This window comes from Phormidesmis sp. 146-33 (assembly GCF_052939515.1).
In genome coordinates this window covers 111,113-152,585 of record NZ_JBJPHU010000002.1, presented here as the reverse complement: position 1 = coordinate 152,585, position 41,473 = coordinate 111,113, and the positions used below count along the sequence as shown (strand labels likewise).

32 protein-coding genes and 1 pseudogene (1 of these 33 only partly in view) are annotated in these 41,473 nt (G+C 46.4%); 18 read left to right on the top strand and 15 right to left on the bottom strand.

Translation table 11 applies throughout. From position 1 onward, the window contains the following. The 4 genes and pseudogenes from ACJ2PR_RS01930 to ACJ2PR_RS01915 all read left to right on the top strand — a co-directional run. Positions 1 to 486, top strand: a 486-nt coding sequence (locus ACJ2PR_RS01930; protein ID WP_446875713.1) for a hypothetical protein, incomplete at its 5' end; no start/stop codon positions are given. A gap of 132 nt (positions 487 to 618) precedes the next feature. After that, a complete protein-coding gene (locus ACJ2PR_RS01925) occupies positions 619 to 930 on the top strand; it encodes a protease inhibitor I42 family protein (protein ID WP_446875712.1) in 312 nt (103 codons plus the stop codon). Positions 931 to 1,166: 236 nt separating this feature from the next. Beyond that, positions 1,167 to 2,201: pseudogene (locus ACJ2PR_RS01920) on the top strand (CHAT domain-containing protein); the annotation flags it as partial. A 2-nt stretch (positions 2,202 to 2,203) separates the two neighbouring features. Then, positions 2,204 to 4,678, top strand: coding sequence for an NB-ARC domain-containing protein (locus tag ACJ2PR_RS01915; protein WP_446875711.1), 2,475 nt, complete (start codon positions 2,204 to 2,206; stop codon positions 4,676 to 4,678). A gap of 424 nt (positions 4,679 to 5,102) precedes the next feature. On the opposite strand, the gene ACJ2PR_RS01910 is transcribed toward ACJ2PR_RS01915, so the two are convergent. Beyond that, complete coding sequence (locus ACJ2PR_RS01910; RefSeq protein ID WP_446875710.1) at positions 5,103 to 5,537, bottom strand: type II toxin-antitoxin system VapC family toxin; 435 nt, start codon at positions 5,535 to 5,537, stop codon at positions 5,103 to 5,105. Continuing rightward, positions 5,534 to 5,770, bottom strand: coding sequence for a type II toxin-antitoxin system Phd/YefM family antitoxin (locus ACJ2PR_RS01905; protein ID WP_446875709.1), 237 nt, complete (start codon positions 5,768 to 5,770; stop codon positions 5,534 to 5,536). The genes ACJ2PR_RS01910 and ACJ2PR_RS01905 overlap by 4 nt, the downstream gene beginning before the upstream one ends. 344 nt (positions 5,771 to 6,114) lie before the next feature. Here ACJ2PR_RS01905 and ACJ2PR_RS01900 point away from each other — a divergent pair, with 344 nt between their 5' ends. From ACJ2PR_RS01900 to ACJ2PR_RS01880, 5 genes are all read left to right on the top strand, one after another. Continuing rightward, on the top strand, positions 6,115 to 10,611 hold the full coding sequence (locus tag ACJ2PR_RS01900) for a calcium-binding protein (protein ID WP_446875708.1): 4,497 nt from the start codon (positions 6,115 to 6,117) through the stop codon (positions 10,609 to 10,611). Between the two features lie 10 nt (positions 10,612 to 10,621). Next, entirely contained in the window at positions 10,622 to 10,801 is a 180-nt protein-coding gene (locus ACJ2PR_RS01895; protein WP_446875707.1) for a hypothetical protein, read from the top strand. A 13-nt stretch (positions 10,802 to 10,814) separates the two neighbouring features. Then, the gene (locus ACJ2PR_RS01890; protein WP_446875706.1) at positions 10,815 to 13,091 is read left to right on the top strand and encodes an NACHT domain-containing protein; all 2,277 of its coding nucleotides are present in this window, start codon (positions 10,815 to 10,817) and stop codon (positions 13,089 to 13,091) included. A 122-nt stretch (positions 13,092 to 13,213) separates the two neighbouring features. Beyond that, on the top strand, positions 13,214 to 14,110 hold the full coding sequence (locus ACJ2PR_RS01885; RefSeq protein ID WP_446875705.1) for a CHAT domain-containing protein: 897 nt from the start codon (positions 13,214 to 13,216) through the stop codon (positions 14,108 to 14,110). 22 nt (positions 14,111 to 14,132) lie between these two features. Beyond that, positions 14,133 to 16,571, top strand: a complete 2,439-nt coding sequence (locus ACJ2PR_RS01880; protein WP_446875704.1) for an nSTAND1 domain-containing NTPase — start codon at positions 14,133 to 14,135, stop codon at positions 16,569 to 16,571. A 59-nt stretch (positions 16,572 to 16,630) separates the two neighbouring features. Here ACJ2PR_RS01880 and ACJ2PR_RS01875 read toward each other — a convergent pair whose 3' ends face one another. Both ACJ2PR_RS01875 and ACJ2PR_RS01870 read right to left on the bottom strand, forming a co-directional pair. Next, positions 16,631 to 16,903 carry a transposase family protein gene (locus tag ACJ2PR_RS01875; RefSeq protein WP_446875703.1) on the bottom strand — a complete coding sequence of 91 codons (273 nt, stop codon included), beginning with the start codon at positions 16,901 to 16,903 and terminating at the stop codon, positions 16,631 to 16,633. Positions 16,904 to 17,003: 100 nt separating this feature from the next. After that, positions 17,004 to 17,675 carry a transposase family protein gene (locus ACJ2PR_RS01870; protein ID WP_446875702.1) on the bottom strand — a complete coding sequence of 224 codons (672 nt, stop codon included), beginning with the start codon at positions 17,673 to 17,675 and terminating at the stop codon, positions 17,004 to 17,006. A gap of 67 nt (positions 17,676 to 17,742) precedes the next feature. Between ACJ2PR_RS01870 and ACJ2PR_RS01865 the strand changes: the two genes are divergently transcribed. Then, complete coding sequence (locus ACJ2PR_RS01865; protein ID WP_446875701.1) at positions 17,743 to 19,182, top strand: WD40 repeat domain-containing protein; 1,440 nt, start codon at positions 17,743 to 17,745, stop codon at positions 19,180 to 19,182. Between the two features lie 100 nt (positions 19,183 to 19,282). Here ACJ2PR_RS01865 and ACJ2PR_RS01860 read toward each other — a convergent pair whose 3' ends face one another. Beyond that, positions 19,283 to 19,675, bottom strand: a complete 393-nt coding sequence (locus ACJ2PR_RS01860) for a helix-turn-helix domain-containing protein (RefSeq protein WP_446875700.1) — start codon at positions 19,673 to 19,675, stop codon at positions 19,283 to 19,285. 504 nt (positions 19,676 to 20,179) lie between these two features. Between ACJ2PR_RS01860 and dndB the strand changes: the two genes are divergently transcribed. Genes dndB through ACJ2PR_RS01830 form a run of 6 tightly spaced genes read left to right on the top strand, consistent with a single transcriptional unit; the run spans position 20,180 to position 27,372 of the window. After that, entirely contained in the window at positions 20,180 to 21,256 is a 1,077-nt protein-coding gene (dndB, locus tag ACJ2PR_RS01855) for a DNA sulfur modification protein DndB (protein WP_446875699.1), read from the top strand. A gap of 51 nt (positions 21,257 to 21,307) precedes the next feature. Beyond that, positions 21,308 to 21,604, top strand: coding sequence for a hypothetical protein (locus tag ACJ2PR_RS01850; RefSeq protein WP_446875698.1), 297 nt, complete (start codon positions 21,308 to 21,310; stop codon positions 21,602 to 21,604). A 48-nt stretch (positions 21,605 to 21,652) separates the two neighbouring features. Next, complete coding sequence (dndC, locus tag ACJ2PR_RS01845; RefSeq protein WP_446875697.1) at positions 21,653 to 23,215, top strand: DNA phosphorothioation system sulfurtransferase DndC; 1,563 nt, start codon at positions 21,653 to 21,655, stop codon at positions 23,213 to 23,215. After that, a complete protein-coding gene (gene dndD, locus ACJ2PR_RS01840; RefSeq protein WP_446875696.1) occupies positions 23,212 to 25,173 on the top strand; it encodes a DNA sulfur modification protein DndD in 1,962 nt (653 codons plus the stop codon). The genes dndC and dndD overlap by 4 nt, the downstream gene beginning before the upstream one ends. A gap of 5 nt (positions 25,174 to 25,178) precedes the next feature. After that, entirely contained in the window at positions 25,179 to 25,562 is a 384-nt protein-coding gene (gene dndE, locus ACJ2PR_RS01835) for a DNA sulfur modification protein DndE (RefSeq protein ID WP_446875695.1), read from the top strand. A 13-nt stretch (positions 25,563 to 25,575) separates the two neighbouring features. Next, positions 25,576 to 27,372: a GmrSD restriction endonuclease domain-containing protein gene (locus ACJ2PR_RS01830; protein ID WP_446875694.1), complete on the top strand. Its 1,797-nt coding sequence runs from the start codon at positions 25,576 to 25,578 to the stop codon at positions 27,370 to 27,372. A 35-nt stretch (positions 27,373 to 27,407) separates the two neighbouring features. Here the strand turns inward: ACJ2PR_RS01830 and ACJ2PR_RS01825 are convergent, their stop codons facing one another. The 3 genes from ACJ2PR_RS01825 to ACJ2PR_RS01815 all read right to left on the bottom strand — a co-directional run bounded on the left by ACJ2PR_RS01825 (position 27,408) and on the right by ACJ2PR_RS01815 (position 29,832). Continuing rightward, a complete protein-coding gene (locus ACJ2PR_RS01825) occupies positions 27,408 to 27,659 on the bottom strand; it encodes a winged helix-turn-helix domain-containing protein (RefSeq protein ID WP_446875693.1) in 252 nt (83 codons plus the stop codon). Positions 27,660 to 27,676: 17 nt separating this feature from the next. Further along, complete coding sequence (locus ACJ2PR_RS01820) at positions 27,677 to 28,900, bottom strand: phosphoadenosine phosphosulfate reductase domain-containing protein (protein ID WP_446875692.1); 1,224 nt, start codon at positions 28,898 to 28,900, stop codon at positions 27,677 to 27,679. 185 nt (positions 28,901 to 29,085) lie between these two features. Next, positions 29,086 to 29,832: a hypothetical protein gene (locus ACJ2PR_RS01815; protein ID WP_446875691.1), complete on the bottom strand. Its 747-nt coding sequence runs from the start codon at positions 29,830 to 29,832 to the stop codon at positions 29,086 to 29,088. A gap of 59 nt (positions 29,833 to 29,891) precedes the next feature. On the opposite strand from ACJ2PR_RS01815, the gene ACJ2PR_RS01810 reads away from it, so the two are divergent. Beyond that, the gene (locus tag ACJ2PR_RS01810; RefSeq protein ID WP_446875690.1) at positions 29,892 to 31,988 is read left to right on the top strand and encodes a DNA phosphorothioation-associated putative methyltransferase; all 2,097 of its coding nucleotides are present in this window, start codon (positions 29,892 to 29,894) and stop codon (positions 31,986 to 31,988) included. A gap of 97 nt (positions 31,989 to 32,085) precedes the next feature. Continuing rightward, entirely contained in the window at positions 32,086 to 36,588 is a 4,503-nt protein-coding gene (locus ACJ2PR_RS01805) for a CHAT domain-containing protein (protein ID WP_446875689.1), read from the top strand. On the opposite strand, the gene ACJ2PR_RS01800 is transcribed toward ACJ2PR_RS01805, so the two are convergent. The 7 genes from ACJ2PR_RS01800 to ACJ2PR_RS01770 all read right to left on the bottom strand — a co-directional run. Further along, positions 36,585 to 36,953, bottom strand: coding sequence for a hypothetical protein (locus tag ACJ2PR_RS01800; protein WP_446875688.1), 369 nt, complete (start codon positions 36,951 to 36,953; stop codon positions 36,585 to 36,587). The two genes, ACJ2PR_RS01805 and ACJ2PR_RS01800, sit on opposite strands and share 4 nt — an antisense overlap. Before the next feature lie 147 nt (positions 36,954 to 37,100). Next, on the bottom strand, positions 37,101 to 37,679 hold the full coding sequence (locus tag ACJ2PR_RS01795) for a hypothetical protein (RefSeq protein WP_446875687.1): 579 nt from the start codon (positions 37,677 to 37,679) through the stop codon (positions 37,101 to 37,103). A 79-nt stretch (positions 37,680 to 37,758) separates the two neighbouring features. Next, a complete protein-coding gene (locus ACJ2PR_RS01790) occupies positions 37,759 to 39,180 on the bottom strand; it encodes a Uma2 family endonuclease (RefSeq protein WP_446875686.1) in 1,422 nt (473 codons plus the stop codon). 189 nt (positions 39,181 to 39,369) lie between these two features. Further along, on the bottom strand, positions 39,370 to 39,768 hold the full coding sequence (locus tag ACJ2PR_RS01785) for a hypothetical protein (RefSeq protein ID WP_446875685.1): 399 nt from the start codon (positions 39,766 to 39,768) through the stop codon (positions 39,370 to 39,372). Positions 39,769 to 39,832: 64 nt separating this feature from the next. Then, positions 39,833 to 40,903: a hypothetical protein gene (locus ACJ2PR_RS01780; RefSeq protein WP_446875684.1), complete on the bottom strand. Its 1,071-nt coding sequence runs from the start codon at positions 40,901 to 40,903 to the stop codon at positions 39,833 to 39,835. Positions 40,904 to 40,909: 6 nt separating this feature from the next. Next, positions 40,910 to 41,221 (bottom strand): HNH endonuclease, encoded by a 312-nt coding sequence (locus ACJ2PR_RS01775; RefSeq protein ID WP_446875683.1) that lies wholly within the window; start codon positions 41,219 to 41,221, stop codon positions 40,910 to 40,912. A 111-nt stretch (positions 41,222 to 41,332) separates the two neighbouring features. Beyond that, on the bottom strand, positions 41,333 to 41,473 hold the end of the coding sequence (locus ACJ2PR_RS01770; protein WP_446875682.1) for a hypothetical protein. 492 nt of this gene lie beyond the right edge of the window; only the last 141 of its 633 coding nucleotides appear in the window; its start codon lies beyond the right edge, outside the window — the gene reads right to left on this strand; it ends in the stop codon at positions 41,333 to 41,335.

The window sequence follows — 41,473 nt, the reverse complement described above, 5'->3', positions numbered from 1 at the left end:
CATCAACAGCGGTATGACATTGGTGGGGGACAGATTCGCTATGACGGTATTTGGACACCTGGTAACGATGGTAGACCAATCGTTTGGGGCTGGACGTTTGAGGATTTCCAGAAGAAGAATGGAGAGTGCTACAGCCAGGGATATCGGTTGGCACATCAACAGCGGTATGACATTGGTGGGGGACAGATTCGCTATGACGGTATTTGGATACCTGGTAACGATGGTAGACCAATCGTTTGGGGCTATACGTTCCAGGACTTTCAGAAAAAAAATGGGGAGTTTTATAGCAATGGCTATCGGCTCATGCATCAACAGCGGTATGACATTGGTGGGGGTCAGATTCGCTATGACGGTATCTGGACACCCGGTAACGATGGTAGACCAATTGTTTGGGGCTGGACGTTTGAGGATTTCCAGAACAAAAACGGAGAGTGCTACAGCCAGGGTTATCGATTGATGTCTCAACAGCGGTACAAGATCAATTAGCGGCTCGATCACGTGTGCACGCGATCGTCCCTTTTGTCTGCCATTTCTAGGGCGATCGCTCTCCAACCGCTGCTTCTTGTCTTGACAACCTGACTATCCTCAGAACTGTTTACCCTAAATTTTGCAATCAATATGAACATTCCCACTAGCCTCAACCTTGAAGTCGGCGAAACGTATAGCCTGACGCTCCCTGGACTTGCCACAGCGGGTTATCAATGGACGTATGAAATCACTCAAAGCGGTGATTCAATGGTTGCTGTAATCGCCGTACCATCGGAAGCGGGTAATCATGAGTCTGCTCAACCTGCGATCGGTTCTAGCCGAAACGAAATATTTGCGATTCAGGCGCTTAAACCTGGACGAACGACACTTCGGTTTAGGCAAGGGCGATCGTGGGAACAGTCACCACTCAAGGAATACTCGATCGAGGTTGCAGTTCAATAGTGTGCGATCGGGCTTCTCTAAAAAATTCATTTGGGCAATGAATCCTACATAAGCAGGCGTTGTGAATCAACCTTAAAGAAGAAGTGAAGAAAACACGAAATTTCACCATTTGGTCTTGAAGCTTCCCCTAGAATTCTCTTGAGCAAGGATTAAAGACACTAAAGATTATCTGTATCAGTGTCCAAGAGTTGATCATCGCCTGCGAGTGCTAGATCTGACGGAGCCAAGAATTAAGCCAATTCAAGGAGAGTATCGTTGTGAACAAGGTTAAGCTCCTCATCCTCACTGCCAATCCCCGTAATACTGATCCCCTCCGGTTGAATGAAGAAATCCGCGAAATTGAAGATGCATTAGAACGGGCTACCCATAGAGATCGATTTGAAATTATTAGTAGAGGTGCAGTAAGAGTCGATGATCTGTCTCTCGCAGTTCTAAAACACAATCCAGACGTTGTTCATTTTTCTGGACATGGAGCAGGCGAAGACGGTCTAATCCTGGAAGATAACAACGGACAGATAAAGGCAGTGCCTACCGATGCCCTAGTGGAATTGTTCAGGTTGAGCAAAGCTACGGTCAAATGCGTCTTCCTTAATGCCTGCTATTCCAAAGTTCAAGCAGATGCCATTTACCAACAGATCGACTGCGTGGTTGGAATGGAGAAGGCGATCGGCGACAAAACCGCCATTCATTTTGCACCTATATTCTATGCTGCCCTCGGTCATGGGCGATCGTTTCAAGATGCCTTTGACTCTGCCAAAAATGTCCTGAAATCCGACAAAAACCCTGAAGTCAACACTCCCATCCAGCACATTCGTCAAGGAACTGCAAACCTTTTTCCCATACCTCAGCCCATGACTGAATCAAACCCAATTGCCCCACATCTTCTGTCTGCTCCACGCTCCTCAAATTCAATCGGCAATATCTCAAACAAAGGCAACAGTAATGCTTTCAACATAGTTCAAGGGGATGGCAATACCGTATCTCAAAATATCAATCATTCTGCCGCCTCATCCGATCTGCAAGCTGCGATCGCTGCCCTCGCACAGCTTAAGGAAGCGATCGCTACCAACTCTGCACTCAGTTCAATGCAGAAAAAGATCGCAAATGTTCCCATCAGTGAGATCGAAGCTGAATTACAGAAACCAAAACCGAATAGGAGCCTTGTTGATGAGGCGATCGCTGCCCTCAAGCAAGCACTAGAGAGCGCTATCACTTTGGCAGAACCCGTAACGAAAGTCGCTGCACTCCTTGCAAAAACCTGGATGGTGTAACCATGACGCAACATAATTCCCAGCCTCAACCCGATCATCAGTACCTTGTTGGCGATATTCAGATTTCAGGCGATGGCAACGAATTCAACTTCGTTCAGGGCAACAATAATCATTTTTTCAAATACGAGATCACGCCTCAAGGAGGGGTGGTTAACATCTTGCCACCAGAGCAAGCTCCTCGAATCACTGCTCTACAAACGCCGATTAGGTTGCTTCCGCGTCTTTCTTCCGACCTGTTTGGACGAAAAACAGAGATTGGGCAGAGTGTTATGGCACTTGAAGCATCACAAACCATTGAACTCTACGGTTCAGCAGGAATCGGTAAATCAGTCCTTTTGCGGCAACTTGCTCACCACAAAATTGCTGCGTCCTTGAAATATTTTCCAGATGGCGTGATTTACTTCCATTTGCTGCGTGAGGAGCCTGTTGAGGATTTGCAGCAAAAACTGTTTGAGGCTTTTTACGCCAGCGATCGCCCCTTCAAACCGTCTGCTATTCGAGTTCGGCATGAATTACAAAATAAGCGTGCCCTGATCCTACTCGACAATGCAAAACTGTCTCGGAAGGACATTGAGAAGCTAGGGGAAACTGCACCGAATTGCGTTTTTGCTTTTACATCGTCAGAGCGCAGCTTATGGGGCGAAGGGCATCCGATTCAGGTCGGTGGGCTTTCATTGGATGCTTCTTTGGATTTAATAGAACGGGAATTGAAGCGATCGCTCACGGCTCAAGAGCAAGCGGCAGTCACAGCAATTTGTACTGATCTTAACGGACACCCGCTTGAGATTCTTCAACACATTGCAGGTGTGCGTGAAAGCAAGGAATGGTTGGCCGATGTTGCTGGGCGAGTTCAGAAGAATACCTCTCAAAAAGCTCGAACTGAACAGTTACTCAAGCCTCTCAGTCAGCAAAAGCGATCGATCTTAGCTGCACTGGCGGCTTTAGGAGGAATTGCGATTTCAGCCAAGCAAGCATTAGCGATCGCAGACGAAGGCACAGAATCAGATCTCGGAACCTTGAGAGAAATGCACCTTGTGCAGCAGGAAGGCTCTCGCTACAGCTTGAGTGCCAATTTGCTGGATTCTGTCAAACAGATAGAGAATCTAACTCCTTACATGGAGAGGGCTGTATTCTTTGTCACGAAATGGGCACAGAACACGACCCCCGAAAAGCTGCAACAAGAATCTGAAGCAATCTCCCATCTGTTGCAGTGGTCAGTTAAGCAAGGTCGATGGAATGATGTTCTTTTGCTAGGCAAGCCGTTTGAAAGTGCGTTAGCGCTCTCAGGGCAGTGGGAGCTTCAAGCACAGGTACTTCAATGGTACGAACAAGCAGCAGAAAATCTGGGCGATAACTCTGCTGTCGCTTGGGTACTGCATCAATCGGGCGTTCGTTCTCTTGGTCTTGGTGAAACGTTTAGAGCGCGGAACTTGCTGAATCAAGCGTTTAAGCTGCGGCAGAAATTGGGAGATTTACGTGGAGCAGAACTAACCCAGCGGTGTCTGAACTTCAAATTCCCTACTGTTCCTCCAATTACAGATTTTCTTGAGCCGCCCGCACCTCAACCTTCGCCCCCACATTCACCTTGGACAGATTTCCTTAAAAAGATATTAATTCCTACTTTCGTTACAGGTGGTTTAGTTGGAGCAGGTATGCTCATAGCACCCAGAATTCAGATCCCACCCGGTGACTCTACACCTCCTAAAATATCAGCTCCAACTTCAGATCCCGGTTCCATAGCTAGTGAAACACCAATTCCTGAACCTAGCCCTACGCCCATTCAAGATCCTTCAATATCAAGCTGCGTTGCTGCTGATGTCAAAGTTGAATTGAACATACGCCCGTCACCCGACTTAAATGCTGAGGCTATTGGGAAGCTATCTTCAAGGCAACAAGCATCAACTACCAAAATGAGGCAAGGTGATTTCATAGAAATTAGTGATCCGATCAAAGGTTGGATTAATGCAGGGTTTACACAGCCTTGCGATTCTAAAAACTTTGCCAGAGCACCCAAACCAATTCCCTCCAAGGAGGTGGCTGATTCGCAACCAGAGGTCAATCAACCTTCTTCTGACTCACCTTCGCAACCTCAAAAGCAACTAACTCAGGTATACAAAGGCCCTTGGTCGTCTGATGTAATTAATGGCTTGCAGTTAATTGTTGATGAGGTTGAAAAAACTGATGGAGTGGCAAAACTTTATGTACGTGCTAAAAATCACACTACAAGGGATTTGAACTTGAGCTTTTTCTTCAACGGTTTTTATGCCTTTGATAATTTAGGCAACCCCTACAGCGTTGGTGCTAACCGTTGGAGCGACGTGATTCCTGCTTCAGGTACAACACGTGCATATATAACGTTACAACCTGAAATAAATCCCGATGCATCAAGCGTTACTGTTACTTTTGGTAATACGGGACAAGGACCGGGAGATTCCGGTGGCGGCAAGCTTTCTGTGTCAGGTATACAAGTTAAGTAAGTGCAATCATAGTATCCTCTGAACATATTTTTTGTAGGAGTCCTACAGGCACTTCACCAAACAAGCCATCTCTGACTTGCAAACTACATCTTTAGATCAGACAGGCTGATAAAACTCAAATCTACCTTATCTAACGTGCCCAGTCGAGTGATGAACAGATCATTGATTTACAATTACGGTGTGCCAGGGAGGTTCTTCAATCACTCAGTGAGAATTTGCAGCGGAGATCGCCCCTTCTCTTGAAGGCGATCGCTCTTTGCATGGGTGTGAAGAATCAAAGGCGCGATCGCTTAAGCACATAGGCGATCGGCAGATCAAATGGAAGGATGATTCTGTGGTGAAGATGGTGGGCGATCGTGGCTTTAATCATCTCCACCCTTCAGCGTTAGTCCTGCCAGCGCGAATGATGGGAGCGATCGTCCTCTCATTCTGCAATTAGTCTCAAGACCTGTACCTCAACGCCAAGCACATTCGCACAGACAGCCAACCCTTCATCTGCCGTAACCAGTGGAATGGTATGGGCAGATGCAATTGCCGAATGCAAAGCATCCAAAGTCCGCAAAGGTGTATCAAACCGCCTAATCCAATTCCGTGCCATGTCGTAGTGAATTGGCTCCAGGTCTAGCTGGCTATAAAAACCACTATTGAGATCAGTTTGAAAACGACTGGCAATAGCTTGAGCTTCATCACGCTCAATTTCTCCTACCCTAACCCGACGAGACAAGGCGGAGCAAAGTTCTACCTCAACCAATTGGCTAATTCCCAATTCAACTTCCTGCCTGAGCAATGCTTCAACCCGATCACTGAGTGCCTCTGCCCAATACAACGGAGCCACAACGCTGGTATCTAGATAAATCAACCGCGTTCCTCTTGTCGAGCCTGCATCACTGTTGCACTCAAAGCTTCCCCTTGAACTTGCAGAGACTCCCGAAATTGCCTCGTGCGGTTTAACCATTGTTCTCGTCCCAATGGTGGCACCAGTCGGGCAACCTCCCGATCCTGCTCCACCAGAATCACCTCTTCCCCTCTGGAAACTCTTTCCAGAAGAGCCTTTAGCTGACCCGCTGCATGATCTACACTAATCTTTAACATCCTGCGTAACCCATAAGGGATACGTCTAGCGTACACGAATTCCGATCAGTCCAGGTAAGCGTGATGGATGGTTATGAATCAGTCGATTTGTTTTGGTTAAAGAGCGATCGCTAGTTGCTGAAGGGCGAGCGCACTTACCCAATTGTCTCAGTATCAGACAGTTGAATTTGGCGATCGCTGGCTTCTGAAGGGAGGAGTGATCGCTTTTTGCAATGTGAAGAATCAAAGATGCGATCACAACTCAGAATAAGTCAGAATAACCCAGTCTTGAACTCAGATAGCCAACAGATTTGATGGAGTTGTTCGCAGAAAACAGCGAATTTATCCATTCACCGAGACGAGTCATGCCAGACCAACTCAACCCTCAACAACTCATTAGTGAACTTGAGAGCTTAAAGACCACTCTCAGCAAATTTGAAACTGCGCTTGATGACAAATTTGCACCCCTCAAAGCCGGACTCGATACTGCCGAAGCCAACTTAGGTAAACTGGCAACCGATGCCGACGCAGCCTTAATCCGCAAAACCATTGATGCTGCCTTAGACCAGGCACTCGGCGCAAATGATTACGTCAGCGCCAACGACATTCTCAACTTCAACCTGGCACTTACCACTGACTTCGGTGATGCGCCCGGCATTCCCTCGATCGCGTCTACCCTCAACCTCAGCCTCAATCTAGACAATCCCATCAGCACGCCTAGCATCGCCTTCAAAGATGTGCGTCTAGATTTAGGCTCCTTTATACAAGACTTTGCTAAACCAGTCATTGGCGAAGTGGGACAGGTGCTCAAACCCTTTGAGCCGATCCGAGAGATTTTGACAAAAGAGGTGCCAGGACTCAGTGATTTGGGTGTTCGCATTAGCTTGTTGAATCTGGCAAAAACATTTGGGGGAGCGTCTAACTTTGCTCTATTCGATGCCCTGGATCAATTCTCCACCATCGTTAATGCCGTCGATCAAGCCGGAACTACGGTCAACAATTTGGCTGGAGATAGTCGCTTCATCCATTTAGGTGACTTCAGCACTAATGCCAGTGGACAAATCACAACGTCTACACCTTACGAGATCGCGCCACTTCAACAGGCAGCTAGCAGAGGCTTGAGCTTCTTTTCGGATGCAAAAAACATTGCTGGTGGTGGTTTCACCTTTCCTCTCTTAGAAACGCCTACAACAGCCTTTGATCTACTCTTAGGCAAAGATATAGGCTTGCTAAATTTCACCTTGCCTGAATTTAGTGCAGGCTTTAGCTACAGCGAAAAATTTCCCATTGTGCCGCCATTTCCAGTGTTTTTCAACTGGAGCGGTAGTGCAGCCTTCACCAGTCCTGGTTTAACCTTTGGCTATGACACGGCGGGTCTCAAAAATAATGCGCCTCTGTCTGGCTTTTATATTGATGGTAGCCAACCACTGTTTGAAGTGAATGCAACCCTCAAAGCGGGAGCCAGCGCTGGTATTCCAGTCCTTTTTGAGGTCGGTGGCGATGTCTTTCTAACTGGAAAAGCCGATTTCTACCTTCCAGACAGACAAAGCAAAGTCAGACTTTCAAACTTAGATAGTTTGTTTGCTAACGGCTTTTTTGCAAGCGAGGGCAAGATTCAAGTTGGAGCCAATGCGTGGCTCGAACATATCACCTTCAACCCCATTAAAGGGTTCTTGGGTCTGATCACAGGCGACTTTGACAAGCTGGTCGATCGCTATGAAAAAAATCTGGTCACGTTTGATTTATTTGACTTTGGGAATGGGACTCAAGGCTCTGCTCAACTTCCACCGAATCTAGCAAGCTACGACGCTGCCAGCCGCACCCTGGTTCTTAATATTGGTACACGCGCTGATCAACGCAATGTTAGTCAAACAGTAATTGATGAGCAATTTAACATCATGCCCGATGTTCTTGTCTCAGCGTTTGGCTATCAGGACACGTACTCTGGGATTAGCAAGGTTGTTGCTTTTGCTGATGTGGGGAACGATGTGATCTCAGTGGACATTCCAGCGATCGCCGAACTGCATGGCGGTGCAGGGGATGACAATCTGTACGGCAGTTCATTGGCAGATCAACTCTTTGGGGATGAGGGCAGCGATCGACTCAGCGGTCGCGGTAGTGACGATTTGCTTTACGGCGGCGAGGGGAACGATCGACTTTATGGCGATGAGGGCAATGATACTCTGTTTGGTGAGGCTGGCGATGACCTGTTAGAGGGTGGCATTGGTAACGATCAGCTTAATGGTGGGGAGGGCAATGATGAGTTATATGGGCGTGTCGGACTGGATGTGTTCAACGGTGGAGTGGGCGACGATCGGCTCTTCGGTGGTGAAGACAATGACCAACTGTATGGGATGGATGGTGACGATCTCTTAGCTGGCGGTACAGGGGATGATAGTCTCGACGGTGGTAATGGGAATGATCGCCTGTTTGGTGAAGAAGGCAGCGATACCCTCATTGGTGGTGCAGGAGATGATAGTCTGGATGGCTTTGATGGCGATGACCAATTGTTTGGCGGGGTTGGCAATGACAAAATCAACGGTGGCGCTGGCATTGATACTGTCAGCTATGCCGATTCATCCAATGGAACTGTCGTTAACCTGGATGAGAGCAGACAATACAGCAATGCCGCCAGTCCCTTCGATTTAGAACCGGGCTTTGCGATCGCGGCGGGCACGGCGACCGATGGCTTTGGTACAACAGATACGCTGCAAAACCTGGAAAATATCATTGGCTCCAACTTTGATGATGTTCTCATTGGCAGCGGCGATAGGAATCGGATCACCGCTTTAGCAGGTAATGACTTACTGATTGGCAATGCCGGGAGTGACACGTTAGATGGTGGTGATGGCATTGACACCGTTAGCTACCGTTATGATCCAAAAGCTGTTTTCGTCAGTCTAGAACAAGGGACTGCCACAGATGGGTTTGGTGACATCGATCGCCTCCTCAACATTGAGAATGTGGTTGGTTCCGACGGGAACGATCGCCTCATTGGCAACGACCAGATCAACAGCCTCTCTGGTGGTAACGGAGATGATGTCATTGAAGCCAGAGGCGGCAACGATACGCTCTATGGCAACGACGGCAACGACACACTGATGGGAGAGGCAGGCGACGATACGCTGATTGGTGGTGCAAGCGCAGACCTGCTTCAGGGTGGCGAGGGTAATGATACTGCGTCTTACATCACGGCGACAGCAGGTGTGATAGCCAGCTTAACCACAGGTGCGGGAGCAACGGGAGATGCAAGGGGCGATGTCTTTCAGTCGATCGAGAACCTGGAAGGATCTGCTTACAGCGATCGCCTCATCGGTGATCAGTTCGCAAATATCCTCAGCGGTTTAGGCGGCGACGATTTTCTGGATGGACGTGATGGCGATGACGCTCTTTATGGTGGAGATGGACGCGATCGGCTGCTGGGATCTGGGGGCAATGACCAGATCTTTGGTGGCGCTGGGGATGATGACTTAGACGGCGGTGATGGAAATGACTTTCTCAGCGGTGGTGAGGGCGATGATTTTCTGGAAGGGCAAGCAGGCAACGATCGACTAGAAGGGGGTTTGGGTAACGATACCTTTCTGGGTGGTGAAGGCAATGACACCCTTCTAGGTGAAGTGGGCGATGACAATCTGGATGGTGGTAACGGCAACGATTTACTCAATGGTGGGCTTGGCGATGATTTTCTCTACGACGGCGAGGGGAATGATCAACTGCTGGGTGCTGGCGGCAATGACTATCTAGAAGGGGGTGCCGGACACGATCGATTGGATGGCGGTGACGGCAGTGATTTTCTGTACGGACAGGCGGGCAATGATCAACTGTTGGGCGGTGCAGGGCAAGATCAACTGTTGGGTGGACTTGGTAATGATGTGTTGACTGGCGGCACAGATAACGATGTCCTTTCAGGTGGCGGTGGGAACGATCGCTTCATCATTAACCTGGGCGATGGCAGGGATACGATCATTGATTTTGGTGGGATTGCTAGAGGGGCGGCTCCAACCGCAGAAACTATTGGTGAGGTGGATATCATTGAGTTTAAGGGAGCTAACTTAGTGGCCCAAAAGATGCTTCTGACTCAGAATGGCAGCGACCTTGAGATTAGTTTTGAAGGCGTTGCTAATACACAGGTTATTTTGAAAGACTTTGCGCTGGAAAATCTTGACAATCTCCCCACGAGTAAAGGCGCAACCATAACTCTGGGCAACATCCTGTTTGAGGGTCAATCGGAAATGCAGGATAGCTTTGATGTCTTTAATGCGGAGTGGCAGTATGACCAGGTGCTAAACCGTAACACTGTCAGCTTCTTAAACGATTTGAATAATCGGACTAAGGGGTTTGACGACTCGGATGATGTGATTAATGGGCAAGGAGGCGACGATACACTCTGGGGGCTGAGTGGGAATGACCTTCTGCGGGGTGGTGCCGGAAATGACACGCTGCTGGGCGGCTTGGGCAAAGACTACCTTGCGGGGGGTGAGGGCAACGATACCCTCTTTGGTCAGGAGTGGGATGACTTTCTGGTGGGTAACCAGGGGGATGACCTGCTGTTTGGTGGCAGCGGTCACAATACGCTCGTGGGTGGTCTTGGCAAGGATACGTTTGCATTGACAGGCGAAGGGACAGATCTGGTTTTAGACTTCACAGTGGGTCAAGACCGTCTTGGTTTAGCATCTGGGTTGACGTTTGACCAACTCACCCTAACTCAGGGCACAGGAGTAAATGCCAGCAGTACGTGGGTCAAGCTCAATAGCACAGGTGATCTTTTGATGACTCTCAACAATGTGCAGGCAAGTGCGCTGATGCGCGATGTGTTTGCGTCTGTCTCTAACTATCAGCCTTCGCCGTTGACTAGAGGTTGATCAAGATCGGGTGAGTTACACACCATTGCCAGAATGCGACGATCGCTTCTCTGCCCTAACCACTGGAGGCGATCGTCCTTCCATACAATATTGGGAGCCTGTTTGCCATCCTGATGATGACCCAGACATCGTAATTCTTGTCTCAGGAAAAATTGACCGTCATAATGAGGTCACACGGCGCTTAACTTAATTTTGGGAGTCCTATGCTTACCTCTGAAGAATTAGACGCAATTCTTGAACGCATTCTGACAAACAAGGCAACGGAAAAGGATGTGGCTGCGCTACGTCGATCGCTGAAGCAGAGCGGTAAGGTGGTGCAAATTGAGTTGCAGCAGGAGAAATTCAGTTTCGATATTGAGCAAATTAGTGGGGGAGAGATTCAGTTTGGCGATCGCATTTACCAGGGTGCCGATGCGGAAACCATCAAAGCAGTGCTGCAATCTGCCCTGGGTGAACAGCAAAGACTTCTGGAGCAGCAAAGGGCAAAACGTCCCCGCGTTGAGCGAGATTTTTTGGGGATGATGAAAGCAGAAGTTTCTAGTAGCCTAAAGCAGTCGTTGCATCATGCTGTGTTGATGAACTTAGGCAAAGAGGAACAACCAGAGCAAGTAGAACGCCTCTGGGATGCCAAAGTCAAAGTGGCAGATCAGCCAAATGTTTTGCTGTCGAAGGATGCAAAGACTATTGAAGTTTTTGATCGAGAAGATATTGCAGGCAGACTACTGATCTTAGGCAGCCCTGGATCTGGTAAAACTACAACGCTTTTGGAACTAGCGAAGGAATTAATCGAGCGAGCAGAAACAGAACAAGATTTTCCGATGCCTGTTTTGTTCAACTTGTCTTCCTGGAAAGACGATCGCCAGCCTCTACAGGAATGGATAGTACAAGAACTCAAACTGCGTGTGCGCTCAGATATTACTCGTAAATGGTTAGACCAGCACAAACTATTGCCGTTGCTAGACGGGTTAGATGAAATGGCAACCGATCGTCAGGAAACTTGTGTCGAAGCTATTAACCAACAGCTACTCACTGGCGAAAGGTCTCTTCCCTATCTGGTTGTGTGCAGCCGCAATGAAGAGTACGACAACTATGAAACCAAACTACTACTTAATGGTGCAATTTCTATTCAAGCACTGACGATCGATAAGATTCGGAGCTATCTCAACTCTATTGACCAGACTGAGTTATGTCATACGCTCGATCATGACGCAGAGTTGCTAGCTCTCGTTCGCATTCCCTTATTTCTCAGTATCGCAGTAATAGCTTTTCAGGAACTCTCTCATGAACAGTGGCAAACGCTTACAACTACTGAAGCAAGAATTAGATATTTATTGAATAGCTATATACAGAAAATGATAAGGAGAAAACCGGTGAAATTTGCTTTAAAGAATAAAAAAGATCACCCATGCTCTCTTACTCAGAAGACTTACACATGGCTTGTTTGGTTAGCTATTTATATGCAGGGAGAAGCAAAATCTGAGTTCTTAATTGAGAGAGTTCCACCGCCTAGATTAGCAAGAGGCTCTCTTGTTAATGTTAGTATCACTGTTTTTTTAACTTTAGTAATTTTATTCATTTTCACACTTCTAAAACAAGGAATAGAACTCAAATATATAATTAAAATAATAAGTATAAAGCTACTTCTGGGGGGATACCCTATTTATGTGGCTATCTGTTTGATTGTCCGTAATCTTATGAATAAAGATATAAAAATTGTCGAAGGCTTAATCTGGTCATGGAGAAAAGCTAAAAACGGGTTTCGCAAAGAACTGACATATCCACAATTCCTCACTATAAACGTTGCTGGTGGTAGTGTAACTACTTATATTTGTGGAACATCTTCTATACATATACTATGTCTAATCATTCTTATGCTTTCCCAAACAAGGAGCGACAATAAAATTGACCACAGGTTAGCTCTAGTAACTTTAGGAGCTTTGATAGTTGCTCTACTTCTTTCGGGTCGCATATCTTTAAAAGTGATGTTTATTGTACTGATGTTTAGATTGACTTTTGGATTAATTAACATGCTTATGCATGGATTGACTCCTTCAGAGATTGAGGTTAAAACTTTTCCAAACCAAGGTATTTGGATGTCAGCTAAAAATGCAATGTTTTTCTTTTTAACCATTGCGTTTATTGGCGGTTTGCTGGGTGGAGTTCTTGGATTAATAGATTTAGGAATTGTTATACCTTACCTTGGATTACACTTCGAGGGAGTTTTGAAAGGATTTACTTCTGGTTTGCTCATCGGACTATTTACTGGGTTACTTTTCGGACTTCAATACGGTGGCATAACTTGTATTAAGTACGGAGTCACACGCATAATTCTCTACTCTAAAGGACTCATTCCTTGGAACTATGCTCGCTTCCTCAATCACTGCACTGAGCGATCAATTCTTCAACGGGTAGGTGGACGCTATCGGTTTATTCATAGATTGCTACAAGAGCATTTTGCAGCAATGCATCTTGATAAATAAGTGAATAGAAGTAGTCATAATTCATCTTAACAGTCACTCAAAATACTATTTCTTTCAACTTGGTCAGAACGATCGCACTCAAATTCAATCAAACGACTTAACAAAAACAACAGAGAGCAAGCATGACAAACTCGAATGAAATGAACGCGATTCTCGATCGCATCCTGCACAACAAACCAGCCGATGGCGATGTGGAAGATCTACGCCAATGGCTCCAAACTGCTGAAGGTCAACAATTTACTCAACAGCTTAGTCAGCCTGCACCGCAATCAACTGCCTCAGGTAAGTTCAATATCAACATTGGCAAGATTACTGGGAGCGAGATTCAGATTGGCGATCGCCATGTCAATAGTACCGATGCTGAGATGTTGCGTAACTTGATTAGTTCTCTACTTAAAGAGTTGTCAGTCTCGACTAGTTCTGCAACACTAGCGATCGCCGTCCGCAAGATTTTGGTATTAGCTGCCAGTCCAAAGGATCAGTCCAAGCTGAATCTGGAAAGAGAAGTCAAAGAAATTGATCTGGCATTGCGGTTAGGCAGCGATCGCGAACAATTTACTCTCGATCAACGTTGGGGAGCCACCCCAGGAGAGCTACAAGATGTTCTGCTGACCCTTAAACCGGACATCGTTCACTTTTGTGGTCACGGCGCAGTAGAACAGGGATTGGTTTTACAGAACGAAAACCAGCAAGCTCAACTAGTTTCAACGACAGCCCTAGTGAAGTTGCTTGAATTGGTCACCAAACATTCCAAACCGATTTCCTGCATAGTGCTGAATGCTTGTTACTCAAAAGCGCAAGCCGATGCGATGAGTCCCTTTATCGATTACATCGTTGGCATGAACAAAGAAATTGGCGACAAGGCAGCAATCAACTTCACCAAGGGCTTTTACCGATCGTTATCCAACGGACTTCCCTACAACGCTGCCTTTGACTTTGGTTGCAATGCCATTGATTTAGAACAAATTCCAGAACACTTGACTCCTATTCTGCAAGGCAAAGCCATACAAAAAAAGTAATTCCTTAATTTGAGGTGTTTCTATGTTTACCCCCGAAGAGATTGATGCCATTCTGGAACGCATTCGTAACGGCACAGCCAGTGCTGAGGATTGGGATGCCTTGCGTCAAGCCCTGAGTCAACCTGTCGATATGCTGCAAATTCCATTGCGGCAGGAACAAATCAACTTCATTATTGGAGAACTGAAGGGCAGAGATATTCAAATTGGCGATCGGTTCACCACTGAGCAAATTCTTGGGCAGAAAAACATTTATGTTTCTGTTGATGAGATTAAAACTCGTAAATTCAATCAGACTTCACCCTACAAAGGATTGAAGAAGTTTGAGCCAGAAGATAAGGAGTTTTTCTTTGGGCGTGACCAGTTCATCACAGAGTTGGCAAATGAACTAGAGCGGACTAACCTGCTTTTGCTACTCGGCGCATCGGGCAGTGGGAAGTCGTCGGTAGTGCGGGCAGGGCTGTTGGCTTGGTTGCAGAAGGAATGGGGTTCTCGGTTGGTTAATTTAACGTTTACCCCCGATCAAGATCCGTTTGAATCTTTGTATGGCAGCTTATTGCGCTACTACAAACAAGCAGAAGCTCAAGTTGCCCGTGAAGGTCGAGAGGATACGCTGACCCAGGTTGTAACTGGGCTAAGACGATCGGACTCTTTCTGGTTCATTTTCATCGATCAGTTTGAGGAGTTGTTCACGACTAGCCAGGGTGAGAAGCGCGATCGCTTTATTGCTGGCTTAGTTCAACTCAACACAGCCTTGAAGCTTCTGGGTTCTACAAAAGATTGCCCGGTCAAAATTGTGGCGACGATGCGGGCAGATTTTCTCGATCGATTCAGTCCCTATCCAACCTTGGTCAAGGCGACCGATAAGCATCGTCCATTGATGGCAGAAATGCGAGTGGATGAGTTGAGGCAAGCCATTGAGCAACCAGCAGCACATCACGGAGTGGTGTTTGAAACAGGACTCGTGGAAGAGATCACCAAGGATGTACAGGGACAGGCAGGATATTTGCCGTTGTTGCAATACACGCTGAATCTGGTGTGGGATACGGAGAAAGAGAATGGCAGTATTCACGATCGTACCTTAAACATCAGCACTTATCGAGGCTTGGGTGGGGTGCGGGGTGCTTTGCAAAAGCGGGTGAATCAGATTTATGAGGCGTTGCCAGAAGCGGAACGATTAGCGGCTCAACGCATTTTCTTGAAGCTGGTAGAAATTGGTGGAGATGAGGAATCGGGGACGGAATGGAAGCCTGTAAGGAGACGGGCACTGCGATCGGAGTTTGACAGTGAGCTAGAGCAGCGAGTGCTGGTGCAGTTGATTGACGAGAATTTGTTGGTGAGCGATCGTCCATCTCAAGCCCAGGAATCAACTGTAGAGATTGCTCATGAAGCTTTACTGACATCGTGGGAGATGTTGAATACTTGGATTAAAGAGAATCGTCAAGCTATTGGGATTCGTAATCGACTGAATGATGATGTGGCACGGTGGCAAGCGAAAAAGGCAGAGGATGAATTGTGGACTGGCTCGAAGTTGGAACAGGTTCTAGAACTCAAAAAGAACCCAACGTTCAATCAAGTGATGGGTGGATTTAGTTCCACTGCAAATCAGTTTATTGATGCAAGTTTGGGATTGCGCGATCGTGTCAGAAAACGGCAGATTAGACAAGCTCGTACCATTGCTGCTGTATCAATTGCTGCTGTTGCTTTAGTAAGTGTCGCTGGAGTCGTTGCAATGCTTCAAAGGCAGGAAACGGTTAAGCAAAAGGAGCAAGCAGAACGACAAGCTCAGATTGCTCTTGCACAGCAGTTGATATCCAAGGCTGAAGTAGCAAGAAGACAAGGCAGCACTCAGCTACAGGTCAGTATGTTGCTTGCTGTTGAAGGTGTTCGGCGATTAAATGCGCTAGAGGTATCATCTGCTGAAGGTAATGCTATTCTACGTTACGGGCTTGATTTACTCAAATCACCTATATCGCGAAGTGATATTGAGCGATTGTCCGCTTCCCATGATTTACCCAATAGTGAAACAATTGAGCAACAAGTTAAATCCAACAATTGTGCCGTTATCCAAGCAGGAATTCTTGAGTGTCGTAGTTCGGGCAGTAAGAATGTAGCTCAAATTCTTGGGATGCAGGGAGCTAGTGGAGGCTCAAATACGATAGATTTTCCGGTGCAAATTATAGATGCAACTACAAAGCAGCTATTAGCTGTCTTACCTCACAGGGGTCATGTACGATACACTGCTTTCTTTGGGGAAGGCAAATATGCATTATCAAACGGATATGCAGAAGCGGACGGGATAAGGTACTGGAACTTAGGTTTTGATAAAGGATCTGCGCGTCTAATAACCAATCTTACTGAATTTGAAAGTCCATCTAATATCTTTAATTCTAATTTAAGAGATAAAATAAGAGGACTTAATCTGAACCCCAAAACCGACGAACTAAGCTTCCATGGGAAATAGAGTTGTTGGGTAATAAGAACAGGTTTCCTGACGACAGATTGCTTCCCACTTCTATCAATTTATGCAGCCTCCAAATAGAAGTTCCACAACCCTGCTGCGACCAACATTAAGTGGTCATCAAAATCAGTCACACGATTGCGATAAATTGCAGAGACCGAATGATATCGCTTCATGCCCGCGTGGGCATGTTCACATTTGACTCGTTGACGACTAAATTCACGGTTTTCCTGTTTCTGCTGTTCGCTCAATTCCTTGCCTCTGGGCTTTTTATGCGGCAGACGGATGTTGTCAAATTCGTTCTGTAATCCCTGAAATCCTAAATCTCCTTCCACCGCCACCTCCTCTGGGATCTTGCTAAAACCTAGTTGAGCCGCAACCGCAGGCGGTTCTGCTCACTTACGAAGAGTGCAAATTCGGTTGTCGGTTCCAACGTTAGTTAGATCGTAGCGTCACGAAAATTTTAGCATATAGTACAAGTGAACTAAATGGCGCTGTCGGTCTAACTAAATCTGCTTCATCTAATTGCCGTTTGTCATGGATTTTGCCAGGTCTGGCTTTGGTCAGGAAGCGCACCCGCTTTTTTCGCGTGGTTCCGGTAATGTGCTTGCGGGTATGCCGTTTCTTTTGACCGGAGTAATGTTCCTTTTGCTTGTCAGGGTCTTGGGGACGTTGCACTGGACGCTCTGTGCCATCAAAAATCACCTCCTTGACATCGGGCAAGCGTTCCATAAACTCCTCCATACTCCGCAACTGGCGCTCTGGCAAAACCTGTTTGTCTCCCAATGTCGTCTCTAAAATCGGCAGGAGTCGATGCACCCAGTCATGGGCACAGGAGCGGTCAAAGTCAAACAACACACTCAGCAAATCAAACGTGGGATAGCAGTTGCAGTACAGCAAAACATAGAACAGTTTCTCTGCTATTGTTCGCAAGGTTGCCTTACGTCCCCCTCCAACCGCACGTTTGCGCGCTCCTGCTGGCTTCACCAGACTTTGCTGATAAACGGCTGTAAAACTGGGCAGCAGAGCCTCGAATGCCTTGAGGGTTAGTCCCGTCATGGCTCGCATCAGGCGGTCTTGCTTGAGAATACGCTTCAGATTTAGCATTACGAGAACACCTTGCAACTGCTAGATATTATCCTTTATTTCCCAACAGGTCTAATATGTTGCTCGGTTGCAAAACAACGCCTTAGAACTAAGAGATATAGCCACTAATGACTTAATTCTGAGTCTAGATCCTGGCTCTGTTTCTTTTAGTTTTGATGATCGTTATCTTGCAACTCGCAGTGATCGAGATAACATACTGCGAATTTTAGAAATAAGTACTAAGAAAGTGATTTTTCAACAAAGTATCGAATCGCTTTCTAATAATTTGAAAATTATAGGTGACAGTGCAGTAACGAATATGTCCTTGGAAAATGTGAGGAAAGATCTCTTCTTGAGTACTTTTTCTGTTAGTAAAGATGGCAATATTCACTTTTATAGAAGTAATGGTTGGAGCGCTTTTTTATGGATAGTGAACAAGAATCAAATTGAAGTTATAGGAGGTCTTAAAGGAAAAGTCCAAGAGACATCATTGAGTCAATTGGGTTCATATTTAGCTACAAGTGATCGATACAACGGAATTCAAATTATCGAAACCAACAGCGGCAATCGGGTTATGGAGTTACAAAATGATGGTGGAGGTAGTTCAGGCTATGGTGGTGACAGTGGATTAGCTTTCAGCCCAGATGAGAAATATATTGCAATAATCAGTTTAGAGAATGTTGTCAGAATTTTTGAAGTATCTACTGGTCAAGAGATACAGCGTCTAGAAGTAGGCAGCAGAGCTACCCTCGAATATCCAGGTAGACGAATCAGAGTCAGTAGACTTGCCTTCAGCCCAGATGGACAAAACCTTGCTACTGAGTTCATCTTAGAGGAGGACTCTTCAGAAAAGAAACAACCTGCTGGAATTTTATTGTGGGATTTGCAAACCAAAAGTATAGTTTCCGAAATGTGTTCTCGATTAACGCGCAACTTTTTATTCAGTGAGTGGAAACAAGTATTTGGTGAGGCACCCTATCAAAAAACATGTCCAAACCTGTCTTTGCCTCAAGATCTGCCAAAAAGTTCTTCTGATTCGAGTAAACCAGATGAAGCGGCTGAGACAAATTCTATCCCCGATAGTTCTCAGGTTCCAACGCCTTTACATGCTTCACCAAACTTTTTACCTTTCAATGCGTTTTCAACACCTTCCCCTCAGTCACAAGAGCCAACGCCAAGCACTTCATCAAAAATTGTAGAGAAACCTCAATCATTCAAATCGCCAATTCTAGATGAACCTGAAAGAGTTGCTTTTGATAAGGAAGGTACGGAAACATCTGTTCAGGGTCGTATTACAGCAAATCAGATTAAGCAGTATCTACTCTGGTGTAAAAATGGACAGCGTATGACTATCCAAATAAAAGAAGGTGATCTGAAGGTAACAGTGATTGCTCCAGATGGTCAAATCATTGGCACGGCAAATACAACTAAACAGTGGGAAGAGCAACTCCCCAGCAATGGAGACTATACAGTTAAGATCAGCAGTCCTACTGGGTCTAATTATACGGTTCGTATTAAAATCCTATAGCTGAAGCCTTTGCCCAAGAAGTTGGTGGAGAAGTCGGGGAACCCTAAACCTGAAAGCAGCTGTAGAACTTTCACTCATCAAAGCGTTGCTCATTTTGATGTCAGCAATAAATCCAAATCAACCCGAAAAACTTGGCTAGCTTTCTCGCCTCATCAAGCTCGATCGTTCTCTTATCGGTCAGGATTTCGGCGATCTTTTCCTGCGTTCCTAAAACCGGAATCAAGTCAGCCTCTTCTAAATCTCTAGCCTCCATCAAATGCCCCAGCATTGATCCAGTAGTCCCTGCTGGAATAGGGTAGTGTTCAGCTTCAAACTTCTCAATCAGGGTAATCAAAAGCTCCAGAAATGTTTCTTCCTCCGATCGCGTCGAGCGATGCTCCAATTCTTGAGCTAGAGCGATCGCGTGGTCATTCTCTGCTTCCGTCATAATCGGTTTAGGCTGATAGCGAACTAACAACTCAGCATAAGACTGTGCATCAAAAGTACGAGTCATTTTTCCACTCATACTTGTCATACTCTGCGTGGGTTAAAACATATTTGATGTAAATTCTTTGAGACGATACTTTTCGCAAAACTCTTGCAATTCTTTTCGACTGATGACGTGCATCTCAAATCTCTTGTCAATCACACCTTCAGCATTATCTCGCCTCCTTACTCATTATGATTAAGCGAAATGAAGACGGGCGAATTAGCAATGCTCGTCGCCCGTTTTAGCGATCGCCAAACAGCCAAAGCCTTTGCCCAAAAAGTCGGTGGAGAAATCGGGGAACCTTGAACTTTTACTTTGACTCGTATACGTACTGCCGAAGCCCTCAACCGCTCCCTATCTCTCTACTTTCGTTAGCAGCAACCGTATCAAGATTATATACAAGCTGCAAGATTGACCCATAGCAGTTCGACCTACTTAAAAAATACGCAAAAATATTTGTATGGAATCTTTTACATACAGTACGTCAATTTGATGATAAATTATCTGGGAAAGTCTCAGACGTGTCCTATGGCTCTTCCATTTGAGTACGTTTTTCCAGCCATTAGAGGGATTCAGGCAGGGCGTGAATATTACGTTTCGATGTGCCCAGTTCGCTTAATCCCGAAAATCTTTTCGTTTGACGATGAAGAGATTCCCCCTGAGATGCGGGCGCAGCGAATTCTAAACCGGAGTCGAGTGCCTGAGATCGCTCGTTACATCCTGGGTAATCCAACAGGCTATGTCTTCTCGGCAATTACTGTCTCCATCAATGCAGACATCGCCTTTGAAGCCATTGGTTCAGAAGATATTGGTAAGTTGACTGTTCCGATGGATGCTCGGTTTGTCATAAATGACGGACAGCATCGTCGCGCTGCATTTGAGCAAGCCTTAAAAGAGAATCCTGATCTTGGAGACGAGACGATCGCCGTCGTCTTCTTTCTGGATATTGGATTGAAGCGATCGCAGCAGATGTTCACCGATCTGAATCGTTACGCAGTTCATCCTGATCCCTCGTTAAATATTCTCTATGACAGCCGCGATCGCAAATCCATTTTGTCCAAATCTGTGGTTAAAGAAGTCAAGATTTTCGATAGACTCACGGATATGGAACGAAGCAACCTGCCAGTTCGCTCCAGCAAGCTTTTCACACTCAGCAGTATTTATAGTGCGACTCAAGCGCTTCTGGCTAATCATAAAGATGAGGAAATTGAGAAGCAGGTGGAGATTAGCGTACGCTTCTGGAGGGCAGTCAGCAGCAACATCTTAGACTGGCAGCAAGTGTTTGATAAGAAGGTTAGCCCCGGAGAAATCCGCCGAGAATACATCCATAGTCACGCAGTCACACTAGCAGGGATTGGGGGGGCAGGTGCAACCTTGCTGTCTGCTTACCCAGATAAATGGGAAGCCCCGTTAAAAGTTTTGCGAAAAATTGACTGGGCCCGTTCTAATCCCGATTGGGAAGGTCGTGTCATGTACGGGGGGCGGCTGTCTAAATCGAGAGCCTGTGTCAGCTTCATGACAGCCTATCTGAAGAACGCGATGAAACTGCCTTTGACTACGGAGGAAGAACGATTAGAGAAAATCTATGCTCTGACAGGAAGATAGCCATGCCACTGTTTGAGTTGTAAATTGTTTCGGAGGTTGAGCAAGAAACCTATGAAAAGTTTAAGAGGATTTGAGGTTACTAGCCCTTGTGAAGAAAAAGTGCAATCGTTTCTAGAGTCGATTGATGCAATAGACATCTCGATTGAATGGGGTTGGAATACTGTCATTATTGGTCATGAGGATGATCCTGATGAGTTCCAGGGCTTTGGCTACACTACGCTCTCTTCAGAAGAACTTAGTCAGTTTGCTAACCTTCTAAATGTGGAATTAATTTATGTTGATGAGCCTTTGGAAGCTGAAACGGTTCAATCTCTTGGGCTTTTGAAATACATAGAAGAGGCTGAGTAATTCATGTCTGTCCAAGACGTTAGCTAATTTGTATTAAGAGTGAGCGTGATGACTGAAGCAACAAAATTAGAATCTTTTCAACGATCGGTTCCTGAGCTTGTCGAAGAGTTGAAAGCTCTGACGATCGAGATCCAGGAATTGTATTGTCAAGACCAATTGCCCTGGATTGTGGGCTACTCAGGCGGCAAGGATTCAACGGCAGTGCTTCAGCTAGTGTGGAATGCGATCGCCGCCCTTCCCCCCGCAAAACGTACCAAGATCGTTTATGTCATCACCACAGACACAATGGTCGAAAATCCTGTAGTGTCTGCCTGGGTTGACAAGTCGCTCACCGTGATGGGGGCAGTTGCCAAAGAAAAGAATATGCCTATTGAGCCGATTCTGCTCAAGCCCGCTGTCAAAGACACTTTTTGGGTCAATCTGATTGGGAAAGGCTATCCTGCACCACGGCAAGGATTCCGCTGGTGTACCGAGCGCCTGAAGATTAAACCATCAGATAACTACATTCGTGAGAAAATCCGGGAAAGCGGCGAAGTCATTTTAGTTCTGGGAACGCGCAAGGCTGAAAGTTCATCACGGGCTGCTTTGATGGAAAAACACCGGAATTGGCGCGTCTTTTCTCACCTCAACTACAATCCTAGCCGTCCCAACTCCCTCATCTACACCCCGATCGAAGATTGGCGCACCGATGAAGTCTGGCTGTACTTGATGCAATGGCAAAACCCTTGGGGCAATAACAACAAAGATTTGTTTGCAATGTATCGAGGCGCAACAGCAGATAATGATTGTCCTTTGGTTGTTGACACCTCTACGCCAAGCTGCGGCAGTTCCCGGTTTGGCTGTTGGGTCTGCACGTTGGTCAGCGCAGACAAATCAATGGAAGCAATGATCCAAAACGATGAAGAAAAAGAGTGGATGCAGCCGCTCCTGGATTTACGGAACGAGTTGGATGTAGAAAATGACCTCGATCGCCGAGATTTCCGACGGCGGCAAGGGCAGATCCAACTGTATGAGCGTGATGTAGATGGGCTGGACGCTAAAGAGATTGTCAATATTCCAGGTCCTTACACCAAACAGTGGCGGGGAGAATGGCTGCGACGAGTGCTTCAAGCTCAGACCGAAGTGCGAGAAAATGCGCCTACGGAAATGCAGAAGATTGAACTGATTGCCATTGATGAACTCAGCGAAATTCGTCGCATTTGGCTGGAAGAGTTCCACGAATTTGATGATGTTCTGCCAAGCATCTATTTCGAGGTGACAGGACAAGCGTTTATTGATCCCCGACCTAACGCTGGAAGCGCCCAGCTTGGCTTAGACGAATGGAGCATTCTAGAAGAAATCTGCGATGACCCCATGCATTTTGAACTGATGACTCGGCTCCTCAGCACCGAGCGAAAGTTTCAAACCATGTCAAGGCGAGTCGGGATTATTGATGCCCTCGAAAAACATTTTGACACCAGTTCCCGTGCGAAAGAGGAGGCGATCGACAACGCCCATCTCAACTGGAACATCAAAAAAGCTGCTAAAGTTGGAGACGTAGAAGCCGTTAAGCAGCTAACCGATAAGCCAGCGTCCTCCTGGGCAGACCTCAAATTTAAGGGGCGCTCATGATCTTTCAGGAATTGGTATTAGAGAATTTTGGTCCCTACAAAGGGCGGCGGGTGTTTAATTTGCGCCCTGGCAAAGAACAGCAAACGATCGTCCTGTTCGGCGGCATGAACGGTGGCGGCAAAACGACGCTGATGGATGCGATTCGTCTAGCGCTCTATGGACATCGTGCTCCCTGCTCGACTCGTGGCAATCTCAGCTACCCTGAATTTCTCAAGCAGTGCATCAACAGACAAGCGCAAGAGGCTGTCGTGGAACTAGTTTTTCAGCAGACTCTCAATAACGAAGCACAACCCACAGAATTTAGAATTTATCGTACCTGGACGGAGCAGATTAGCAATCGAGACACCTTACGAATTCTCACGAACGGTGAAGTTTCGCCCGATCTCGCGCAGAAATGGGATGAACGCATTGAGGATCTCTTGCCCCTAGGAATCTCTCGCCTATTTTTGTTTGATGGCGAACAAGTCGGTGAACTAGCTGACCAAGACACGCTACCACAGTCAGTTACTAGTGCCATTCGATCGCTGCTAGGGCTAGAACTGCCCGATCGCCTTTCTGCCGATCTCGATGTGTTGACCTCCCGCAAGCGTAAATCCCTAGCAACCGCTCAGGAACAGGCACAGTTAGAAGAAATTGAGCAACGCCTAGAAGCTCAAGAGAGAGAGCGACTTACCCTTGTTAACAAAAAGGCTGCTATCCAAACAAAGTTGGAGAGGGCAGAGGAAAAACTGAGACAGGCGGAAGAACGATTTCTGTCTGAGGGCGGCAAAATTGCAGCAGAGCAGACTCAGCAGGAAACCCAATTACAGCAAGCCAGGAACGCAGTCGATTCCCATCGTGCAGAGCTGCGAGGGATTGCAGCCGGAGTATTGCCGCTAGCACTGATTCAACCTTTGCTTGAGCAAGCCCAAAACCAGGCACAGCAGGAAGTCCGACAGCAACAGTTTGAGGTTGCCAAAGAATTTCTGCAAGAACGTAGCCAGAATCTACTTAAGTTTGTCAAATCGCTGGATTTAGAGGCGAAGCAAGTCAAGCAAATCCAAACGTTTTTGACGAAACAGGATAAGGGCATCGTACAGGGCGCTGACGAGACTTGGTTCAATGTGGATGTGGACACCCTGCACCAACTCACAAACACGCTGGAATATGCCTTGCCACATCAGCTTAAGGTCACAAGAAACCAGCTAGAGCAGCTTCAAACTTGTCAAGCAGAAATTGAGACGATCGAGCGGTATCTTGCCACCGCCGCATCTCCAGAGATTTACGCGAAGTTAACGCAACAAGTCCGACAGGCACAGACTGAAGTGGTTCAACTTAAAGCCGATCGCGAACATAGCCAGAGGCTTCTGGAACAGGCGGAACAGACGATCGCTCGTACCACTCAAGAACTGATGGACTATGGCAAGCTGGCGATCGATCAAAAGAGCGATGAGCATACCTTAAGGGCGATCGCTAAAGCTCAGGACACCCTTAAAGTGTTCAAGCAAAGGCTGAAACTCCGCAAACTCAATCAGCTTGAGACTCTGGTGACAGAGTGTTTCCTCTACTTACTGCACAAATCGAATTTGGTGCATCGGGTTCAAATCGATACTGAAACCTTCAGCCTCTCTCTATTTGACTACGAAGGGCAGCCTGTGCCCAAACATCGGCTATCTGCTGGTGAGAAGCAGTTATTGGCAATTTCCCTGTTGTGGGGATTAGCCCGTGCTTCCGGTCGGCAATTACCTGTGGCGATCGATACTCCACTGGGGCGGCTTGATTCCTCTCACCGTAGTAATCTAGTGGATCGCTACTTTCCACAAGCTAGTCACCAAGTGCTGTTGCTCTCAACAGATACAGAGATCGGCAAGACCGAGGTGAAGCGGTTGCGGGAGAATGGGGCGATCGCTCGTGAATACTTGCTTAAGTACGATCGCACCAAACACCAAACCCAAGTAAAATCTGGTTACTTCTGGTAGAGCCTATGGAACCCCCTGTCGAGCGAGTCCGTATTTCTCAAGCCGCAAAGGATCAACTGATCAAGCTCAAGCGCGTTACTAAGATTGATCAGTGGAATATTTTGTGCCGTTGGGCTTTGTGCCGCTCTTTAGCAGAACCTACTCCACCATCGCCTATCGCGATCCCTGCTGATAGCAATGTGGAGATGACTTGGCAGGTATTTGGAGGGGCGATCGCAGATTTACTCATTATCGCTTTTAGACAACGCTGTCATGACGACGGCTTATCCCCTGACCAGGAAACGTTTGCTACTCAGTTTCGACTCCATTTGCACCGGGGAATTGGCTATTTAGCTGCGGACCCTGATCTGAAGAAAGTAGAGGATTTGGTTAGACTTGAAGGGATGTGAGTAGAAGTAGAGTATGAGTACCACCCCCAAAGGCATGAGCATCCTTGAGATGTACCGTTGGTACAGAAGTAATAAGCTGATCGTTAATCGTAGGTATCAGCGTAAGCTTGTCTGGACTAAGGCGGAAAAGGCTGGACTCATACAAAGTCTGCTTTTAAATTATCCAATCCCACTGATATTACTAGGTGGGTTCAAAACTAACGAAGAAGAAGAAACATACGAAATTATTGATGGAATGCAAAGGCTTAATGCCATATTTGGTTTCATTGAAAATGAGTTTTCAGTCGATGATAAATTCTTTGATGTCACAAAACATCCTTTGGCTCATGAGTTAAGTCAAAAGGGAGTTTTTGAGCCAGCAGATCCAGCCAAATCAGTCTTTTTTAAGGCAAACACTTGTGTTAACTTCCTAGAGTACTCGCTTGCTGTCACAATTTATCGAACTAATTCGGTTAAAGACATTGAGGATATTTTTAATCGAATTAATGCAAACGGAAAACATTTATCACCTCAAGAGGTCAGACAAGCAGGTGTAACAACAAGATTTTCGGGATTGGTTAGATCTCTTGCTGCTGAGATTCGTGGAGATGTATCCAGGGAAGAGTTACCTCTTACTGAAATGCCTGAGATCAGCATTGATGCTAAATCAATCACGCTTGGCTATGGCATTCTTGCAGACGATACCTTTTGGTGCAGCCAAGGAATTCTGCGCGTTTCTGGTCTCCGTGATAGTGAGGACGAGCAGCTGTTAGCCGATATTATTCTTTCCATAGCATTGGGCAAGCCTTTTGCCGCAAGCAAGGAAAATTTTGATGCCTACTACGGAAAAGGTGAGGATAATAAGCTAGACGAAATAGAACTAGCTGTTGCTCGGTATGGGGAAGATAAGCTTCGGGCAGACATCAAGACAGTTCTATCTTACATAAAAAGTTCTATTACGATTGCATCTAATTCTAATGAAAGGAATTATCTGAGAAACGTCTTAAGCCGGAAATCAGGAGCCGGAAATCCTGTTAAAGAACCCTTTTACACCTTATTTATGGCTTTTTATAACCTGATTATTAAAGAGGGAAAGGAGCCTTTTGAATGTGACAAAATTTTCAAAGCTGTTACAGCATTAATCGAAAAAATCAAGATGAGTTCGACGGTGAAAACTGAAAACAGAATTCATAACATAAGTCTTACTAAAGGGCTTATTCAGGATTATTTTAAGCAATCAAGCACCTCGCTGCGTAGCAGCGGTTCCTATGCTGTAGATTTTGAAAATTACTTGAGACGTTCAAAAACGGAAGCTGCGAATTACGATTTCAAGCAGGGGTTTTACACTTTAGCTGATAAAAACCGTAGTTTTGATGAACAGAGCTTTGAAAAGATTCTGCAAAATATAGCAGCGATGGCAAATTTAGGCAGAGGAAAAAAGGGATATATATTTGTTGGGGTAACTGACAAGGAAGCAGATACTAAACGAATTGAGCAACTAGACAAAATTAGTGCCCCTAGATTCTACTCATTTGGTGTTGTGGGGCTAGAAAGAGAGGCGAAACTCCACAAGATCAGTCTTGATCAATACATATTATTTATCAGTCGGAAAATTCGTGATTCTGCCCTACAAGAATGGTTGAAAACGGCAGTAAATACAAGCCTAACGCCAATAACCTATATGGAACATACGGTTCTGATGATTGAAGTCAAAGCTGGCGATCAACCAGCATGGTACGGTGACAAGCTCTACATTCGTGATGGGCATGAGAAAAAGCCTCAGGAAGTGTCCGGCGAACAAATTAGTGCTGTTTATAGTCTCTTTAAATAAAGGGCAATCATTTTTAGCTCTACGGCAGCCCAAGTTTACTTGGTTCCCTCTAATTGATATTTTCCGTCTGGAAGCTTTGTGAAGTACTTCTGGGCAACTGAATTTTTCCGATTTACGCCCTCACAACGACGCTCGATCGCTCCACGCACCATTGCTCTTGGATCTTTAGTATTGAAAGCGTATAACCCCTTATCTAGAATCGCCTGAGTGATTTCGGCTGCTGTCATAGGCTGCTTAGCTTCCTTCAGCACCTCGATCGCCGCTTCTGAAATAGTCCGCTTTTCCATAACCTGATTTCCACACCTTAAATCTCATCAAATAATAGTGGCTGAATGCTCCCGTCGGGAAGAATTTCAGGAAGCCACTCGTCGCCTCGATGTTCTGTGCCGTCCCAGCGTTCAGGATAGGTGTTGGCAGCAATCAATTCTTCGATTCGCGCCAGTTCTTCATCATTAATCAGGTTGAGTTCTGGCTTGCCGAGCGACCCTTGCGGTATCTGCGAAGCAGCGCGCGCCGCATCATTCACTTCTGCCTGGATACCCAAAACTTGCTCCAGCATCCAGCGTCGTGCGTCCAAGTGCAGCGGACCTAGCCGATTTCTGCCAATATACTTGGTTGCTGACTTGCGTTCCTCACCATGCTTTCGCAGCCGATATTGCGGTTTTCGGATTTCCCAATATAAAGGTCTGAGCTTGTGAAGAGGGGCAAGATATGCCCACTCCGGTTGAGCGATCAGGCGATCGAGGGCAGCATCCTTCTGCACGAGAGGACAGCCGATACAGCCTGTTCTGGCATTGAGCGGCTCCTCTCCATCACTAACATCCTGCCCGTAAACCCTGGCGATCTCAAAGGTGGGGAACCCAAGTTCTAAATCGGCGTGAAGTAGCCAGTTCCACACATGGCAGACCCGCCAATGAACGATCGGAGCCAGCGTGTCTGCCACAGCCCCCGAAGACGAATGCTGGAACCAGCCCTGCCCACACTCTCCGCCGTCCTTCGTACAGCTGACTGCAATCCGCTGATCCCTGGCGGCACTCTCCCCAATCCGCACCCCGGTGATCATCAGGAACTTTTCGCCCCGCTCTTGGCGCAAGGCTTCCAATTCCCGCTCCATACTCATGACCTTGAGCTTAGGCGTACACCATCGGAAGGTATTAGACGGTGGCGGCACTCCCCGACCCAAGATGTAGACAAAATAGCGGTGATCCAATTCTGGCAACACGACGCGAGTTTCAAACCCGCGCTTGCGAAGCTCCTCCAAAATGCCCAGTGCAGACGAGTGCAGCGGCGGTAGCTCTTGGCGAGTGTCGGCGTAAAGGACGGTTAAGCTCTCAGGTTTAGGGATTTGTCCTGTTTCGATCAGATGGGCAATCAGGGTGACGGTGGCTGAAGAGTCCTTACCCCCAGAGAAGGCGATCGCCCAGTGTTTGTAGAAGGAGCCATAGTGACGTAACGATTCCACCGATAGGTCAATGCTCTTCGGCAGCGTCAATCGATCTTCTTCAAACAGACTTAGCGTTCTTGCCACAGATATCCACCACTAATAGCGTTGTTTGCTTACTTTAACAGCTAATTTTCCCTGCGCCATCTCTTTTAGATTTGAATCGTCTACCACTATATATAGTAGAGTGCCATTCAAAATTAAAATTTTAGATGTGAATTATGGCTTTAGTGTGGTACTAGTATAGCCGTACTGCGATCGCCCAGGTGGTTCTAACTGGCGATGTTGGCATCAAATAGGCTTAGGACATAGGCTAGATGTCGATGCCAGTTTAAGCCGCCCGAATGCAGCGTCAGAATCAGAAGCGTCAGTGGGAGCTTGCTGGCAATATGGTCAACGCCTGGATTGCACCGCTCCATGTACTCCACCCATGCATCAAAAGCCCACTGCTGGATCTGGGTATCGTTCTCTTGTAGGTAAGTCACCCAATCAGGGTGAAGGACGATCGCCTGCTGGTCATCCGTAAAGGTGTAGAGTGGCTTGCGGGTTTCAAACTCCTCCTGGGACAGCACCAGAATCCTTTGATTGACCTGGGCATCCTTAGCTCCCCGCAGTTCCTCTTCAAAGAAGGGGCGAATCAGGCGGAAGGGAACGTAGCGCAGGAGTTCAACGGTTGAGTCGGCAACTCGCCCCTGGATCATGCCCTTGAGATCGGTCAGGCTGACATCTCTGACGCGAAATAGGGATTTCGGCAGAGCATCGTCCAACTCTTTCAGCTTCTCTACAATCTGGTCTTGCGCCCCAAACTTAAGTTGATGAGTGTGGTGTGCCCTCCAAGCTCTTGCCAGCATCTCCACCACCACATCTTTGAGCGGAATCGGCGAAGCCGCGTCAAACTGCCGCTGCCGTAGCTCATCCATCAGCCCCAAGAAGAACAGATATTTGTAGGAGTTTGTCGTGTGATCGAACAATCGACTCAACGCCTCAATATCGAGGGTTGGGGAAGGAGGCAGCGTCATAGTGGTATTTTCTTGCTTGAGCTTTTATCCTGAATTCTATGCGACCCAGGGGGAAACGCATGGACACGACACGGCTGGGATCAAAGGGCGAGGTCTGCACCACGTCGCAGGCTCATATTTTTGTGACTAATTTTGATCAGTTAATTGCCTGTTGCGATCGCAGTCAAACTGGCAAACGCCTCCCTGGTGCCCTTTACGTTCATGTCTCTGCCCTTCCTGCCCTGGAGCGATCGCTACAAGACTATGAGAATCTGGCTCGTCAACATCTGAAGAAGCTAGAGGGAGCTACTCTCGTCAAGTTCAGCACTGACCAGCCCAAGGTTTCCTATCTGTCCTACCCTGATTTTGATACCGATGCTCATCCTGCTCTGCAATGGAGCATTCAGGTTGATCTGGTAACTTCGCAAGTCGGTGTGCGGAACTACAACAGTACGGATAATCCGCCCGTTCTGCACCGAAAGGAAACCTTCGTCACCTCAGACTACCCTCTGTACCAACCCTTTGCAGAACTGACACGGCAGGAAGAGGCTCTGGGGTTGCTGAATCAATCGCGGGAGATCGGAACTCGTGATGGTTGGGCAAAACGGTTGACCGATTGCGGGATCGAAATTCAGGGTCACGTTCTGGCTTGCCCGACTTTACGAACTGCGGTTATCAGTCAGCCCAAAATCGATCGCCACAAAGCTGCCCTCGTCCGTAACGAGCTTTCCAAACCCGTGAGGGTTGCACTGGAGACAGGACTCTTTACCCCTGAAACCACCTTCTTTGATTACGGCTGTGGGCATGGGGGAGATGTAGAGCGGATTGACGATCGCGGCTACATCAGTTCTGGTTGGGACCCCTACTATCGTCCCGATGCTTCTTGTACGACGGCTGATATCGTCAACCTGGGTTACATCATCAATGTCATCGAAGATCCAGCAGAGCGACGAGAGGCATTGCTCAAAGCCTGGAAGTTGACCGGGAAGGTGTTAATTGTCGCGGCGCAAGTGCTGATTGAAGATCGGATGCGCGGCATGATGGCGTACAGCGATGGGGTGATTACCCGCCGCAACACGTTCCAGAAGAATTACAGCCAGGAGGAACTCAAGAGCTACATCGACCAGGTACTTGGCGTTGATGCCATTCCGGTGGCGTTGGGCATTTACCTGGTCTTTCGGGATGAGGCACAGGCTCAAACCTTCCGAGCGTCCCGATTTCGATCGCGTGCCACGACTCCCAGAGTCACAGCCAGTGTCAAGCGGTTTGAACAATACAAGGAAATGCTGGCTCCCCTGATGGCATTTTTCACCGACCGAGGACGGTTGCCCCTTGAGGAGGAACTTCAGGAGTTTGCCGCTCTGGAATCGGAATTTGGAACGCTACGACGAGCCTTCCAGGTGGTTCTCCAGGCAACAGAGGTTCAGGAATGGGATGCCATCAGCGAGAAACGCCGCCAGGATTTGCTCGTCTATCTTGCGCTCAGTCATTTTGGCGATCGCCCCAAGCTACGACATCTCGCTCCCATCGTTCAGCACGACATCAAGGCATTATTCGGCAACTACCAGCAAGCCTGTACCGCAGCGGATTTGATGCTGTTGAGCCTGGGGAATTTGGAGGTGATGGCGGAGCGGTGTAAGTCGAGTGCGATCGGTAAGAAGCTATCGAACTCTCTCTGGGTTCATGTTTCTGCCCTTGATACCCTTGATCCCCTACTTCGGCTCTACGAAGGCTGTGCCTCTCGCACGATTGGTCGCCCAGAAGAAGCAACGGTGATCAAGTTCCACACCAGCAAACCCAAAATCACCTATCTGTTCTACCCAGACTTCGATCGCAACCCGCACCCCTGTCTCCGCACCAGTATGCAGATTGACCTGCAAGATCTGCACGTTAGCTACCGAGACTATGACCCAGAGGATAACCCACCTGTATTACACCAGAAGGAGTTGCTGGTGCAGTCGGACTATCCGCTCTATGAGAAGTTTGCCAAGCTGAGTCGGCAGGAGGCGGATTGGGGGTTACTGGATGACTTAGGGAAGGTGCGCGATCAACGAGTTTGGCAGAAGTGCTTGGAGGAACATTGTGCTGAGTTAAAGGGGCATCGAGTGGTGTGGCAGAAGGACGCTGACCCATATCGAGTAAAGTTGGTGCGATCCTCGATTCGAGCCAAACGATGAAGTTTGCATTAAGACATCTGGATTTAAGCTGATTTATCTTCTAAGTCAAGAAATATCAAGCAAACATTCAGTGGTATGCAACCATTTAGCTATGCCCGTGAACGACGGTATCAGCGACGATCAAGCCAAGAATTTCCTAATTCAGGTTCTTGATGCAATTCATTCCTCCTCTGACTTGAGTTACATTTTGGCTTTGCTGGAAGCTAATACAGACAAGATTGAAATCAGATTGATTCAAGTGCTGCGAGACTTAGTAGAAGTCACGTTGAAAGCGGCTCAGGCAACTTCTGGAGATATAAGGTGGATTGCTGCCTCAATTGCCCAATTTAGTTTTATACTTCTTAACTTGCCATTTGGTGATCAAGAAACTAATGCAAGAATTGCTGCTGAAGCATGTGAAATAGCACTTACTGTCTATAGCTTTGAAAATGATTATGAATTCTGGTATCACCGTGGGAAAACGCTAGCAAAATTGGGGAAGCTTAAATCAGCTTTAAAAAGTTATGAACAATCACGAAGGTGTGATTTGCGATTTGCTAAGGCATGGTTTGATGAAGGGCTACTATTGCAAGAGTTGGGCAATATTGACGCAGCACTAGGAAAACATAGTGAAGCGATCGCAAAACACGAAGCAGCAATTTCTAGTTTGCGTAAAGCCTCAAAGCTTGCCCCTGAATCTCCCCTAGCATTCAATCATCTTGGTAATTCACTCACGTTCTTGGGACGCGATGAAGAAGCTCTTAGTCGATACAACGAGGCTCTTAAAATCCAACCAGATTTTGTAGATATCTTATTCAATCGGGCTAGATTGCAGGAAAAGCTTGGACATTACGAAGAAGCGATCGATGATTATAGCCACATTATAGAATTAAGAGATAGTGATGAAGAGGCGTGGTTTCATCGAGGCAATCTTCTGCTTATATTAAACCGAGGTCAGGAAGCAACTAATAATTTTGAGCATTTCATACAGCTAAATCCTGACTCTCCTTTAGGATGGCTGGGGCGGGGGCTCGGATTACTATCAAAGTTGGGGAAAACGCGCGATGAAATTTCTCAACAATACGTCTGGACGCTTTTAGGGATTCCTGTTTTATCCCCGAACGAACTCAATGAAGTGGAAGACGTATTCGCTATCTTCTACCGTGCTTGGGAGCTAGAGCCAACAAACCCAAGCGCTTCAAATTTCTATAAAGGCTTCTATGTTGTAGTTAATGAGGGTCTACCGCCTGAGATAGTTCAAGAAATTGCCATGCGGATGGATCAAAGAGAGCATAGAGGAATTGAACATGAAAGAATGGCTGAATGGCTCGCTCGACTTGTCAAAGAGCGCATTGAATTACGACAAGTGCATGAAGGGGTTCACAATGCCCAGACTTATCTTATCGATGTGCTTAATGAAGCAACTGAACAAATTAGGAATCCTCCTCGTTTACAGGTTCAGTATGAAGTTCTAGAAGCAATACAGCAAGAACAAGCCGAGTTCATTTCTAATGCTATAGAGATTTTATCGAGCAAAGGAAATCAGCAGAGTATTGAGCAATTAATTGAAAACAACTTAAATTTGCTAACGGGTAATAATTTTACTTTGTTTAGCGGGAGTCTTCTACTATACATTTATCAAGTATGGCTAAACCCATCTATGCCGTTGAAAGGTAAGCTTTTTGGAACTTACTACATCAATAATTTGTGTAAATTATTGTTCACGACTGACAGTATTGGTCAAGTTAACAATCTACCTAACCAAAGAGGAGATTTTGCAGTCTCAGTTCTTCATTTTCTTATGTTCTTGCTAGGCGTTCATCTAAATATCTGGAACGACGATGAGAATGAACATTCTCTTTTTGCGCCAGAAGACTTACAATTAAAGCTGACAAGGCTAGAGGATTATATAGTTAGTTTTAATGGTCTCGATTATGAAAACTTGAATCATAAAATCATCACTTTGATTGCAAGAGTCCTTCAGAATTTAGGTTTTGTTTTTTTAACTCTTTTGAGTCAAGGGAAAAGACATTTTATTGAAACCAATGGGGATCAAGATTGTGCTATTCAATGCCTAAAAACGGCTCTAAAGATATGGAATGCTTTCTTTAAAAATGAAGAAATTAGACGTGAGGTAGCATACAACGCTGGTCTGCAAGGTGACTACTATTTTACCTGTCATAGAATAAGCGATGAAGCTGAAGATCTCGAAAAAGCAATTCAATGTTATGAGAAAGTATTAACCATATTGACTCCTGCCAATTCTCCTAATAGCTGGGCACTTGCCAAACGTAGCTTGGGTCGTGCCTATAAAAGACGCGAAAGAGGTAGTAAACCAACTAATTTGAAGCGAGCTTTGCAATATTACTTAGATATCCTTGAGGTTAGTAATGTATTAGATGAACCCCTTGAGAAACAAGCATTAACTCATCGGGAGATAGGCAACTTGTATTCTTTGAGACATAAATACTTTGGTAATTCATCAGATATAAACTCTGCAATTCATCATCATTCTCAAGCTGGATTTCTATTTTTGACCCTTGGAAATCCCACAGAAGAATTACTTAGCCGAAAAGCAATTATACAAATTCAGTTTTATGAATCTTTAAAGGATCGAATAGTTGATGCCGAACCACTCATTGAAGTGTGTAAGCAAAGATTAAACTTTTTCTCAAGACAAGACCATCCTGTGGAATGGAGACAATTACAATGGGAGCTAGGACAGATCTATTTGACCTGCAGCTCAGTGGATGAGGGTGGTACGACCAACTTTTTAGAATTGGCTATCGACCACTTCAAGAGCGCTCTTTATACAACTCATAAGGAAACGGATTCCTCATTTTACATCGACGTTACATTAGCACTTGGCGAAGTTTATAAACGAATGAAGCGCTACGATGAAGCTTATGATAACCTTGTTGAAGCTATTACAGTTGGTGAGGCTTTACGTATTAACCTGGCTGAAAAACTTGCAATTGAGGAAGACAAACAAAAGATTGCAGAGAGACCGAGTCATTGTATACCATATTCACTCATTGTAGAAGTTTGTATTAAAAAAGCATTCATTCAAAATAAGCCAGAATTTGCTTCAGAAGCACTCAAATTCATTGAGCGTAGTAAGGCACAGAATTTAGTCAATCTACTAGCAAATAGAAATACTTATCCAAATGCTAGTTTATACAATGATCAAAATGTCTATCAAAGAGTGTGTAATAGACTCGACCAACTCAGACGAGAAATTTTAGCCGTTCAACGTCAACTAGAATTAAATGAAAGTAGTAATCAATCTGTAGACAAAAATGCAGTAAGCGAAGAATTATCTAGCCGACTACAGAGGCTGCAAACAGATCGAAACAATCTACTACTCGAAATTAACAACGTTGACGAGTTATTCAAATATACACAAAGAATCGAACCTATTACCTTTGAGCAAATTCATTCTCTAATAGGTCAGCATACAGCAATCCTTGAATGGTACTACACGCAGGAGAATCTATATGTCTTTATCATTATCCCAGGCTTAGGATATCCTATTGTTTATGAATATCCTCAAACTTCACTAAAAGAATTAGGAGATTTAGCTTCTGAATACAGATACAATTACCTTAAATCTAGAAAGGAATGGCAGAATAATTTAAGTAATTATTTAGAGCGATTCGCTGGACTGTTAGAAGTAGAGCGGCTAGTTGAAACATACATTCCGTCTACTGATTGTCAACGATTAATCTTGGTTCCGCACCGTGATTTACACGTATTGCCTATTCACGCCTTACCCATGCTCGGTGGAGAACCGCTGTTCAATAAATTCTCTCAAGGAATTAGCTATGCACCAAGCTGTCAGGTGTTAGAATTGAGCTGCAAACAGCAGCGCACAGACTTCACAAATCTACTTGCAATACAAGATCCTAATGGTGCTCAGATGGAGGGGCAAGGCTTTCCAACCCTTCTATCAGCTAATCTGGAAGTAGAAACAATTAGTAAGCTATTTCCGTCAATCAAAGTCTTGGCAAAAGACGAAGCAAAGAAATCTACTTTGGTCAGTTACTCTTACCTTCAATCAACACATTGCTGTCATTTTGCTTGTCATGGCTCTTTTCAACAATCTGCTCCTTTAGAGTCAGCACTGCATTTAGCTGATGGAGAAGATTTAACGCTGGCTGAAATATTCGCTCTGCCCTTAAATCAGTGCAGGCTTGTAACGCTCTCTGCTTGTGAAACGGGGCTAATTGATGTTAATTCGCCTAGCGACGAATATATTGGATTACCAAACGGATTTATTTATGCTGGTAGTCCCAGTGTTGTCAGTTCTCTGTGGAAAGCCAATGATATTTCCACTGCACTTTTAATGGTACGATTTTACAAGAATCTGAAGCAGATTCCTTCGTTAGAAGCCGGGTCTATTCCTTTCGCCTTGAATGAAGCTCAAAGATGGCTACGTGAACTGTCTATCGAAGAATTTGAGCAAGTAATTGTAGATCTTCAACCCACATTCGAGCAAATTTTTTCAAGCCCGGGACAACAGTCAATTTTTCAGAATTCCTTGAATAGAGCCAAGAAGCGCCGACCACTACCCTTTGCTCAACCGTACTACTGGGCAGCTTTCACAACTATTGGATTTTAAGCCTTAGTATCAATAGACTGACAAAACTTGTTCATCCCTGTTTTGTATGCATATAAGAGGACTACTGTTGCAACAGAAGGAGGAACCCCAACACTGATTGACACTGGTTCGATCGCGATGCCGAGTAGCCCTCCAACAAGATCATTCCTAAATTCTTCTTTGCAAATAACACTACGACACTGTTGCACAACTTCGCTTAGCCCCCTTTCGACATCTTCATCCATTTCCCTCATTGTTAAGAGTGTAATAGCATCCTCTAAGTGCCCATTACACTCCAAAACCACATTTAAAGCTGTGATCGCTTCTGGATAACTTTCAAGCTGAGCTTGAAGCTGCTCTACTTCATCTCGTGTAATTGTAGTCATGACGAGCGTTTAGTCCTCTTAAATCAAGATCATTCTGCTACAGTCGTAAGCTCAATTGCTATCTCTATCAGCAGAATTAGGAGTATCTTTAGAGACATGAGAATTTTATGAAGTGCTAAGCTATTAGCACACATTCCAGTAAAACTGTTAGCCCTGTAAACTAATCCATCGCTCAATGCCCCTCCTCGTAGGCACTCCTCCGTCTATGAATGTCCAAATATTGTGCCTTTGTTGAAGAGCGTAGCTGATGTGGATGGGTTGATCGCTCCCATAGTAGTACAGGGAGTCAAACGGCAATCGCTGTTCTAGAATCCACTCCACAAGGCGATCGCTCTCCAACCCCACGATCTGAAAATCACAGGCAGCACCGAGGCGATCGCAGTAATACCTGCCATTCCGGTTCTTCTCATGTGCCATGTGCTGGTCGCGGCTCGGATCAACCCGCCCATTCTTAATCCCCGTCTCTGGGTCTTTCTGAGCTAGGAACCGCTTCAAATCCTTTGAACAGAACCCATAGGTCAACTGAAACCGCTCCCTGCCGAAGTGAGCAATCACAGGATCAAGGACGTGGTGGCACAGAGCCTCTAACGCTGGGATTGTCTCTTCTAAGTTTTCGGGATACGGGTCAATCCGCTCCGCATACTTCTGATAGGTCTGCGTACAGGTGCAGAACTCCTCCAGCGTCAGGTATTGACCGATCTGCATCTCTTTCACAGTCTGAGCCATCCTGAAACTCCAGACTCTTTGTATCCATCCTCACTTTATAACCCAGCCCAATCCAGCAAACCCCAAGACAGAAAATTCTTCAAAGCTCAACATAGCCTGCATTCAACAGTGCTGTTTCGGTAGAGGTGAGATCCTTACCAGCATCCACTAGGCGAATCCGAGGATAGTCACTTAACTGCCGCACGATCGCCTCTGGTCTGGTATATCGGGTTCGACCTGATTCAGAACGGGTTGCCTCAACCTCTGGCAAACCCCAAACAACCAGCACGAGCTCAGACCAGAGATTCAAGGGTTCGGGCGCAACCAGATCGCCTGCCACCACAATGCGATCGATTGAGTAGTGATCCCGCAGGAAGGTAGCCGTATCTCGCGCCAACTTCCAGGCATCTGCTTTGTGGTTGGGGTCAGCGGCTACCCTTCGTTGTGCCAGCAGAGCAGCAACCCAATCACAAGGGTGAGCCAATTTGACGACCTCTGCCAGTCCAAAAGTCATCATGAGCATTCCTGCCAATCCTTTGATGCCTTCTCGTCCACCAATGTCAGGTCGTCCGTTGACGAACTCAAACTTTGCTTCTGGACACCAGTAGATGTAGTCGTCAAAAGCGATCGCCACTGGGTCTAACGCAACGGGAAACTTGAGCAGTGCTTTACTCCAATCAACCCCTTCCCCCATTTGGGACATGCGAGTGAGCCGAGGTGCATCTGCTGCCACTTCAAACCAGGTCTCTTCAAGCGGGTAATCCCAGTCATCCTTTGCCAGCCAAATCTTGTCAGGGATGAAGGTCAAGCCCGGAACGCTGGAAACCACATATCGTCCAGCCGCATCGATCGTTTGTCGCTGGTATGCTCCGTCAACTAACCGCCATAACTCAATCTGGCACTGAACCACATCCACAATCCACAGTTCTGGAACACCAGCCGCCTGATAAATCAGCTTCTTGACGGTGTAGGTGTACTCCTCACAACCCGGTTGGATGAACTCCACAACCACGTCCGCCGATCCTTCCAGGTAATACTCATACAGCCTATTGCGCGGCTCACCCCGAAAAAACAGGACATCGGGCATGAACCCATACTGCCCTAACCGATGGACAAACCCACCACCCAACGACTGTCCCAATTTCTCATACCGCATCCCCAACCCAAACATTGCCATCCGTAAGGCTTGTCGCAGTTGAGAATAGGAAAATCGCCAATCGCCGTGATGGGGAGGATTCTCTGGCTGATAGTCAATTCCATCTGCCCACTGTTGCACTGTGGAAGCATCAAGCCCATCAAGACTGATGAACATCGGTGCGCCGAATGTGTGGGATAACGCCTGCCACCACAACTGTTCCGGAGCAAGGGCAGCGATCGCCTCCACCCCCCACCCTCGAAGAATTTGGCTCAGTAATCGACGGCTGTGAACGAGACTGTCCCCAACGATCAATTGCCCGTTTACCAATTCAATTTTGGAACCCGGTGACCAGGCGAGATAATCATCCAGCAAGCTTACAGACATGAGAATCAATCCCAATGACAATCATTCAATTCAGAATAATGGAGTAATTAAACGATCATCGCCTCTTCCATCTCCAAACATCAAGCATTCTAACCCTGCTATAGGGTGTCCTTTCGCGTGTTCCAGCCCTTACAATTCAGGATACAAACGCAATAATCCGACCAATCCCAAAATTACTGATGTCCTGAATCAATCGTGCCTGGGAACTGTGCATTTGCCACCTTCCTCGTGAGATTTGTTTCGAGGCACATACAGTTGGTGCAGGACTTCGTTATATCGACCTTCGGCTTCCATCGCCTTCAGGTCTTTAAAGTATTCCAAAACGTCTTCATCTAAATCAATTTCGCCACTCCTAAAACAATGTTCAAGAACTCGAAAGGTCACAGCACAGAGTTGCTTTTGTTCCATCTGCCAAAGATGAAGTAACCAACTTTGTATCTTCAACGCTCGTCCGTAGGAAAGGAATCTTTTGAACAGCAAGGACTTGTTTATTCCCAAGAAGAAGGCAAGCAGCATCGAAACCAGTAAATAACGTTTGCAGGGCAACTTGAGCGATTTAGACATATCTGTAACCTTCCAATTAGACATAAACTGAAAGCCTTAACCTCAGCAAGAACCTTCAATCTCCTCACCAGAATTGCGATACCTCTACTCAAACCCGTAAATTACCAAGACGATCGACGATTCCAACAGCATTGAACAATTCGCCAATGTAGGTGAGCAGGCAGACCAGTTCCTGGGCTAATTCAAGCTGTAAGTTGGGAGCGATCGGAAGTTGCGTCAGGTTCTTTTGTAGCTGGTAACTGACCTCAATCCACTGTTGCGTCGTGTAAAGAGGCCGATAGGAGACCGAAAGTCCATCTTTTGATCCGCCAACTGGAACAGACAGAAACTGGGTCCAATCACCCAAACTGACCTGCATCTCAACAAAAAACTCAGTAATTTCAGGCTCTTTAGACGGTCTGATTGTCTGAATGTTTTGCAGTTGTAGGGGGTGAGGTAGGGTTTTCAACGTCCAATCCGCTGGATCTTGAGCGACTTGCAGTGGTGTTGTACCTGATTCTTCTAAGCCTGCTACCGACATGGAGTGTACAAACCGCTCGAAATCGGTGGTTGTTAGAAGCGATCGCGCATCGAAAGCAAAATGAGTCCGCAGTTGATCGAGCAAAGTCTCCTGAAGGGCGGTGAATTCTAGCTCTTGCTGACGGATTGAATCAAATTCAGCAATGACCTGCTGCCTCATTTGATTCAATTGAGTGGATAACTCCCTACCTTTGCGTCGCCTGAGCTGCGTGTAGGCTGTCATAAGTTCCCCAATGGTCGATGAGGAAGGAATTTGTGCTGGTGAAATGCAGGGATCTCCGGACATGCTGTCTAAGTAGTCTGAAGCATCGGAACTCATCCACCGGGTTTCAACCTTTACCTGATTAAGGGACTGAACCTGAACTAGCTGAATTCGCACCATCTCAGCCGGTTCATCAGAGTAGGTTTGGTCAATCAGGGCTAACAGTGCTTCGGGGGTGAGTCCATCACTTTGAACTCGTTGCCACACACTGCGAGGATCACCATCGTCTGGATAAAGATGATACAACAACGCTTGCCATTGCTCTGGATGAGCCAACATCTGCTGGGCGATCTCAATAGAAGAGGCTGCTTGAACTAACGTGCAACTTTTGTCATGCAGCCCTTCAATATCGCTGTGGAGGATGGCATAAAGCGGCATATTAATCTACTCCCAAACAAGCGATCGCCAATCGGCAGGGATTAATTCATCCCGCAGTGCATGAGCAACCATGCCTTGGTGTGCCTGACTTGCACGAAGAACGTGACAACGACGGCAGAGCGTGCGGAGATTCCGATCGCTGTTATCACCTCCCCGTGACAACTCCACAATATGATCAATGTCTGCCCGCCATAATGGAAGCGAGTAAGGGAGTGTAGCAGCACAGTAAGGTCCTTGGCACTTACCCCGGTCGCGCTCCCAAATCCGTTTTCGTGTTCGTCCCCACGTTGCCCTAGCTTGCCGCTTCGTTCTACTCATACCTTATCCCTGTAAACCATGCCGTGTCTTGTCATGCCGAGCCATGCCCTGCCGGGTCAGGTCGAGGCGGGACGCGCCTAGCCTAGTCGAGCCATACCAGGTCCTGACCCCTTAAGAGGAGTCAGGCTCATCAAAAGCGAGTACCTTAAACCGCCCTAACCCGATTGTTCGAGCATCTCCCAGCCCAACAAACTCTCCAGCTTGTATGCAAATGCTGTTCATCTGGTTGCGGGTTACGATCGTCTTGTCAAA

Coding starts and splice junctions, on each gene's coding strand:
- ACJ2PR_RS01795 (WP_446875687.1), bottom strand. CDS start 37,679: ATGGCTCAGACTGTGAAAGAGATGCAGATCGGTCAATACCTGACGCTG.
- ACJ2PR_RS01785 (WP_446875685.1), bottom strand. CDS start 39,768: ATGTCTAATTGGAAGGTTACAGATATGTCTAAATCGCTCAAGTTGCCC.
- ACJ2PR_RS01880 (WP_446875704.1), top strand. CDS start 14,133: ATGTTTACCCCCGAAGAGATTGATGCCATTCTGGAACGCATTCGTAAC.
- ACJ2PR_RS01775 (WP_446875683.1), bottom strand. CDS start 41,221: ATGAGTAGAACGAAGCGGCAAGCTAGGGCAACGTGGGGACGAACACGA.
- ACJ2PR_RS01905 (WP_446875709.1), bottom strand. CDS start 5,770: ATGTTAAAGATTAGTGTAGATCATGCAGCGGGTCAGCTAAAGGCTCTT.
- ACJ2PR_RS01800 (WP_446875688.1), bottom strand. CDS start 36,953: ATGACTACAATTACACGAGATGAAGTAGAGCAGCTTCAAGCTCAGCTT.
- ACJ2PR_RS01915 (WP_446875711.1), top strand. CDS start 2,204: ATGACGCAACATAATTCCCAGCCTCAACCCGATCATCAGTACCTTGTT.
- dndB (WP_446875699.1), top strand. CDS start 20,180: ATGGCTCTTCCATTTGAGTACGTTTTTCCAGCCATTAGAGGGATTCAG.
- ACJ2PR_RS01850 (WP_446875698.1), top strand. CDS start 21,308: ATGAAAAGTTTAAGAGGATTTGAGGTTACTAGCCCTTGTGAAGAAAAA.
- ACJ2PR_RS01860 (WP_446875700.1), bottom strand. CDS start 19,675: ATGACTCGTACTTTTGATGCACAGTCTTATGCTGAGTTGTTAGTTCGC.
- dndC (WP_446875697.1), top strand. CDS start 21,653: ATGACTGAAGCAACAAAATTAGAATCTTTTCAACGATCGGTTCCTGAG.
- ACJ2PR_RS01815 (WP_446875691.1), bottom strand. CDS start 29,832: ATGACGCTGCCTCCTTCCCCAACCCTCGATATTGAGGCGTTGAGTCGA.
- dndE (WP_446875695.1), top strand. CDS start 25,179: ATGGAACCCCCTGTCGAGCGAGTCCGTATTTCTCAAGCCGCAAAGGAT.
- ACJ2PR_RS01825 (WP_446875693.1), bottom strand. CDS start 27,659: ATGGAAAAGCGGACTATTTCAGAAGCGGCGATCGAGGTGCTGAAGGAA.
- ACJ2PR_RS01870 (WP_446875702.1), bottom strand. CDS start 17,675: ATGCTAAATCTGAAGCGTATTCTCAAGCAAGACCGCCTGATGCGAGCC.
- ACJ2PR_RS01890 (WP_446875706.1), top strand. CDS start 10,815: ATGCTTACCTCTGAAGAATTAGACGCAATTCTTGAACGCATTCTGACA.
- ACJ2PR_RS01790 (WP_446875686.1), bottom strand. CDS start 39,180: ATGTCTGTAAGCTTGCTGGATGATTATCTCGCCTGGTCACCGGGTTCC.
- ACJ2PR_RS01810 (WP_446875690.1), top strand. CDS start 29,892: ATGGACACGACACGGCTGGGATCAAAGGGCGAGGTCTGCACCACGTCG.
- ACJ2PR_RS01900 (WP_446875708.1), top strand. CDS start 6,115: ATGCCAGACCAACTCAACCCTCAACAACTCATTAGTGAACTTGAGAGC.
- ACJ2PR_RS01830 (WP_446875694.1), top strand. CDS start 25,576: ATGAGTACCACCCCCAAAGGCATGAGCATCCTTGAGATGTACCGTTGG.
- ACJ2PR_RS01925 (WP_446875712.1), top strand. CDS start 619: ATGAACATTCCCACTAGCCTCAACCTTGAAGTCGGCGAAACGTATAGC.
- ACJ2PR_RS01780 (WP_446875684.1), bottom strand. CDS start 40,903: ATGCCGCTTTATGCCATCCTCCACAGCGATATTGAAGGGCTGCATGAC.
- ACJ2PR_RS01885 (WP_446875705.1), top strand. CDS start 13,214: ATGACAAACTCGAATGAAATGAACGCGATTCTCGATCGCATCCTGCAC.
- dndD (WP_446875696.1), top strand. CDS start 23,212: ATGATCTTTCAGGAATTGGTATTAGAGAATTTTGGTCCCTACAAAGGG.